The following is a 49,167-nucleotide window of genomic DNA, read 5'->3' on the forward strand; positions in this document are numbered from 1 at the left end:
CCTTCGAACGGAAAGTGGCTTAAACGAGCACCTGGAGCAGCACAAATACGTGACAGGTCCACTGCAGGATCGCCCAGTTGGTGGCCTGGTGGCTCATCGCGCAGCCCTCCCAAGACGAGATCGTGAACCCTCGCACGCGCGATGACTGTGATTGAAAACGCTAAGCTGAACGGTCTCGACCCGCTGGCCTTTCTGGCTGACATTCTCGACCGCATCCACGATCACAAGATCAATAGGCTGGATGAGTTGCTGCCGTGGAACTGGTCGCCGGTGGCAGCCGCAATAAGCAATCAAGCCGCGTAGGCTGCAGTGTCAATGAGGCGGTTACGTATCAGGCGCGTTTAGCGCTTCTGTCAGGTGAGCGACCTTGGTGCGATAGACAGTGGCCAATCAACACAGACCATCCTTTGGTTCGGGCGTGGAAAACTTCTCTTCTGCTCGTTCACAGCTTCATTTTGCAGTTGCGCGGATAATCCAGGTATCCCGGCTGAAAGGATTTCCAAGGTTAAATTTTACATAAGAGCGATTCCTGAGCAAAGCTTGTATCCCTAGGCACGTTCTTTCTTGAATTGCGTCAGTGGATTTCTTTCTGATGTACATCAAAGGTATGGGATGCGAAGAGTATGCCCCGAGTAGAACCTGAATGAACGTATTCTAGCGAGGATGCTTGCTGAGCGTCGCTTTATCAAGTGCTGTAAACTGGAATCCCAAGTGAAACCGCGCGGCATTGTGAAGGCCGAATTAATTCGAAGTATTATTGCGATCAGATAGGATTTATGGTGGCGCTGCACGCCTATCTGCAAGGTCCGCAAGATGCCAAGAACATCACCTTCCAAAGACGTAAGTCTTAAAGCCCTTGAGCTTTTTCAGATCTGTGCGCGGAAAGGCTCTTTGCAAGCAACCGCCAGCGAAGCGGGCCTGTCAATCAGTACCGTCTCTCACCACCTGCGCAATCTCGAAGACCATTTGGGTGTCGACCTGTTTAATCATACCCGCCGCCCCATGATGTTGACCCCTAAAGGTCAGATATTTTTGCGAAATATTGACGACGCTCTGCTGTCCATTCGCAAAGCGAAGGCAGAGGCCTCCGCGGGGAGCGTTGCTGAAGCCAGCTACATGCGGATCGGAAGCATCGAGGACTTGGACAGTGATATCACGCCAGAATTGGCGGTTTACTTGTCTAAAAAAATGCCTGAATGCGATTTTCTCTACTACACTGGTTCGAGCAACAGCATCATTGGAATGTTGCGTGATCGGCAACTGGACATTGGCGTGTCGATCCGTCCGCCCGAGCGCCTGCCAGACTTGCACGACCGGCCACTGTTCCGCGATCCTTTCGTTGTTGTCCTACCCGCCAAGACGGAGTCCTCGCTTGTGGATGTGGTCGCGAACAAGAGCAAACTGCCATTTCTGCAGTTTTCAAGCGATCTGATTATCGCGCAACAGATTGAAGCCCAATTGCGCCGTCTTGGCGTCACGCTTCCTAACCGATTTGAATGCGGGAATAATCAGATTTTGATGGCAATGGTCGCCGCAGGCGAAGGTTGGACCATCACAACACCTTTGCTTTTTTCGCGCGCGCAGCGCTTTCATCCGCGACTTCGAATGCACAAATTTCCCGGTAAGAGTTTTTCACGCACATTGGCGCTGATGACGACACCAGATTGTTCGCAAACCATTGTCGATCTGGTCGAAGTTCAAATGCGCACATTGATCCAAGATCACGTGATCTCGCCTTTTCATGTCACTACACCGTGGCTTCGGAACCATGTGAACTTGATCGATAGATAGCCCCTGCCCCCCTGAAAGCGCGCCAGAGGCCGCGACGACTGTGGGGCTGTGGGTCGGGCCGCTTATCACATACCGCCGCTTTGATAGGCGATTTTCACGGTTTTGAAACCTCGTTATCAAGGTTTAGAATTGCGAATTCTACTTTTTCGCAAACACGCTGGCCCGCGTTGCGTTCGGTCTGAAAAGGGCAAAATCGTTCGTGGAAATTGAAGAGGTGCTCCCTATGAAATCGCGGACGAAAGTAGTCGTTATAGGTGGTGGTATCGCGGGCTGCTCGGCTTTGTACCATCTGACGCAAGAAGGCTGGACAGACGTTGTTCTGGTAGAGCGAAATGAGCTGACATCGGGTACAACTTGGCACTCTGCCGCTCAGGTGACCAACTTTGGCGGGAACCAGACGATGGTCGGTTTGAAAACCCATTCCATCAATCTGTACCAAGAATTGGCGAATGACCCTGATTACCCGATCAACTATCACCACGCAGATGGTGGGATCCGTTTGGCCAATACCGAAGAGCAAATGCAAGGGTATCGCCATTTTGCCTCTATGGCACGTGGCATGGACGTCGACTTTGAAGTGATTGATGCGGAAGAATGCGCGCGGCGTCACCCGTTGATCTCTACTGACAATCTTCTGGGCGGTCTTTGGGATCCGCTCGACGGCGACATCGACCCGGCGCAGCTGTGCCAGGCGTTGGCGCGCCGTGCCCGTAAAGCCGGCGCCGAAGTGTACCGGAACACTCCGGTAACCGCGCTGACCCAGCACAAAGATGACACGTGGACTGTACACACCGAACACGGCGATATCGATTGCGACATCGTCGTCAATGCGTGCGGTTATCGCGTGAACGAAGTCGGGGCCATGATGGGTGTGCATCATCCAGTGGCCTCTATGGAACACCAGTATTTCCTGACCGAAGACATCCCCGCCATCGTCGACTCCGCCCGTCGAATGCCGCTTTTGCGTTGCCCGATCAGCGACTATTATTGCCGTCAGGAGCGCAACGGCTTGTTGGTTGGCTTTTATGAGCAGGATTGCAAAACTTGGGGAATGGACGGGATCGACCCGAACTTTGTCAACGCTCTGTGCCCAGATGATCTGGACCGGGTCATGGATGTTCTCGAAGGGGCATTTGAACGGATGCCTGCCCTGCAAGAAACCGGCATCCGATCCATCGTTAACGGCCCGATCACCTACACAATTGACGGCGCACCGCTGGTTGGCCCGATCCCCGGCAAACGCAATGCATTTTGCATTATCGGCCTGCGCGCGGGTTTGGGCGAAGGTGGCGGCCACGGTTGGTTGTTGGCACAGCAGATCGTTCATGGTGAAGCCTGCTATGACACATGGTGCATCGACCCCCGTCGTTTTACGGGCCACACCAACGTTGAGCTGACCGCTCTGAAATCCATTGAGGACTATCAGAACGAATTTCGGTTTCACTTCCCCCACGAACACCGCCCTGCGGGTCGGCCGGCAAAAACCACGCCCATCACGCCGATCCTTGCGGCTGAAGGGGCTGAGTTCACCGTCGTCAACGGCTGGGAACGGGTGGACTACATCAAGCCTTCCCCAGATTTTCATCCTTCGCTGAGTTTTCACTTCGATGAAGCGTTTGACGTGGTCGGCGCGGAAGTGAAGAACGTGCAGGACAACGTGGGTCTGTGCGAAGTGAACGGCTTCAACCGGTTTGAAATCACCGGCGCGGATCGCCACGCATTTCTCGACCGGATGTTTTGTGGGAACGTCACGAAACGCGATGGCCGCGTTGGGCTTGGATATATGCTGAACCACCACGGCATGGTGAAGGGCGAAGCAACGGTTGCAAACATTCCCGCATCTGACCGGGGGCCTCAGCGGGTTTGGTTCGGGTCTGCCGCAGCGGCCGAGTATCACGATATGGACTGGTTGACCCAGCACCTGCGCGACGATGAAGACGTCCAGATCAAGAGCTTGACCAACGACCAAACGATCCTTGTGTTGGCAGGGCCAAAGGCGCGCGATGTTCTTCAAGCCACCAGTCGTGCCGATTGGTCCAAGGAAGCCTTCCCATGGCTGTCTGTGCGCGAATGCTTCATCGGCTTTTCACCTGCGACCGTCTTGGGCGTCAGTTTCTCGGGTGAACTGGCCTATGAAATTCACGTACCAAACGCATCACTTTACGCCGCGTATCTGGCGCTGCGCGAAGCGGGCAAAGCCCATGGTCTGAAACTGTTTGGTGCCCGCGCTGTTGAGTCGATGCGGATGGAAAAGGGCTTCATGCACTGGAAAGCCGATCTGATCACTGAATTCGACCCGTTCGAGACATCCCTGGATCGCTTCATCAAAGTCGAAAAAGACGATTTCATTGGCAAGGACGCTTTGGTGAAACGGCAGGCTGACGGGCTGCGCAAGAAACTGGTGAGCCTTAAAATCGATGCAACCCATGCACCGGCACAGTCCGGCGATTCCTTGATGATGGACGGCAAAGTTGTCGGCACCATCACGTCCGGGGATTGGGGTCACCGCACCGGCCTGAATTTGGCCTATGCCTTTGTGGACCCGCACTTGGCCGCGACCGGCAGCATCATGCAGTTGGATTTGTTGGGGGATTTGGTCGGCGCAGAAGTGATCGACGCGTCGCCCTATGATCCCTCCTACGCCCGCATGCGCGCCTAAGCTCAATCTGGCCTAACCCAAACAAAGGGCGCCTGTGCATCGCCGCCCCGCCTTTGCACTGATGTCACTCTCGCGGTCTTTGGACCGTGCGTTGCGACATGGCTCTTTAGAAAATCGCTCAAGGAATTGTGGAAATGAAGGTCCTGGTACCGGTTAAACGTGTCATCGACTATAACGTAAAAGTCAAAGTGAAAGCCGATCAAAGCAGCGTTGATCTGGCCAACGTCAAAATGTCGATGAACCCTTTTGACGAGATTGCCGTCGAAGAAGCGCTTCGCCTCAAGGAAAAATGCATTGCGACAGAAGTTATCGCAATTTCCATCGGTGTGAAGAAATCCGAAGACGTGCTGCGCCAAGCGTTGGCCATGGGTGCGGACCGCGCCATTCTGATCGAAGCTGCCAATGATGTTCATATGGACATTGAACCTTTGTCCGTTGCCAAGCTTCTTGCCAAAGTGGTTCAAGCTGAAGAGCCGGGCCTGATCCTGGCGGGCAAACAAGCCATCGACAACGACATGAATGCTACGGGTCAAATGCTGGCTGCCCTGCTGGGTTGGGGCCAGGCAACGTCGGCGTCGATGTTGGAAATCACAAACGGGTCCGCGCAAGTAACCCGCGAAGTTGATGGCGGGCTTCAAGTGGTCAACGTGAAACTGCCCGCCATCGTGACCTGCGATCTGCGGCTCAATGAACCACGCTATGCGTCCTTGCCAAACATCATGAAGGCGAAACGCAAACCGCTTCAGGCTATGACCCCTTCCGACTATGGCGTCGATGTAGCGCCGCGTCTGGTGATCAACACGACAGTTGAACCCCCAGCACGTGCAGCCGGCGAGATCCTTGGTTCTGTTGATGCGCTTGTGTCCAAACTCAAAGAAGTTGGAGTTGTTTGATGTCTGTTCTTCTGATTGCCGAAATTTCTGGCGCTTACATCGCACTCAGCGCAACGGCCAAAGCTCTCAGCGCGGTCGCCCCGCTTGGCCCCGTGACAATCCTTGCTGCTGGCGACGGTGTCGATCCTGCGCCGCTCGCCGCGCTGGACGGGGTCGCCAAGGTGCTGCACGTCGAAGGTGCGGATTACGGCCACCAGATGCCGGAGTCCTTTTCGGAGCTGATCTTGTCGATCGCGCCCAACTTCACCCACATCGTTGCGCCGGCAACAGCAGCGGCGAAAGCCATACTGCCTCGGGTTGCGGCCCTGCTTGATGTGATGGTGATTACCGACGTGACAAAGCTTGAAAGCGCGGACACCTTTGAACGCCCGATCTATGCCGGCAACGCGACCCAATCTGTCACGTCCACAGACCCGATCAAAGTTCTGACCATCCGGACCGCCGGATTTGATGATGCCCCCGCTGCCGCCGCCGCCCCGATCGAAGGCGTCGACCCGACGACTGGGTCCGATTTGTCCAACTGGGTCGAAGACCGCGTCGTCAAGACTGATCGCCCTGAACTGACGTCGGCCGGTGTTGTGGTGTCTGGCGGGCGCGGTGTCGGCTCGGAAGAGAACTTTGCAATTATTGGGGCCTTGGCAGACACACTGAACGCAGCTGTTGGGGCGTCTCGCGCTGCGGTTGATAGCGGCTATGCTCCGAACGATATGCAAGTTGGTCAGACCGGCAAGGTTGTGGCCCCTGATCTGTACATTGCGTGCGGGGTTTCTGGCGCAATCCAGCACCTTGCGGGCATGAAGGATTCAAAGGTCATCGTTGCGATCAACTGCGATGCAGAGGCCCCGATCTTTCAAGTCGCGGATTACGGATTGGTCACCGATCTGTTTGAAGCCGTGCCAGCATTGACCGAGCAACTCAAATGACAGCGCGGATCATTGACGGTCGAGAGCGCGCACACCGGTTACGCGCAAAGATCAAGGACACGGTTTCAAGCTTCAAGCAAGACGGCCTTGGCACGCCCGGTTTGGCGGTCGTGTTGGTGGGGAGCGATCCAGCCAGCGAAGTGTATGTTCGCAGCAAATTGCGGGCCACGGAAGAAGCGGGAATTCAGAGCTTTTCTCACCACTTTGAAGACACGGTTACACAAGCCGATTTGCTTGCTTTCGTCGAAAGGCTCAACACGGACCCGGCCGTGCACGGGATCTTGGTGCAACTTCCACTTCCCGCGCATATCGACAAACTCGCTGTGATCAACGCTATCGCACCGGACAAGGACGTTGACGGATTTCACCTTGAAAACGTCGGTCGTCTGGCAACGGGCCAACCGTCTTTTATCCCCTGCACTCCGCTTGGTTGTCTGATGCTTTTGCGCGAAGAATTGGGTGATTTGCGCGGCCGCGTCGCCACCATTGTCGGGTGTTCCAACATCGTCGGGCATCCGATGGCTGAGCTTTTGTTGAAGAACGAATGCACTGTGCTGATTGCGCATGAATACACCCGCGACACAGGCGCGTTGGTGCGGCAGGCGGATATCGTCGTCGCAGCGGCCGGGGTGCCGGGCTTGATTAAGGCCGATTGGCTGAAGCCGGGCGCTTGCGTTATCGACGTTGGGATCAACCGCGTGGCCGCCCCGGAAAAAGGGCTGGCTGATGACGGAGCGCCCAAAACCAAACTGGTTGGTGATGTTGATTTTGCAGCGGCGCTTGCCGTCGCAGACGCCATTACGCCTGTGCCCGGCGGTGTCGGCCCAATGACCATCGCCTGCCTTTTGCTGAATACCGTAGATGCGTTCTGCACCCAAGCCGGACGCGCCAAACCGGCTTGTCTTGCCGCCTGAACTGGACCTGATCGATGACCAAATTCTGCCTCACAGTCACCTGCGCCACCAGCCGTGGGATCGTCGCTGCAATTGCCACATTTTTGGCTGGGAAAGATTGCAACATCACGGACAGCTCGCAATACGACGACGTGGACACTGACCAATTCTTCATGCGCGTCAGCTTCACCGCGCCCGACGGAGTCCGTAAGGAAGACTTGGAAGCGCAATTCGTCACCATCGCGAACCCTTTCGCAATGAACTTTGCGTTCCATGATGAAAGCGTGAAGATGAAAGTTGTCATCATGGTAAGCCGTTTTGGGCATTGCCTGAATGATCTTCTTTATCGGGTTCGCATCGGTGCGTTGCCCGTAGAAGTCGTTGCGGTCATCTCGAACCATATGGATTATCAGAAGGTTGTCGTGAACAGCGACATCCCATTTCATTGCATCCGCGTGACGCCGCAGAATAAACCGGAAGCCGAAGCCGCAATCATGAAAGTGGTCGAGGAGTCAGAGGGCGAGTTGATCATTCTCGCTCGGTACATGCAGATCCTGTCAGACGAGATGTGTCAGAAAATGTCGGGTCGGATCATTAATATCCATCATTCATTCCTGCCCTCTTTCAAAGGGGCAAACCCTTACAAGCAAGCCTATGCGCGAGGTGTGAAACTGATCGGGGCCACGTCCCATTATGTTACTGCCGATCTGGATGAAGGTCCGATCATTGAACAGGACGTCGTCCGCATCACTCACGCGCAGAACCCCGAGGATTTCGTGAACCTTGGCCGAGACGTCGAAAGCCAGGCGCTTGCCCGAGCCGTGCATGCCCACGCAAACCATCGGGTCTTTCTCAATGGCAATAAGACCGTCGTGTTTTCGGCGTCGCCGGGCAGTTATAGCTCGGAGCGGATGGGCTAGTTTCCTGAGCGCACGGCACCAAGGCGTTTGGGGCCCAAAAGCTGAAGGTTAAGGCAAAGACGCTGAACGACCGCTGCTACGATCCCCCGATCGCAGACACTCTGTGAGGGTAGCTTTAGTTCGATGACTGGACTTGTTTTTAAAGGAAGACCGAATGACGATCGTGGACGCGAAAATCCACCCTGCCCTCATGGGTTCGCTAAGTCCGAATGTGACTGTAGACGAGGTTATCAACTTTAGCCCGGGTCCGACGTCACTGCCTGCGGCCGTCGAAAAGACGATTGCAGATAGTTTCCAAACGCCCGGATTGACATCGCTTGCCTTGTCGCACAGATCGCCCGAGTTCTTGGCGATCCTCAATCATGCGGCGGCATCGGTCAGATCGGTGATGAGCATCCCGGACGACTATGAGGTGTTGTTCATGCACGGCGGCGGCCATGGCCAGTTTGCGGCCGTGCCGTTGAACTTATGCCGCGATCCGTCTGACATAGCGACATATGTAATCAACGGGACGTGGTCGCTCAGGGGCAAGGATGAAGCCCAAAAGTATTGCCGCGCGCAGGTCGTTGACGGGTCTGATCCGGAAACAGGCGCATATACAAGCTTCCCGGACCTGACCGAAGCCGACATTCACCCAAACAGCAAATATGTGTATTTGTGCTCGAATGAGACGGTTAATGGGATCGAGCTTCATAGGTTGCCAAAGCTGCCGGACTCGCGTCGGCATATCCCGTTGGTCATTGACGCCAGCTCTGATTTTTCAACCAAGCCTATTGATTGGGTGAACAGCGGCGTCGGCGTTCTGTTTGCGTGTGCATCCAAGAACATTGGCCACCCCGGACTTACGCTTGTTGTTGTGAGAAAAGACCTGATTGGCACGGGAAAAGCATCGCCGCTGTGTCCAGGTGTGTTCAACTACACGACAAACCGGGACGCAGAAAATCTTTGGAACACTCCGGCAACGTTCAATATTGAAGTCGTGGGTCACGTCATGGACTGGATTCAGCGCGAGGGTGGCGTGGACGAAATCGAGTGTCGCTGTATCGCCAAGGCTAAAGCGCTGTACGATGTCATTGACGGATCCAGCGGGTTCTATAGCACGCCTGTCACAAACAAGTCCCAACGGAGCCGAATGAACGTTCCGTTCAACATCTGCGGTGGTGATGAGGACCTAACCAACCAGTTTCTGATCAGGAGTTGGGAAAAAGGTATGATCGGGCTGCGCACACTTACACCCTTTGGCGTCGGGGATCACCTTCGCGCGAGCTTGTACAATGGGGTAACCTTGGAGCAGACCCACCACCTGGCGACGTTCATGCGCAGGTTTTGTGAGAAGTACTCTTGATCAAAGGATTTGTTAGGTCATGCTGGCTTATTAGAACGCTAGGGTTCGTTCAGAACCGGGGCCGTACCATATCGGTCCAGATTTTGAACGGGCGCAGCAGCGTTCTTGCAAATGCAGCATCGCTGGTCAGTGTTGGGGTTCCCGTCGGCGGAAACTCAGAGGTTTGGGGCGCATAGTACGTTCCGAACAAGATATCGAAAACGGGAAAAACCTGAGCAAAGTTCTTGTCACGATGGTTCGGCAGGTTCGAATGGTGGATACGGTGCAACTGCGGCCCAACGACAACGGTCGTCAGGCGACCAAGGCTCAAATGCCAATTTGCATGGCTGAACATCAAGAAGAATGTCGCAAGAGCGGCGGCCAGGACCAACCCCTTGGGGTGATAGCCCAGAATGAACAACACAGGTGCATGGATCACCAGCGTTTGAATCGGATAGTCGAGCCAATAGGTACGATAGCTGGAGAGCACGTTGAGTTCGCTGTCGGAATGATGCAACTCGTGCAACGCCCACATGCTGCGAAATCGGTGCTGCGCTCTGTGATACCAATAGAACATTAGGTCAGCCGCCAACACATAGGCGACGGCATAAACCAATGTCGCCAAGACACCAGTTTCGTCGCGCAGGCGCGGCGAGAGCGGCAGCAGGTAAAAGACCCAAGCCGAGATTGTTGCTCCGACTCCCAAAACAAGAGCCCCGTAGCAGATGTTGCGCACACGCCCGGTAAGCCCCTGCCCGGCCTGGGCCGGGTGGACGTATTCGAAGAACCCGAAGACGACGAAAAATACGCCGATCATTGCTGCTTCAGACATGAAATCCCCGCAAAACTGACACAGCCTGATAGTGACTGGCGAACAAGAACCCTCAATCAATTTACGAACCAAGCGCACTCACATTCCGCAGTTTGCGCCAAAACGAAGAAGTTTACAGACCCTCCAGCAAATCAAGATTAATCATAGGTGGGTAACTGGGATTGATTGCGGCATTCCCAGAAGTGGTGCACCATTTCCTTTCCGAAAATGGGATGGATTACGACTATGATCGAAGCGCCGCCACCGCTCACTATCAAGACCACCTTTCGACGGCCAACAGACGCCCAGATTTCTGCGTTTCAAGGGGTTCCGACGGGTTTTGTCGTAGATGCCCTTCTGGGCGGCGGCGCTCTTTCATCCAGTATACAGCCGGTTGGGGGCGGGCGCGACATAGACTGCGTTGCGGCTGGACCCGCTTTAACAGCGGACTGCGGTGCCGGTGATGTTTTGGCGTTATTCGCGGCGCTGAAATTTATTACACTTGGCGATGTGGTCGTTTCATCTTTCGCGGCTCACACCGGATGCGCTGCTGCTGGGGATCGCTTGGTCGGCATGATGAAAAACAATGGGGCCGCCGGTTTTGTCACGGATGGTCCCGTCCGAGACTACGTTGGTATCGTCCCCGTTGGGTTGCCTGTTTGGTGTGTTGGTCTGACGCCAGCCTCGCCGCACATGTCGGGTCCGGGTACGATTGGTTTTCCGGTGCAAGTTGGCGGCCAACAGATCGAAACAGGGGACATGATAGTTGCCGACCGCGATGGCGTTGTGGTGGTACCCTTCGCAAAAATCGACGAGGTCATCCTCAAGCTCGCCCATATTGCTGAGCTTGAGGCGGATTTGGATGCCAAGGTCGCTCAAGGGTTGAAAGTGCCGAGTTGGGTTAAAGAGTACTTGAAAAGCGAGAGCACTGTTCGAAAAGACTGAAAGCGTTTGAGGCTCAAATCTGTTTTGCGCCGATCGCGGGCTTTGGCCAGCTTGCAAACTGGCACCTGACCAATACATCTACGCGTTCGCGAAAAGTGACCGTGGGGCCGGGACGTTTGAACGGCCCGACCCAATCCGAATTGATTTCATTTGATGCGTGAGCGGCGCTTCACGAATGCGATGGCAGCGACGCCGCCGGCCAGCAGAGCAAACGGTGCAGGTAGTGGAACCGGAGCAGGCGATGGGTTGATGTTCGTTCCTTTGAAGCCTGTGTAGCTTTCGGCGATGGTGTGGTTGTCGGATTCGAAATTGCCGCCCGAGAAGACAATGGAATCAAAGCTCATGTCTGAGAAGATGTTGATGAACGCAAACGGTTCATGGCTGACTTTTCCCAGATACCCTTCGTTCGGGTTTCCATAATAGGACTCTGGGTCTTCTGCGTTGGTCTTGATGAACGAAACAACGTCATTGGTGTTGAAAGAGAAAATGCTTGAACTTCCGCTGAGCAGCTCAACTTGATTGCCACCGCTTCCGGCGGACCACCAGAAGCCAAGGTAGGTGGCCGGGGTGTTCAGGGTCAGTGTCGATCCAGGGGTGTTTTGTACGTAAAAATACGGCGTTTCTTCTGCGCCGCCATATACGTTAGCCTTATTAACCTGGCCAGCGCTATAAGTCCCAAGCACTGAGGTGTAACCGGACAGCTTGCCAAGCGCGACGCTGTCAAAGGTTTCAACCGCAGATCCGGTTGCACCAATGCCTGCAAGGTCTGCGTTCAACACGCCTGCGTCTTCGATTGTTACGGTAACTGATGCGGCATGAGTTACGACCGGTGTTGCAATGACCAAGGCAGCCAGCAGAGTGTTCAGGATCTTCATGGTACGTCCCTCGTTCGGATTTTTGCGTTGACCTAGAAATCCCATAGTTCGTTAATTTGTGCAGTCCCCACATCGGGATAGACCAACTCTAGGAAGTATAGGCGCCCTATCCGAACCATGCGTTTGACGGCATTTCAGCGTTCTTAATGAGGGTTAGATCGTTGTATTCTAGGTAAACGCACGCGCGCTTCAGGGATCGGGCCGCCGCAGCCGGCCTGCCTTTTTGACCCAATCAAGCGTGATCAGAACTTTGAATGTAGTGAGATGTCGGCGGGCATGGGGCCACGTCTTTCAGTTGGTGAAACGATCCCGGACCTTGCCCAATTGCGGTGAGCGAACGTGTGCCCGGCACGTCATTGGGCCTTTTCGGCAGCCTCCATTGCGGCTGCCACCAACTCCATCCCATCATGGATCAAGTTGGCATTGATGGATGAATAGGCCAGCCGATAGTGTGATGTGTCGGGCGACCGATACGCATAAAACGCGCTACCCGGCTCAATCAGAACACTGTGCTTTCGAAGCTCCAAAGCCAGTTTTGTCGTGTCGACGCCGGGCGGCGCTTTCATCCAAAATGACGACCCACCGTGCATTTCGTGGACATCAAGCTTCAGCTTGAACTCCCGGATACAGGCTTCCATGATCGCGCGGCGTTTGCTGAATGCCCGTGCCATTCGATTGATTTGGCTGTCATAGTGGCCAAGCGACAGGAAATAGGCTGTGGTTCTTTGGATGTGGCTTGGTGGGTGGCGCAGGACCACGGTGCGCAGTTTACGCATTTCCTGGATCAGCGGTTTGGCCGCCACAACATATCCAAGCCGCAGTCCCGGAAAGATCGATTTCGAAAAGGACCCAAGATAGATGACCGACCCGGCTTGATCCATTGATTTGAGCGCGGGCGCAGGGGGACTAAGGAACGACATTTCGAACTCATAATCGTCTTCGACGATGATGAAATCCTCTCGCAACGCTTTTTCCAGCATTGCCAGACGCCGATCCAATGGCATGGTGACGTTTGTCGGCGCGTGATGACTTGGCGTGGTGAAGACAACATCCGCGTCGGGTGGGATCAGGTCCGGGGGCAACCCTTCGTTGTCTACGTCGATAGACGACGCTACATAGCGCATCTGATCAAAGATCTTGCGCAGCCCCGGAAAACAAGGGTTCTCGACAATCGCCTTCTGGCCTTCCGACAGCAAAAGCTGCGCGATCATCCAAAGAGCGTTTTGCCCACCCAAGGTAATGAGAATCTCGTCAGGATGGGCACGTATCCCGCGCCTTGGCAGGATGTATCGCAGAATGAACTCCACCAACATCGGATCGTCGTTTTGGTAGTGATCGTGCGTTAGTGTGTTGAAATCTTTACGCCCAACAGCCCGCAGGGAGCAATTGCGCCAGTTGCGATGGTCGAACAGATCAGGATCTGACTGGCCGTAGATGAAGGGATATTTGTAGTCGGTCCAGTTCGGGGGGCGCAGAATATCCTCTCGGGATCTGGGCCGATGCGCCAAGCGACTCTCCCAATCAACGCCGCCTTTTTCTTCCGCCGTCTGGCCCACAAAAATGGGCCGTTTCGGTGCTGAATCCGCAACGAAATACCCGGACCGGTCCCGCGAGATCAGATACTCGTTCGCTACCAATTCAGTATAAGCGAGCGTGACGGTTATGCGCGACACACCAAGATGATCGGCCAACTTGCGCGACGATGGCATCCGTTCGCCGGCGGCACAGCGGCCTGACACGATAGTTTCAGCAACAATCTGTTGAATTTGTTGCTGAAGCGTTGCTTCACTTTTTGGCGGCAGCAGGAATATCTCGGGGGGAATTGCCAAATCTGGCTCCAAAGTGCTGGAGGTTTGGACTTACCCTAAGCAGTCCAATCCCCCGGCGCAATGCACGACAAGCCTATCCAAAAACCCGTGTCAGCGCGTGGTCGATGGCGTCTGTAATTGCATCGATATCATCCGCTGTAGCGATGAGCGAAGGCGCAAGACACAGAGTGTTATTGAACCCCGGCACCGCACGCGCGGTTGCGCCGATGATAACCCCCTGCCCCATGCAGTCAGCGATCACCGCCTGCACCTGTGCTTCGGCAACCGGATCCTTGCTGATGCGGTCTGCTACCAGTTCTGCGCCGCAAAACAAACCGGACCCACGCACATCGCCAACGACCGCATGCCGGTCTTTCAACGCATGAAGATTGTCCATCAGGCGCGCGCCCATCGTGGTGGTGTTGCCCAAAAGGTCTTCGTCTTCGATGATGCGCATGTTCTCAAGCGCGGCGGCAGGCCCGCCCGTGCATCCCCCGAAGGTCGAGATGTCGCGGAAATGGTTCAGGGGGTCGCTTGCCTCGTCCTTGAACATCTCAAAAACGTTCTCGGTGGTCACAAGACACGCAATCGCAGCGTAGCCCGATGCAACGCCTTTTGCCATTGTAACAAGATCTGGCTTGATCCCGTATTGCTGATACCCGAACCACGTTCCGGTGCGACCAACCCCGCAAACCACTTCGTCCAGGTGCAGCAAAATATCGTATTTGCGGCAGATCTCTTGAACGCGTTCCCAATAGCCCTGCGGTGCCGGGATGACGCCGCCGCCAGCGGTCACGGTTTCCAAACAAAGCGCGCCCACAGTGTCCGGACCTTCGCGCAGTATCACTTCTTCAATCGCATCAGCCGCGCGTTCGCCGTAATTTTCGACGTCCCACTGCGCGCGATACTCAAGGCAATGCGGCACAGACACGAAGCCCGGCGTATAAGGACCATATTGCGCGTTGCGTTCCGCCTGACCGCCGGCCGAAATCGTGGAAATGGTCGACCCGTGGTAGTCGCGTTCCCGATAGAGGATCTTGCGCTTCTTGCCGCCATAGCGCTTGTGCGCGATCTGCCGAACCATCTTGAACGCTTTCTCGTTCGCCTCGGATCCCGAGTTGACGTAATAGACCCGGCTCAGCCCTGGCATCTTTTCGATTAGTTTCTCAGCGAACACTGCACCTGGAACTGACCCGGCTGACTGTGCAAAGAAATTGAGCTTAACGACCTGATCGCGGATCGCATTTGCGATGCTCTCGCGGCCGTAGCCAACATTGACGGTCCAAACGCCGCCGGACACCGCATCAATATGTTCACGCCCTGAAGCGTCCCAAACACGCAGGCCCTTACCTTCGATCATGACCCTGGGATCGGTTGTTTCATGCGCTTTGTGCTGAGTGAGATGATGCCAGACATGGGCGCGGTCTGCGCGGATGACGTCATCAAAATGGTTGCCTGGCGCAGCGTGTGTCACGGGGGTCTCTCCACTAGAATCAAGAATGATATGAAAACTGGCAGATGTGCGATATGCATCTGCAAGTTCGATGTGGTCACGGTGTGCCCAAAATTGCAGCGTGAGTAGGGCCAAGTGGTGTCAACTTTTATGTCCAGATGCATGCCCCTGTTGAGAACAGCAAAGAACCTTCCCTTACTTGACCCAAGCGCACCATCGATGTTGGGGCGCTATCAATTATAATTTGCCGGAGCGGGCGGGTCGCTGACTTCGGCAATTCCAACCAGGAGACTATGATGAAGACACTTGCCAAACTTCTGTCCGGCGGCGCCCTTTTGTTAAGCGCCCAGGCTGCAACTGCCCAAGAATTGACAGTGGGGTACTTTTTGGAATGGCCAATGCCGTTCCTCGCAGCAAAGGCAGACGGCGCATATGCAGAAGCCCTTGGCATGCCCGTGAACTGGGTCAGCTTTGAAACTGGCACGGCGATGTCCGCAGCCATGGCATCGGGCGATGTGCAAATTTCCGTCTCACAAGGCGTGCCGCCTTTCGTTGTTGCCGTGTCCGCAGGACAGCCGCTTCAGGTTCTGGATGTCGCGGTCAGCTATTCCGAGAATGACAACTGCGTCGTCGCGACGGAGTTGGAAATTGACAAGGAAACCGCGAGCGATCTGAATGGCAAGAAAGTCGCCGTGCCAATCGGCACAGCCGCGCATTACGGCTTTTTGCGCCAGATGGATCATTTTGGCGTCGACGTTGCCAGCCTGACAGTTGTGGACATGGCACCCACAGATGGTGCCGCAGCTTTGGCACAGGGCGAAGTGGACTTCGCTTGTGGCTGGGGTGGCGGACTGAGCCGTATGAAAGAGCACGGCAACATCCTTCTGACCGGTGCCGAGAAAGAAGAATTGGGCATTCTTGTTTTCGACGTGACATCGGCGCCGGCTGATTTCGTGATCGAAAACGAAGATAGTGTTTCCGATTTCCTGGCTGTCACCGCACAGGCAAACGCAGAGTGGGCGGAAACCAAATCGCCCGACATGCTGGCCAAAATTGCAGCCGAGTCAGGTATGTCTGTTGAAGCAACCGAAGCGTCAATCTCGACCTTCACGTTCCCCACGGTCGAAGATCAACTGTCGGCCAAATGGCTGGGCGGCAATGCGCAAACCTTCATGAAGGGCGTGGCGGACGTGTTCGTGGAAGCGGGCAGCATTCCAAGCGCCCTAGACAGCTATGAAGGTTCGATCGCCACAGGTCCGCTTGCTGCAACCCAGTAATGCAGCACCAAGGGAAGGCGGGCTCAGGCCCGCCTTCTTCCTATCACCCCATCCAGGAACTGTGTCTTATGACTTTCTTGAGTATTAATAATCTGTCTATGCGTTTCGACTTGCCGAACGGCAGTCATGTTCAAGCTCTCAAAGATGTCAGTCTTGAAATCGGAAAGGGCGAATTGATTTCAGTGCTTGGCCCATCGGGGTGCGGCAAGTCGACGTTGCTCAATATCTTGGCCGGCTTTTTGTCACATACCGGCGGGTCGGTGACATTGAACGATGTTCCGGTGACGCAACCGGGCGCGGAACGGGGCATGGTATTCCAGCAAGGTGCGCTGTTTGAGTGGATGAGTGTTCGCGAGAATGTCGAATTTGGGCCGCGCATGAAGGGCATGCCGGAAACCGATCGCAACACGATCGTGGACAACCTGTTGAATACTGTCGGCTTGCGATCGTTTAAGGAGAAAGCCGTTTATGAATTGTCCGGCGGGATGCAGCAGCGCGTGGCCCTGGCCCGCTGTCTTGCGAACGATCCGGACGTCATCCTTATGGATGAACCGCTTGGCGCACTTGATGCATTGACGCGTGAAAAAATGCAGGGGTTGGTGCTCAACCTGTGGAAAGAGACTGGCAAGACGATCATCCTGATTACGCACTCGGTCGATGAAGCCCTTTTGCTTGGCGAGCGCCTATTGGTCATGGCACCGCGTCCGGGTCGGATTCACAAAGAATACAAACTCTCCTTTGCCGAGCGGGCGGTCAAATCCGACCTGCGAGAGGTGAAGGAAGACCCGGCCTTCAGTGAAACCAAGAAAGAGATCCTGAATATGATTTGGGAAATGGAAGAAGAAATCATGAGCGGATCGGAGCAGTAAAATGACAGGTTTCGTTCTTATCGCCGTCTATGCCGCGCTCTTTTTCGGCGCATTCCTGGCGATTCAACTTGTTCGCGTTTCCATGACCAAAGTTACCGATTTCACGACACTGAAAACGGTCACATTTGGCGACGAAAGCGCCGTAAAGCCGGATCGCTTCGCATCGATCATTTCCGTGATTGTCGTCTTTCTGGTTTGGGGCGCGTTTACGGGCTCGTCTCTCGTGCCCGTGCACGTGCCTGGGCCATTCTTGGGCACCACGTCTTTCACCTATACCTCGGAAGCGCCGGACGGCGAAACAGCCGATGCAACCGTAACCGTTTTGGTGCACGAAATGGGCGCAGACATTGAAGCCCCTGCACCCACTCCCGCGGCTGGTTTTGCGCAAAGTGACAGCGCAACGGTTGCCGCATGGCGATCAACCCTTGTCCGCGCACAGCGCAACGATGGTGCCGACGCAAAAATCATCGCCGTAGAGGGCGAACCCCTTGTTCCCGGCGACATAGTCAAAGTGCCGAATGGGTCGGTGACCATGACGGCGCGCGGCTCGCTCAACTTTTCGCCGAACAAGGGCCTTCAGATGGAAGCAATCTGGATGCCACCACCTGAAAAAGTAGCTATCCAGTTCTTTACCATTGCACGGGACGGGTATCAGAACGTGTCGCTTTGGGAGCATGTCGGCTGGTCTCTGTGGCGCGTTGTGGCGGGCTTTGTTCTGGGGTCTCTGATTGGGATTCCACTTGGGTACGCGATGGGCCTGTCCGGCTGGGCGCGCGGTTGGTTTGATCCGATTGTGGAATTCATGCGTCCGGTTCCTCCGCTCGCCTTGATCCCGCTGGTCATCATTTGGTTCGGCATCGGGGAAAATGGTAAGATCGTTCTTCTTTTCCTTGCTGCTCTGTGGGTGATGATCATTTCGGCCCGTGCTGGTGTCTCTGGCGTGAACATCTCAAAGGTGCATGCGGCCTATTCGCTCGGGGCGTCGAAGTGGCAAGTCCTCCGCTATGTCATCGTTCCCAACTCCCTGCCTGAAATCTTCACCGGGGCCCGTGTTGCAATGGGTGTGTGTTGGGGGACGGTGGTTGCCGCTGAACTTGTCGCTGCTGAAAAAGGTGCGGGTAAGATGATTGTGGCTGCATCCAAGTTTCAGGCGACGGATATCGTTATGATGGGGATCGTCATGATCGGGCTGATCGGGTTCGCGATCGATATCCTGATGCGCAAAGCAGAAGCATGGCTGGTGCCATGGAAGGGCCAATCCTAATCACAGTTGGCAACCCGCAAACGCAAAAGCGCCGCACATCACGTGCGGCGCTTTTTTTGTATCCCGACCAAGAAACTGACTTATGACCAGCACGCGCCCGCGCGGCCATTGGATGCCGCGCAGTCCGATTTCAGTCGAAGTTGATCACGATGGTCTTGGATCGAGTAAAGTGTTCCAACATCGCTTCAAGCGACGCCTCTTTGCCAAGTCCGGACCGACCGAAGCCGCCGTATGACACATTTGGCTGGATCGTAAGGTTCTGGTTCACTTGTACATAGCCCGCGTTCAATCGCGCCGTGCTGTCGAGGGCTGTCGACAGGCTTTTTGTCCAAACCGAGGCTGCCAGTCCATAATGCGTGCCATTGGCTTGCTCGATGACCGCCTCGTAGTCTGACCAGCCCTTTACGACGGCGACAGGCCCGAAAATCTCTTGGAGCACGCAGGGGTGATCGTCTGCCAAGCCCGAAAGGATTGTGGGCTGTAGAAACAGATCAGGCGACAGACCTTCGTCACGAGGCAACTCACCAAACCGCTGGACCGTCGCTCCTTCGGTCTCTTCAGCCATGGCCACATACCGGTTGATCGTCGCGGCCTGACGCGCATTGATAATCGTGCCGACATCTGTTGCTTCGTCCAGCGGGTCGCCAATTACCAGTTTGTTCAGCGCCGCGCCAAGCTGTTCCATGAACGGCTCTAGCAATGTCTCATGCACATAGATCCGGCTGGCCGCCGTGCAGCTTTGACCCTGCCGCGTGAACCGCATGCCAGAAATCGCACCTGCGACGGCCTTGCCCAGATCGGCGTCTTCGCACACGATCATCGGGGACTTGCCGCCAAGTTCAAGCGAAACGGGAATGATCCGGCTGGCCCCAATCTTATAGATCGCTTCGCCGACAGCTTCGGAACCAGTGAACGTGATCTTTGCGATATCGGGATGGGTGGTCAGGGCGTTACCGCAGGTGGCCCCGGTGCCGTTCACGACGTTGAGCACACCCGCAGGCAAGTGCTGCATCAGAATTTCGGCCATCAAATAGGTCGCGAACGGGGCCTCTTCCGAGGACTTCACAACGACCGTGTTGCCCGCGACAAGCGCCGGTCCGATCTTGAGCGCCATCAACACAAGCGGCACGTTCCACGGGACGATGGCTGCCACCACGCCCAGCGGCTCACGCGCCGTCATGGTCAGCATGCGTGGATTGTAGGGGATTGTTTGACCCTTCAATTCGGACCCAAGGTTGCCGTAGAATTCCAGAATATCGGCGGCAACAGTCACCTCGCCCCGGCATTCGGTACGAATGGCCTTGCCGGTTTCGCGTGCAAGAACCTGCGCGATCAATTCGACCTGTTCCGCGGCGGCCCGTGCAGCAATCGCAACCCGCTTGCCACGTTCGCGCGCCGGAAGTTGCGCCCAAGGGATCTGAGCCGCCTTTGCCGCTGCAACAGCTGAAGCCGTCTCTTCGGGGCCGCTATCGGCGGCCTGACCAAGAACCTGCGCTGTAGCTGGGTTCATAACGTCCAACGACGCCATCGACGGCGCGCGAGCGCCCCCGACAAGATTGACCTGCCTGTAGGCGGCAAAAACAGCGTCTGTGGTTGTGGGAAGCGTGATGTCGTGTGTCAAGAAAGGATCCTCCGCCAAACAAGCTCGGCTTGGCAGGTATACGGTCTTGAGCAGCCCAGAAAATAGGGCCAAACCGCCGCTTTGTTAAGGCCAGATTGGGTGTGACGCAGCCCGTCAGTCTGCGCTGAACACGCGTTCACCATGACTTGCGCAGCCTTGGGTGATGGACTGGTGCAGTGGTTGACTACTGCCAACCCGCCTGTGAGCGCCCCCCGGCCGCCCAAAGAGCCCCGCGGCGGATCATTTCGGTGACTTGTGGAACCTTCAAATCGTCCAGTTCGTGCCCGATGGAGCAGTAGAAAACGCGCCCTTTGTCCCAGCGCCGTGTCCACGTCACCGGCATCACGGTGCCTTCGATCCACCACAGGTGATCGCCAGAGAACGTCGTCGTCGCCAACACCTCGTTGGATGGATCGGTCAGCATGTAATACTGTTCTGACTTCAAACGAAAACTGCGGATGCCCTGCACCAGTGGATGATGCGGTTTGCAGATCGTCACATCATAATCGATGTAATCTTCGGCCGGTTGCAGGTTGTCAGGCCATCCCGGTGGATGGGCCACAAATTGCCCGCCGATCAGAAAATGATACGTGGGACGATCCCGAAATGCATCCCCCATGTGACCGTGCCATCCCGCCAGACCGCAGCCCGCGCCGATCAGCTTCAGCAATCCGTCTTCTTGCAGTTTGGTCATATTGCCAAACTCTTCGTGGTGCCCTGATCGCGCAGACGACCAAATCGGCGTTATCAAATCCACATCGGCCATCGCGTCCGGGTGTTCGAGGGGCTCAAGTGTTTCGTGCAACGTGACGTTGAACCCGTTGGCTTTCAGAAGGTCAGAGTACCATTCCGCGAAATGCATCGGTGCGTGGCCTTCCCAGCCGCCGACAAACAAAGCTGCTTTCATTGCGCAGTATCCTCTTTATTGAAACTCAGCATCGCAGCCATATCGCGCGCGCCGTACCCTTTGGTTTCGGCTTGTCTCAGCGCGTTTAGCGTGACCTGCCCTTGTGGCATCTGTGTGCCCAGCCGTGCCGCGAGCCGGGTCGTGATTTCCATGTCTTTGCGCGCCAACGAAACGGTAAAAGTCACATCGTGGCCGGCCTCGTCCAGGTAGAGCGGCCGACGATAGCGCAACATGGGCGCCCCGGCCGCGCTTGCCTCGATCACGTCGAACGCCGACTCTGGCGTGATCCCGCCCGCCTCTGCCAAGGTCATCGCTTCGGCCAGCGTTTGGTTGAGCCCATGGATCAGCGAATTGACGGCAAGTTTCATCAACGCCCCTGAACCGGGCGCGCCAAGGCAGATTGTACGGCGTCCCATCGCCTGAAAGAGGGGCAAAAAGGGCGCAGCCTGCGCGTCGCTGCAGCCAGCCATAATCAACAGTTCCGCATCGGCAGCGGCTTGCGTTGCGCCAGAAACAGGGGCGTCAATGACCATCGAACCGGGCGGAGCCGAGGCCACAAGAGAGGCGATATGATCAGGGCTCATGGTCCCCATTTCGATGAAGTTCCGGGGGCCATCTGCGGCAAACAGACCTTCCGCCCCAAAGTGGACCGCATGAGATGACGTGTCGTCTGCCAGCATCGCTACCACCACATCAACGGTCCTGCTCAGGGCCGCAGGTGTGTCGGCAACCGCGCAGTTCAGGGTATGTGCCAAAGCCTGCGCCTTGTCAGTTGAGCGGTTCCACAAGGTGACCTCATGACCGGCACGCGCCAAATTGGTCGCCATGTGACAGCCCATCCGCCCGAGCCCGGCAAAGCCCACGCGCATCAGGCGACCTTTCGAGGATCAATTCCAGATATTGCCTGGATCAGGTTGTCTTCGGTGACAGTCTCTGCGGTGAAGTCGCAAATGATGCGGCCCTGATACATCGCAACAATCCTGTCGGACACGTGCAGCACCTCGGGCATTTCCGAGCTGATGACCACCACCGCGTACCCTTGCGCCGCCAGATCGCGGATCAGATTGTGAATCTCGGCCTTGGACCCAACATCAATGCCGCGCGTTGGCTCATCCACAATCAGCACGCTGGGGTGCATCGACAGCCATTTGCCGATCACGATCTTCTGTTGGTTCCCCCCCGAAAGGTTGCCAACGGTTTGTCGCCAACCCGGCGTGCGAATGTCCAACTTGTCGCGATACTGATCGAAAATCGCGATCTCGGCACCATCCGAGACAAAGGGTCCGGCAACAAGGTCTCCGACCTGCGGAAGGGTCATGTTGTCCCGGCAATTCATGCCAAGAACCAGCCCTTGCCCCTTGCGGTCTTCCGGCACCAGCGAAATTCCCCGCGCAATCGCATCAATCGGGGATCTGAACTGCACGGTCTGCCCGTCGAGCAAGATTTCCCCGCCCGACGGCTCGCGCAGCCCAAAGATAGTCTCTGCAATCTCTGTTCGGCCAGCGCCGACCAGACCATAGAAGCCAACGACCTCACCGCGCCGCACGGTAAAGGAAACATCCTGATAGAGACTGCCGCAGCTGAGATTTCGCGCCTCTAAAGCGATTTCGCCGACTTCATGGCTGCTGGCCTTGCGTGACAGATCAAGGCTGCGCCCGATCATCAGTTGCGTGACCTCATCTTCGTTGGTGTGCGCGGTGTCCAAAGTTCCGCGATACTGGCCGTCTCGCAACACACTGATCCGGTCGGTGATCTTGAAAATTTCTTCCATCCGGTGAGAAATATAGATGATGCCAACCCCCCGCCCCTTCAGGTCTGCAATCACGTCGAACAGCACTGATTTTTCTGCGTCGGTCAAAGACGCGGTCGGTTCGTCAAAAATTACCGCGATTGGGTCAACCGTCAGTGCGCGCGCGATTTCCACCATTTGCTGATTGGCAATAGACAAATCCCCAACGCGGGTGCGGGCGTTGAACCCGACATTGAGTGTCTTCAATATCCGGTCCGTCCGGTCGTAAAGTGTTAGCCAGTCCACACGGCCAAGGCTTTTGCGCGGCAGTTCCCCGAGAAAGATGTTTTCGGCCACGCTCAACTCGTCTGCAAGGCTCAGTTCTTGATGGATGAACACAACGCCCTTGGATTTCGCCTGCAGGGGCGAGGTCATTTGCACGGGCTCGTCCGCAATGAATATCTGGCCTTCGTTGGGCGCAAAAATGCCGCCCAGAACTTTCATCAAAGTCGACTTTCCCGCGCCATTTTCACCCATCAAGGCATGAACTTCGCCCGGCATCACGGTTAGTGAGACACCATCCAGCGCCTTAACACCGGGGAATGTTTTGACAATTCCGTCCAGACGCAAAACGGGGGTAACTGACGTGCTCATGTCCGAAGCTCCTGCTTGCCCTTTTGGTTCAGCTGCCGGTCCAAAATCAAAACCGCGATCAGGATCAGGCCAATCACGAGGTTGACGGTTTCCGTATCGGCACCGATGTGGCCTAGCCCCTTGCGAAGAAGCTGGATCGCAATGACCCCGCCCAGCGTTGAGATGATGGAGCCGTATCCGCCCATCAGCTTGGTTCCGCCCAGAACGACCGCTGTGATTGCCCACAACTCGTAGAGCATCCCGTCATTCGGGTTGACCGACCCGCTTTCGGAATAGAACACAACCGCTGACAATGCGGCCAGAAAGCCGATAATGACAAAGTTGAGCAAGATATGCGGGCCGACCTTGATCCCGGCGTTTACCGCCGCTTCGCGGTTGTTCCCGATCGCATAGGCGTTGCGGCCGTGCACCGTGCGCGTCATCACCAGCCAAAGCACCAGAACGCACACCAAGAAGAACCAAGTTGCTGTGTGCAGCCCCAGAAATTGCGCTTCGGCGAAATCGACCAATGTCCAGTTCAGATGGCTGGTTGGCTGCTCGCCATTGTACATGAACACAAGCCCCCGGTAGCCAAGCATCGACCCAAGCGTCACAATGAATGCGTCAACGCCGGTCTTCCAAACGATGAACCCATTGATGGCCCCCAGAACCATACCCGTGGTTAGGGCAAACAGCCACGCAAGCGGGATTGCCCAATCCCCAAGCGCGGCCATAAATGGCCAGGTCATGCTGTCCAGCATCACGACTGCCGCCAAGGCAAAGACAGCGCCGACCGACAAATCAATATTGCCGTTGATCATGATGATCGTCATGCCGACCGCGATAATTCCGATTGGTGCGGACTGTTTGAGCAACAGCAGCATGTTGTCAAAATCCATAAAGGATTTATCCGATGTGGATAAAAAGTCGCCTGCGATGGTAAAGAAGGCAAGTTCGACTGCGATGAAGGCCCAGATGGCCCCCTGTTTGAACAGGGTTTCCTTGGTCATTATCCTCTCCTCATGCGATCGGCGACAAAAGACGGCCACGTTTGGCGGCGATATCAAGCCAAACAGCGAGAATAATGATGACCCAAGTCACGACGTACTGGACGTAGAAGGGTAGCCCGACCAGCAAAAGTCCATTTTGAATGAAACCAAGGATGAGTACGCCAATGACTGTCTTGAAGATCGTTCCCGACCCGCCAAGCAAAGACGCGCCCCCAAGGATAACGGCGGCCAGCACTTCAAGCTCCATGCCCTGCCCGACGGTATTCTGACTGCCAAGACTGCGACTGGCTTGCATCAGCCCGGCAATCGCCACGCAAAGCGACGACACAAGATACGTCAAGAAAACCACACGTGCGCGCGGCACACCTGAAAAGGTGGCTGCAGTTCCGTTCCCGCCCACGGCATAGATTTTGCGCCCGAACGGGGTTTTGGACAACACGATGCCAAGCACGGCCGCGACAAGGGCAAACAGCAGGATTGGTGTCGGGATGCCCAAGATGGAGCCTTGCCCAAACACGGCGAACCACGTGCCTTCCTTGTCTGCAATATCCATATTTTTGCCCCCTGACCAAGTCAGGGTAAGCCCATGAATTGCGGACAGCATTCCCAGCGTGACGATCAACGAGTTTAGTTTGAGATATCCGACCAGAATCCCGATGAACGCGCCCAGGCACAGCGTCAAAGCGAACATGGCCGGGATCGCCAGTGCCGGTCCGATCTTGTCATGCAGATCCAGCACCACGATGGTTGAAAACGACATCATCGACCCGACGGACAAATCAAGATTTCCGCCAATCACAACAAAAGTGACGCCAAGAGCCATGACCCCCAGAATGGCCGACGAGCGAACCACACCGGAGATGTTGTCAATGTCAATGAAACGCGGATTTGCGAGTGTGAAAACGATCATGAAAACCACGAACGCCACCAGTATTCCCTGTTTAGCGAGGAACCCTGCCACTCCCTGTTTTGTCAGTCCAGCCATGCCATCCCCTTCCCAAGGTCAGCCCGTTCATACCAGCGTCATACCGCCATCAATCATCACGATTTGACCCGTCATGTAGTCGCTGTCGCGCGATGCGAGGAACGTTGTTGTTCCAGTTACGTCCGCCGGAGTAGCGACGCGACCGCGCAGGATTTCGGACGAAAACTCTTCCATCGCCTGCCCTGGGCGTTCTGCCGCGCCGATTTTCATCAGGTCTTGATCAACCTGTTCCCACATTTCCGTCGCGACGACGCCCGGTGCAAAGCCAGTCACAGTGATCCCGTGCTGGGCCAGATCACGCGCGCCCGATTGGGTCAGTGACACGACGGCCCATTTGCTTGCACAATAGGGCGCGACATTTCCGAAACCTTGGCGGCTCGCGACCGACGCCGTGTTGACGATCTTTCCGCCTGTCCCCTGCGCAATCATCTGCCGCGCGGACTCTTGCATGCCGATCATACATCCCAGACCATTGATATCCATTATGAAGCGCCAGTTTTCCTCGGTGACGTCGAGAAAGTTCATCGGCTTGTTGACGCCGGCGTTGTTGAACTTGACGTCCAGCTTGCCGAAGGCTTCAACAGTGTGCGCTATCATTTCGCGCACCTGTTCGCGGTCTGTGACATCCACGGCAGCATGGGCGACCCGTCCGCCCGACGCCTGCGCGCGCGCCTTGTTGCAGTCTGCAACATCGGCCACCTGACTGGCATTTATGTCTGCGAAGCAAACATCCGCACCTTCATCCAACAGCGCCTCACCAATCGCGCGCCCTATACCGCGTGCCGCACCCGTTACAATGCACGCGCGCCCAGAGACTCGCCCCATGCCGCTCTCCAATTTCTTAAATTTCTGTCATTTACGGAAAACCGCACGAGGCATAGTCAAAGCGGCCCCGTGCGGACCGGAGAGGATCAGAATACAGGCTTGGTAAAGTCGCCCATATTGTCTTGCGTGATCTTGGGTGTGTCGAAGTAGTTGAGGAACGGAACATCAGCACCGTTCAGAATGTCGATTGCCGTTTGCAGCGCGGCTTCGGCATCATCCACTGGCGATTGATAGATTGACCCCCAATATTCGCCCGCGGCCATGGCCTCGTAGCCGACAGCAAAGTTCGTCGCACCCACGAAGATGATGCCTTCGCGGCCCGCCGCTTTCGCTGCGTTCAGCGCACCGACACCCATGTTGTCATCGCCTGAATAGACGCCATCAATATCGTCATACTTGACCAAGAATGCTTCCATGACCTGCTGTGACTTTTCACGGTTCCAGTCACCTGGTTGCGTTTCAACGAGCGTCACATCTGGGCAAACTTCGGGAAGACGGTCTTCAAACCCTTTCGCACGTTCGATGGCTGTCGTGTAGCCAGGTTGCCCTGAGATTTGCACAACGCGGGCTTCGGCTTCGATGCCCATGTCTTTGAATTTGTCGCACATGATCTCGGCCGAGCGGGATCCTTGGGTGATATTATCAGGACCCGAGAATGATTTCACGAAATCAAACCCTTGTTCAGCGATGTTCGAGTTTGTGACAACCACGGGTATGTCTGCCTGAAAGGCTTTGCGCACGGCTGGGATCACGGCCTCGCCGTTGGTTGGCCAGATGATGATCGCGTCAACCTCTTGCTGAATGAGGTCTTCCATCTGCGCAATCTGGCGGGCCACATCGCCGCCGGCATCCAGCACGACCGCTTCGACATTCGGGTTCGCTTCAGCGGCAGCAATGAACGCTTTTTCATACGTGGTCTGATAACTGTCCACGCCCACGTTGTTCTGGGTGATGCCAATGGTCATCGTTTCGGCAGCGACACTCGTTACAAGAATGGCTGTCGATGCAGCCAGAACACCTGTCAGGGTGAGTTTCATTCGGTAGTCCTCCCAATTCGCGTTTTTGTCAGATTGCGGCTGTCCTCTCAGCCAGGAGCAAGACCCCACAAGCAATCTGCCCGCATCCAGCGCGATTCCCTGCCCAAAGTGACGACCCATTTTTATCCAGTTTCGATGATTTTTTATCCATTATGGATGATTTTGACCTATCTGAAGAGTGCCACTTCGAACAATTTTGGAAGGACGTTTATGACTGCTCCGCGCAATCCAACTGACACATCCACCAAATTGGACAAAATGCAAACACAGCTTGCACAGGACACGCCGACAACGCAGCGCCGCATTGGTGGCTCTGACGGTGGCCTTGCGGGCGCAGCAACGCCGGAATTGAACCGCGTTGTGCATTTTCTTCAGGAAATCAGTCTGGAGATCGATACATCCCTCGATCCAAACACACCGAACCCTCACTTTAACATGATCCTGCACCTTTTGCGCAGCCATGCCGAGGGACGGATGGTGTCACCGTCCAGCATGGTCGCAGCCTCTGGCGTGCCCTACGCAACAGGCACCCGAAAGTTGACCGAGATACAGGATGCCGGGCTGGTAGAACTTCGCCCGCGCACGAAATCGGGGAAGAGTTTCACCCTGCATCCAAGCGCAAAACTGCTTGATCGGTTCAACCAACTTGCTGATCGTCTCGACAGGATCGGGCGCCGTACATTTGGCGCAACCGTCGAAGATGGTGACCTTGATGACTACTATTTCGGTGGCTCATACCAACCCGGTCAGGCGACTATCCCGCCGCCGGCGGTTTTGTCCCAGCCTTTGAAATTGCCCGGTGGGCTGCGCATTCTCGTGCATGGCGACCCTACTTTCATGGTGATGCAGACGCTCAAGCGTCAGTTTGAACAAATGGTCGGGACCGACATTCACCAACGCGCTTTTTCCATTGATCGCTTGCGAGAAGAAGCTCTGCGCAATGCCGCGCGTAGCAAAAGCCGCTACGATCTTATTGCTGTGGATTTGCCGTGGGTTGGCGAGTTCGTGAAGAAAGGCGTCATTCGCCCCCTGACCGACGTGATGGATATTGAGCGGCTTGATCCCAGCGATTTTCACACGGCGGGATGGCGCGCTGCCCACTGGGGCGGGGTGCCCTATGGTGTTCCAAGCCAAACGACGCCCGAGCTGATGTTTTATCGTAAGGACTGGTTTGCCGCTGCCGGGCTTGAGCCACCTGCAACGACAGACGCGCTTTTGAAAAGCGCAGCACATTTTCACAATCCGAGCCGTGGCAAGTATGGCGTCGCTTGGAACGCGGCGCGCGGGACCGCGTTGGGCCACACGTTCATGATGACCTGTGCAGCCTTCGGACAACCCATTATTGAGTTGCCCGAGATCGCGGGTGGCTTTGACACGGACGCACTTGCCAGCGGTGAATATCGCCCTGCTTTGGACACGGATCGCGCGCTTGAGGCGGCGGACTACCTGATGCAGCTCATGGACTATTCACCCCCCGATATCCTGTCGATGTCGTGGTATGAACGTGTCAGGCCCTATGCCGCTGGCACAGTCGCCATGGCCTATGGGTATACTCTGCTTGCGCCGTTTTTTGAGCTGGACAACACGTGCCCGGCGCATGGCAATACCGGGTACTTGCCGCATCCGCATGGACCCGGCGGCGTGCCTATCGCGCCGGTAGGGGGGTATGTTTTGTGCATCCCCGCCAACCTTGCCGATGACAGGCTGCCGGACGCTGCCGAAGCTTTGGTATCGTTCACATCGCCTGCGGCCCAAAAACTCTACGTTCAAAATGGCAGCCGCACTGCGCCGCGCTATTCGGTTGGCGCTGATCCGGATGTTCGGCGGCTTTCGCCGATCTTTGAGGTTGTCGACCAGATGTCATGGCGCGACGAGCTTCAATTCTGGCCTCGCCCACCTATCCCACAGATTTCGGACATCATCAGCATTTGCGGCCACGAACTGCACGACATGCTGCGCGGCATCGTAACGCCGCGCTTCGCCTTGGATCGTTTGCAAGCGCGAACCGAGAAAATTCTAAAAGAAAAAACCACCTAGGGAGGAATTCATGGACCCGAGCCGTCTGAAAGGTAAGAACATTCTGATCACCGGTGCCGGTCGCGGCATGGGCGCTGCAAACGCTGAGAATTTCGCGGCGCAAGGCGCCAACATCTGCATTGGCGATCTTGATCTGGATGCAGCGACCGCAGTTGCCGATAAGATCAACGCCGCAGGAAACGGCAAGGCCATTGCGGTCAAGATGGATGTGACCAAACGAGAGGACAATGCTGCTGCTGTAAAGGCAACTGTTGACGCTTTCGGGATGATCAACGTGGGTCTCTTCAATGCCGGTTTGAACAAGCCCCGCTTCTTCATGGATATTGATGAAGACAACTGGGACATGATCATGAACGTCAACACCAAGGCGATGTGGCTTGGCATGCAGGAAACCGCGCGCCAGATGATTGATCAAGGCCCACAAGAGAAGCCTTACAAATTGATCAATGTCGGGTCCATCGCGTCCCGGAAACCCCTGGTTGATGTGACCGTCTATTGCACGTCGAAATACGGCTGTCTTGCGTTGACCCATTGTGGGGCAGTGGCATTGTCTGAGCACAACATCACTGTGAACGGTTATGCGCCCGGCGTTGTCGTGACCCCGCTTTGGGAGCAACTAGACAAAGATCTGGTGGATATCGGGTTCAAGCAACGCGAAGGCCAAGCCTATGACGATATTGTTCGCGATGCGTTGCAGATCAAACGCGTGTCCTATCCCGACGATATCACAGGCACCGCGTCGTTCCTTGCGAGCGACGACAGCGACTACATGACGGGTCAAATGATCCACATCGACGGCGGCTGGTGCATCCAGTAACCGCGCCGCCCCTTTTCGCTTCCTTTTTCTAAATTGGACGGGTGCGCACGAGCGTACCCGCAGGAGACACACGCCCATGTCACGCGCACTCATGCCCAATCTGCTCACCCCGCAAGACCTGCAGCCCAACTGGCAATGGGAAGGTCGGTTGCCCGCTTGGGGTCACACCTCGGTCGATTTTGAACGTCGGATCGACCATGATCGCCTGCGTCGCTACCGGCTGGCGCGCACCCGGCAGGCGCTTGAGGCGTCGCAAGCCGGTACGCTTTTATTGTTCGACGTCAACAACATCCGCTATGTCAGCGCGACCAAGATCGGCGAATGGGAACGGGATAAAATGTGCCGTTTCTGTCTTCTGACCGGCGACGATGCCCCCTATGTCTGGGACTTCGGCTCTGCCGCGATGCATCACAAGAAATTCTCGGACTGGCTGGTTCCGGATCATTGCCGCGCCGGCGTTGTGGGGATGCGTGGCACAATCCCGCCAGAGTTTGGATTGATGCAAAAATATGCCCGCGAGATTGCCGGATTGATCCGCGACGCGGGCATGGGCGACATGCCGGTCGGCGTCGATTATGCCGAGACCGCTATGTTCCACGCCCTGAAGGCAGAGGGCCTGAACGTTGTGGACGGGCAGCAGATCATGCTGGCCGCGCGCGAGATCAAGAACTGGGATGAAATTCAGCTTTTGACGCAGGCGGCCGCAATGGTCGATGGCGTCTATCACATGATCTATGAAGAGCTGAAGCCAGGCATTCGTGAAAATGACATCGTCGCGATGAGCAACAAGATGCTTTATGAGATGGGCAGCGACGACGTGGAGGCGATCAACGCGATCTCGGGCGAGAGATGCAATCCGCATCCACATAATTTCACAGATCGATATTTCCGACCGGGCGATCAGGCATTTTTCGATATTCTCCAAAGTTATCAGGGGTATCGAACGTGCTATTACCGCACGTTCAACATCGGGCGCGCGACCCCATCTCAAGCCGATGCGTATGTTAAGGCGCGCGAATGGATCGATGCATCGATTTCGATGATCAAGCCGGGCGTGTCGACTGACAAGGTGGCAGAGGTTTGGCCCAAAGCCGAAGAGTTCGGTTTCCCGGATGAAGACACGGCCTTTGGCCTTCAGTTCGGCCACGGGCTTGGGTTGGCGCTGCATGAGCGGCCAATCATCAGCCGGGCTATCAGTCTGGACCACCCGATGGAGATCAAAACCGGGATGGTGTTCGCACTGGAAACATACTGCCCGGCCACAGATGGCTTTTCCGCAGCGCGGATCGAAGAAGAGGTGGTTGTGACCGAAACCGGCTGCGAGGTCATCAGCCTCTTCCCGGCCGAAGAACTGCCCATCGCCAACCGCTATTGATCGCTGTGCCGGGGACACTCCCGGCACGCTCACGACCGACACGCCGCGCTTTGACACCGGCATCCTAGGGGGGAAACCGATGGCCACCACTTCGAAAAAGGGAAAGACCAACAGCGAGGCCTACCTGCGTATGTACCGCCAGATGGTCCGCATTCGCACGTTCGAAGACAACGCGAACCAGTTGTACCTGTCTGCCAAGATGCCCGGCCTGACCCATATGTATTCCGGCGAAGAGGCTGTCGCGGTGGGCATTTGCGAAGCGCTGACCGACAGCGATCGCATCACGTCAACCCATCGCGGCCACGGGCATTGCGTCGCCAAAGGCGCAAATTTTCGAGCCATGTTCTGCGAGTTGCTGGGCAAGGAAGAGGGGTATTGCCGCGGCAAGGGCGGTTCCATGCACATCGCCGATCAAAGCCACGGCAACCTTGGGGCGAATGCGATCGTTGGCGGATCGATGGGGATTGCAACCGGCTCAGCTTTGCGGGCCAAGATGATGGGCCATGACGATGTCACCGTGTGTTTCTTCGGGGATGGGGCCACTGCGCAAGGCTTGATGTACGAGGTGATGAACATGGCGGCGCTATGGTCGCTTCCGGTGATCTATGCCTGCGAAAACAACGGTTATTCAGAATACACAAAGACCGAAGAAATTGCCGCTGGGTCGATCACCGCCCGTGCCGAGGCATTTGGGATCGAAGCCTTCAAGGTTGATGGACAAGATGTGCTGGCCGTCAATGACCTGACCCAGAAACTGGTGGCGCGCTGCCGCAAGGGCGAAGGCCCGTTCTTCATGGAATTGGATACCTATCGCTATCACGGCCACCATGTGGGCGACATCAACCGCGAATATTACCGGTCCAAAGCTGAAGAAAAGGACTGGAAAGAGAACCGTGATCCGATCTCGCGCTTTCGCGCCATGCTGGTGAGCGAAGGCATCGCCGCCGAGGATGAGATCGAAGCAATCAATGCCGAAATCGCCCGTGATGCGGAAGATGCCGTCGCCTATGCGCTTGAAGCGCACTACCCTGACGGGTCCGAAGTCGACATGCACGTCTACGCGGACTGAGGAGCAAACCAACATGCGAGAGATAACCCTGTCCCAAGCCGTCAACGAAGCGCTGGCCGAAGAAATGCGCCGCGATCCGACGACGTTTATCATTGGCGAAGACGTGGCCGAGGCCGGCACGCCCTTCAAGGTTCTGTCCGGGCTGGTCGAGGAATTTGGCACCGCCCGCGTTATCGACACGCCGATTGCAGAGCCCGGGTTCATGGGCATCGCCGTGGGGGCCGCGATGACGGGCGCACGGCCAATCGTGGATCTGATGTTCGGTGATTTCATCTTTCTGATCATGGATCAGCTGTGCAATCAGGCGGCAAAGACGCATTACATGTCTGGCGGTAAACTGACCGTGCCGCTGGTCTTGCGGACCAACCTTGGCGCGACGCGCCGGTCAGCTGCACAACACAGTCAGTCGCTTCAGGCCTTGGTGGCGCATATTCCTGGCCTCAAGGTCGCGATGCCGTCCTCGGCTTACGAGGCGAAGGGGCTGATGAAAACAGCGATCCGCGACAATAATCCGGTCGTGATCTTCGAAGACAAACTGATGTATCAGGACAAGGCCCCGGTGCCGGAAGAAGAATACCTGATCCCGTTTGGTCAGGCGAATGTGAAACGCGAAGGGCGCGACATCACACTGATTGGCACGTCTTCCATGGTTCAAGTGGCCGAAAAAGCGGCGGAGCTTCTCAAGGCTGACGGGATCGACGCCGAGGTGATCGACCCGCGCACCATCGTTCCGCTGGATGAAGCAACGCTCTTGGCCAGTGTGCGCAAGACCAGCCGCGCCATCGTCATTGACGAAGGGCACCAAAGTTACGGCGTTACGGCTGAAATTGCGAGCCGACTCAACGAAAAGGCGTTTTACCATCTGGACGCCCCCGTGCTGCGCATGGGCGCTATGGATGTGCCGGTTCCCTTCTCGCCCGCGCTGGAAGATCTGACAGTTCCGACGCCGGAACGCGTTGCCGCCAACGCTCGCAAGCTGTGCGCCGGGGAGATGATCGATGCCGCATGACGTGACCATGCCCCAGCTTGGAATGGCCCAAGACGCGGGCCGGATCGTTGCGTGGCTTAAGGCGCCCGGTGATCCCGTGTCTCGGGGTGATGCCTTGCTGGAGGTTGAGACTGACAAGGCCACAATGGAGGTCGAAGCGCAGGCAGACGGATTTCTGACGCAGGTCAGCGCACAAGAAGGCGACGACGTACCAGTGGGCCATGTCATTGCGCGTATTTCGCAAGACGCCGATAACCCCGCGCCAGAGCCGCCATCTGAAACCCCCGCCGCAGAAGCGCCGCAGTCAGACGCTCTGCCAGAAGGTCGCCCCGTGACCATGCCGCAACTTGGCATGGCTCAGGACAGCGGCCGCTTGGTTGCGTGGCTTAAAAAACCCGGCGAGCCGGTCGCGGCGGACGATGCGCTGTTCGAGGTCGAAACCGACAAAAGCACAATGGAAGTCCCAGCCGGTGTTGACGGGTTTCTTGCCGCGACGCTGGCCGAGGATGGCGAAGATGTTCCCGTCGGGGACGTTGTGGCCATCATCAGCCCTGCAAAACCGGATGCACCCGTGGCGAGGGGGCGCAAGCCGGGCACACCGCCGCCCGCCATCACGCCGCCCGCTGACCCGGTTGAGGCGAAAGCCGACACACCGGGTCCAGCCGGGATCGCATCCCCTGTGCCTGTGCAAAGGGATGGCCGCGTTTTAGCCTCGCCCAAGATGCGCCGTCTGGCACGTCAAGAAGGGTTGGACCTTGCGCGTCTCGCTGCAGCGGGTCACGCGCAACCCTTCCATGTCAGTGATCTGGAGTCATTGCGTGCCATCTGCACACCAGAGCCAACCACCCAGCCAATGGGAGCCGTGCAGCATCTGAGCGCAGAGGCAAGCGCCGAAAGCTTTACGGAGTTTTTGGCGTGGGCCGGATCAGAGCATGGTTTGACGGATATCGGCGCACATTTGGCAGGGTTCGCGGCTCAGTCGCTCAACAAAGATGCGCCCATCGTGATTGGCGTAGAACGTCACGGTGCGGCGCAAGCCTATCGGTGCCCGCCGGGCCGTTCGCTGTCCGCCGTTGAGCCTACCGATGAGTCGCCAACGCTGCTGCTGCGCGATCTTCGAGAAACCCGCCTGCGTGGCCTTCAGCTAGGCGCGGGTGCCGTTGCGGTTCTGACACTTACTGCGCAGGATGGATCACTGACCATCACGCTTGAATGCACCGCTGCGCAGCTTGCGCCAGATGATGCCATTGCCCTGCTAACCGGGCTCGCCGGGCGGATCGACGACCCGCTTCGCCACCTGCTTTGACACCCGCATTTCCCGACCGGAGACGATCATGGATTTCACCGACCTTTACATAGACGGGGCATGGCATAAGACCGCAGAGCGGTTTGATGTCATCAACCCAGCCACAGAAGCGGTGCTCGCATCGGTGGCGTCCGCGGATATTGCCGACGCTGATGCCGCGCTTGATGCCGCCGAAGCCGCAATGGCCGAATGGGCCGCACGCACACCGCGCGCGCGATCCGAAGTGCTGCGCCGCGCCTGGGAATTGATGACCGCCCGGCTGGACGAGTTTGCGCACATCATAACACTTGAAAATGGCAAGGCCCGTGCCGACGCCATGGGCGAGGCAACCTATGCCGCCGAGTTCTTCCGCTGGTTCGCGGAAGAAGCCGTGCGCGCCGATGGGATGATCACTCACGCCCCTGCTTCCGGTGCGCGCATCGTGGTGCAGCATAAGCCCGCCGGACTTGCGGTGTTGATAACGCCCTGGAACTATCCAGCCGCGATGGGCACCCGCAAAATTGCCCCGGCATTGGCCGCAGGGTGCGGGGTGATCATAAAGCCCGCCTCGGAAACGCCCCTGACGATGCTGGCCCTGATGCCGCTTTTGGAAGAGGCCGGGGTCCCGAAGGGGTTGGTCAACGTGTTGCCATCCAGAAGGACCGGCGCATTGGTCGATCATATGCTGCATGATCCGCGCGTGCGGGTGGTGAGCTTTACGGGCTCCACCGGTGTGGGGCGCAAGCTTCTGAAGTCCGCAGCAGATCAAGTTCTCAAACCCGCGATGGAGCTTGGCGGCAATGCGCCCGTTGTTGTTCTTGAGGATGCAGATATCGAAACGGCAGTCGCTGGAACGATGCTGGCCAAAATGCGTAATTTGGGAGAGGCCTGTACTGCGGCCAACAGGATTTATGTGCACGAAGCGATTGCCCCCGATTTCATACGCCGCCTGACGGAAGAAATGGCGGCGTTGAACGTCGGTGACGGTACCGATCCATCAATCGATGTTGGCCCGCTGGTCAATGCGGACACGCGCGACAAGGTCGCCGCGTTTGTGGCAGATGCCGTCGCAAAAGGGGCGCGCGTGGAATGCGGCGGTGTCGTACCGGAAGGACCGGGGTTCTTCTATCCGCCGACAGTCTTGTCTGGCGTGCCCGAAACCGCCGAGTGTGTGCAGGACGAAATCTTCGGCCCAGTTGCGGCGATCCAGACCTTTACCGACCAAGATGACGTTATCCGGCGGGCGAACAATACGGAATACGGGCTGGTTGCGTATGTGTTCAGCGAAGATTTCAAACGCGCTTTGCAGGTTTGCGAACGACTGGATTACGGCATGGTCGGGCTCAACAGGGGGCTGGTCAGCGACCCGGCCGCACCCTTTGGCGGCACAAAACAATCGGGGCTTGGGCGCGAAGGCGGCCACGAGGGAATGCTGGAATTCATGGAAACCCAATATATTTCGGCCAGTTGGTAGGAGACGCGGATGACTGACATTATAGCAAGCCCATCGACCCGCCGCCTCGCGCGCGAAAAGGGCATTGATTTGGTCGCGTTGGCCCAGCAGTTGGGGCGCACGACGCTTGCACCTGAAGACTTCGCACTGCCCGCGCAATACGTGGCTGCATCGCCCGCCGGGGCTGACACATCATTTTGGGATGTGGACCACGCCCAATTTGGCGAGGTCACCGAGGAACCGATGAGCCGGATAGCACAGGTTGCCGCGCGCAATCTTGCAGCGGCGCAAGCCCTGATCCCGGCTGTGACGCATCATGACAGCGCCGATGTGACGGCGATCGAAGCTCTGCGCAATGCATGGGGGGCCGAGGTTGCGCAGGGCGGTGTGAAACTGACCGCGCTTGCGTTTCATGTGATGGCCTTGGCCCGATGCCTGCGCGCATTTCCCAAGTTCAACGCCTCGTTGACGGCAGATGGTCAGACCTTGGTCCTGAAACATTATGTCCATATCGGGATCGCGGTTGATACCCCTCATGGCCTTGTTGTTCCGGTGATCCGCGATGCTGACAGAAAGGGTCTGGTGCAGATCGCGCGTGACATCGTTGATCTCGCGCGCCGTGCCCAAGCCCGAAAGGTGGGTCCGGCCGAAATGGGCGGCGCCTCCATGACGATTACAAATCTTGGCGGGATCGGCGGCAGCGGGTTCACACCGATCGTCAACCCGCCGGAAGTTGCCATTCTGGGGATAACGCGCACGCAGGTGGACACAGTTTGGGAAAACGGCACACCCCGCCCGGTTCCTAAGGTGCCGCTCGACCTGAGCTATGATCACAGGGTGATCAACGGGGCCGATGCGGCAAGGTTCCTTGCCCAGTATTGCCGAATGATTGCTGAGCCGCGGCATCTTTTGATTTGATCACGGCTCAAGGCGGTCACTGCACGCCTAACCTGAACTTGCCAACCACAAGACGGGCGAATGGTGTGTAGGGGAACGTATGTGTTTCAGAACATCATGCAATCGGCACCGGGGCTTAGCGGCGGCGCACCGTCCGGCAAGGTTGGCGTATAATCGAACGTGACGATCTCTGCCCCGCTATCGAAGGCAACGAACAACTGGTTCGAACCGGGTCTGATCGCGATCCCTTCAGGGTCTGTGCCGAACTCCAGCAAGCTGACTTGCGCAAGCAACTCACCGGCTGCGGTAAATTCATAAAGGCTGTTGGATCCTTCCCAATCATCCACGATCAACAGGTGGCCTGTGCGTGGGTCGATGGCGATACCTTGTGCTTCGCTGAGTGGTGGTGACAGCGTCATCGTGTTGATTTGCTCCATCAATTTGCCACTGGCATCAAACCACGACAGCCGCTCTGGGTCGTCCTCGACGGTGACCAACGCCCCGTTTGCCGACACAGCAATGCCTTCGGTATCGGCCCATTCGCCTTCAAGTTCGAACGGCGCGCCCAAGGCTTCCCCGTCTTTGCTCAAACGCTGCATGCCGCCAAAGCCATCGCCAACGATAAGGTGGTCGCCCTCTATGGCGATTGCCTTTATCCGAAACAGATCGCTGCTGATGCGCCGCAACTCGTCACCGTGAAGGGTCACAAGCACGGCCTCGGGGCCTTCGTTGGCTATCCACAATCCGCAAAAGGTCGGGTCATATTCCAAGCTGGCCGGTCTGTTGAGCTGATAGCGTCCCGTTTCTTGCAGGTCCAACGCCGAGGAAACACACGGGGCGGCGCATGCCAAAAACAAAATGGATTTTCCCAGCATTCGAAGCCCCGCCAATTTCCAAAAGGATGACATGAACAAAATCTGTGAGGCGCGGCAAAAAGCGGCGCTTACTTTAATGAGTGTGAGCCGTTTGGCCGCGAAGTCAACGTCCGCGACGTAAGGGGTCGTTCTGCACTGCGGTGCCGCGAAGAATGGAATATCTACGAATTGGCTGGGCGGCAGATATCGCGGCGTTGAGGTTCTTGTCCCGTACTATCACGCTACCGGCAAAATTCAGTGCAAGCTGACACGGCGCTCCCCGTTTGCCGAGGACTGGTCCCTAGCCCAGAAACGACCCACGGGCGCGGATCAGCGCAACAAGCACCAGCACCAGATAGGCGGCACTGATCAGCACAAGAAACAGCCATGGCCGCGTAAAGATCAGCCCAATCACAATGGCAGTGGCGCACAGAATGACCGGAATAAGTCGGCGCTGTACTCTGACCGCTTTCGGCGATGGGGTCTTGAGTTTCGAGATCATCAAGAGCCCCACAAATGCAAGCCAGATCGAAACAGCCACCGCCCCGTCACCAGAGTTGATGATGCCGGACAAGGACAAAAAGACCGGCATCAGCCCCAAGCAGGCCCCTGCTGGCGCAGGGACGCCGGTAAAGTGCAGTTTAGGTCCGGAAACAGCATTGTCATTGCCCGCAGTCACATTGAACCGCGCCAACCTGAGGCATGTAGCCGCCACAAAGATCAGGGCGAACATCCAGCCAAATGCGCCCAAATCGGTCAGGTGGACCTGATACACGATAATCGCTGGGGCGACGCCGAAGCACAGGAAGTCAGACAGAGAGTCGAGTTGCGCGCCCATGGGCGACTCGGCTTTCAAACGCCGTGCGGCCAGCCCGTCAAAAAAGTCGGCGATCCCAGCCATCAGAATGAGCGTGACAGCCATCGCAAAGCGATCTTCGATGGCGAACCTGATCGCCGTGAGGCCAAGGCTCATCCCGATCAGCGTGATCATGTTCGGGAGCAGCATCAGGATAGGCACAGCAGCTTGGTCGCCGCGCGCACCGCGTTTAGGGGTCAGACCGACCATGCTTTACGCCTCTTCCGTTGCGCCAGCCAAATCCGCAATCACAGTCTCGCCTGCCACCATCGTCTGGCCGATCCGGACAAGCGGCGTAACACCGTCGGGCAGGTATATATCCAATCTAGAGCCAAACCGGATCAGCCCAAAGCGGTCGCCGCGCGCCATTTCATCGCCCTCTTTGGACCAGCACAGGATGCGGCGGGCGACCAACCCTGCGATCTGCACCACGCCATATCGCCGACCGTCAGGAAGCGCGATAGCAAGACCATTGCGTTCGTTATCAGCAGAAGCTTTGTCGAGCGATGCATTCAGGAACTTGCCCGGCGTGTAGGCGATTGTGTCGATCCGACCTGCCGCTGGAAGACGATTCACATGGCAATTGAAGACCGACATGAAAACAGAAATTCGCAGCAGTTCAGTCTCACCAAGCCCCAGTTCGGCCGGCGGCACTGCTGGCTCAAGCAGGGAGACGATACCATCCGCAGGCGAGACCATTACACTATCGCGGGTTGGGACCACCCGTTCGGGATCTCGAAAAAAGTAATAAACCCAAACCGTCAGACCAACGCCGATCCAACCCAAAGGGGACCACAGGATGAACAAGACAGCCGTGATAGCCGCGGAAATGGCAACAAAGCGTCGTCCTTCCGGATGCATCGGTTTTACAAAAGTGGAAAGCATGGAAACGGACATGTGACCCCGTGGTGTTTATCTGAACTGACGTGAAGCTGCGGTCGGGGGATGAAACTGATCCCGGTGCCGGATGGCTTGGGTACGTAACAACTTGCCTTCTACCCAATGCCGAGGCGAACCGCAATCCGCAGGGGTTTCAAGGGCACCTTCGGTCACGTTGGACGCCGGGGGTGAGCCTTGAGGAGCGGTGGCCAGATTAGGTGTGATGACGGTAACAGCAGCCGTCGACAAGACGCCATAACTTCGCGATGCGGCGGGGTTGCAAGCCCTATTCTTTTGAGAAACTTCTAGCCGATTGCGCGCCGACCTATCCCGAGGTGGGGATCCTTTTTGGGAAATCAAAATGGTAGTTAATGAAGGACAGAAACAGCAACACAAAGCACAACGGAGCGTCCCAATGCCTAGCAAAAATGATCAGAGCCAGCCACGTCAAACCGCGCCTTCGCTGAACCGCCGCCCAAGCCCGGCACCCGTCAAAACTTATGAATTCACAGATTGGGCCATGATCTGAGCGCGGCTTCCCGGTCTCCAGAACTCCTGAAGGTGCGGCAGCAGCGGTATTTGCCGAACCCAGCGATAGATATGCCGGCATATGCGTGTCAGCACGGCACGCATCCATTTCGATCCTTTCGAAATCGTTCTCATATTATCGCAAAATAGCCCACACCAAGAAGTCCAAGCATTTCCATAATTCCGACACGGTAACGGCACGCCGACCCGCAAAGTCATATTTGTCATTTGCCTTACAAACGTTATGCATACATCAAGAAAGTCCTTGGAACTCCTCGACTAGACTAACGGAAAGTTCGCTGCATGACCCACGCCTCGCCTGAGATCATTCTGCACAATTACCCTCAATCCCCTGTTGCTGAAAAAGCGCGGGTCGCTTTTGGAATCAAGGGCTTGTCTTGGCGCGATGTGGAAATTCCAAGGCTCGCTCCGAAGCCGATGCTGACAAAACTGACTGGCGGCTATCGCCGCACACCGGTCATGCAAATCGGCGCCGACATTTATTGTGACACTCAATGCATCCTTCATGAATTGGAGCGGCGTTTTCCATCGCCGACGTTCTTTCCCACGTCAGATGCGGGCCTGATTTGGGCTCTCAGCCGATGGACAGACGGCACCATGTTTGATCTGGCGGTGAAAATCGTTCTCGGTTCAGCCGGAGAGGACCTTCCCAAGGACTTCGCAGAAGACCGTGGCCGCCTGTATCTTGGCCCTGACTGGGCGGCGGGATTAAAGGCTGCAAACGCGGACTTGCCACATCTGGCAGCGCAGATGCGCGGGCCATTGCACTGGGTGAATGGACAATTGTCTGATGGCCGCAGGTTCGTTCTGGGCGCTGATCCGGCTGCAATTGATGCGCAGCTCTTTCATTTAGTGTGGTTTCTTCGCGGGCGCTGGAACAACGGACCTGTGTTTCTGTCAGAGTTTGCGCATTTGGAACGGTGGGAAAAGAATGTCGCGGACATCGGTCACGGAACGGCTGTCAGTATGTCGCCTGAGGATGCGATCCGTGCGGCGACCCAAAGTGAACCTGATGCTGTCCCGTCCGTTGATGCACTTGATCCACAAGGGTTGAAGGCGGGAATGAGGGTTGTTGTATCGCCTGATCTTGATGGCGGCGAGCAACCCGTAGAAGGCGCGGTCTTCGCGGCCGATCACAATTCCATCACGATTCACCGACAAGACCCCGACGTTGGTAACCTCTGTGTTCACTTCCCGAGGATCGGATACAGGGTGACGATCGTCGATTGAAACGCAGAGTGCCGTGACTTTAGTGCCGGTGCTGATGCCCGCCCCTACGACGACAACCGTCGTAGGGCGGTGTCTGACGCAGTGCCCGGCAGTGGTATTGGCTTTCCCTCACCTACTGGGTTGCCGTGCCCCATCCCCTATGGCCGCACTAGAATGAAGTCCGGAAATATACTCGATTGACGAATGGCTTCGTTTTCATCCGCCTGAGAAAAGAACCCGAAATTGGCAATCAGCGCCGTTTTCAGCCCTGCCACCTGCCCCCCTAATATATCTGTGTGCAGACTGTCCCCGACCATAACGATCCGCGATCGCACAGGCGTATCTAGTCGCGCGAATGCCAGGTCATAGATGTTTGCAAACGGTTTGCCGAAGAACTGCGGTTGCACGCCCGTGCGGTCCGCAAGGCGATGCGCAAAGTACCCCGGTTCAACCGAAAACCCGGACTCTCGCGGCGCAACGATATCTGGGTTGCCCACGTAGACCGGCCGCGGCGCTGCCTGAAGTGACGCTTCCAAAAGGGCTTGCCTCTGTTCTGTCCAGACCGCGCTGCCGATCAGAAGAAAGGCATCCACAGCGTCATAGGTGGCGCGGTCTTCGGCAAGGTATGTCGCGTTGATTTGGTCTAGGTCCGCGCGCCCAAGGCTTTCCGTGGCCATGAGGCCCCAATGTTTGTCTGGCTCGGACGCAAGGGCATGCAACACTGCCTTACGGCTCGTTATCACGTCGTCCGGATCGAAGTTGTACCCAAGTTTCTTGTACTTCTCCATTAAATTTGCATGTGGAAAGCCGGCCGCGTTTGACACCACCAACACACGTTTGCCCGCTTTTTGCAGCCGTGCCACCCGGTCCGGTACGCCTGAAATTGCGGTTTCGCCGATGTTCAGAACCCCAAAGGCATCCAGCAAGAACGTGTCCACATCCGGCGCGATTGCATCCAGATCAGGCGCGCGCTGACAGGCCCCACCGGCGAGAGCCGTTGGAAGCCGATGCCGGATGCGTTCATAGGCTGCAAAGGCCTCGTCACTGTTCAAAATTCAGACACCCTAGATTATCGCGCCGCGCACTTTTGCAGACACCCATTCTGAAATGATCACTGCGGCCAAGATCACCAGCAGGATCAGCGACACCTGAGGCCATGCAAGCACGTTGAGAGAGGACGACAGTTGCAACCCAATTCCGCCTGCGCCGACCAGCCCAAGCACCGTGCTTTCGCGGATGTTGATATCCCAACGGAAGACGGCAATGCCGGCGAATGCGGGTAAAATCTGTGGCACGATCCCGTAAGCCATGACCTGCCAGCGCGATGCGCCTGTGGCGGTTATGGCTTCGACCTGCGTTTCGTCGATTTCCTCGATGGCTTCGTAGAGAAGCTTTGCACAAAAGCCGATTGACCTAATTGCAATGGCGATCACGCCTGCAAAGACCCCTGGGCCGATGATCGCGATCAACAGCAAGGCCCAGATCAACGAATTGATCGACCGGGTCGACACAATGATCAACAGGGCGATGGGGCGCACAACATACTTTGAAGGCGTTGTATTTCGCGCCGCAAGAAAGGCAATCGGCACAGCCATTATCAATGCCAAAATCGTTCCGAGCGTGGCGATGTTCAGCGTATCCCAGATCGGTTTGCCCAACTGGGTAATGTACTCCCAGCGGGGCGGTGTTGCGCGGGTCCAGATATCGTTGGCAATACGCGGCGCATCCCACACAAAAAACCAAGTGGTCGAGGCGGAAATCTGTTGCCAGCAATAGGCGAAAACAGCAACGCCGATGAGCCACATGACCCAATGCAAAAGGCTTTCGCGACCGGTGCGGCGCTGCCAGACCTGTCGCCCTTTCAAGTCCCGAACCGGCATTACTGCACCCTTTCGCGGATGATGCCCGACAGGTACTCAAGCGCCATGACAATAACGATGATGACAAGCAGGATCGCTGCCGCTGTATCATACTCGTACCTGTCAAACGCCGTGTTCAGCGTGGCCCCGATGCCGCCAGCGCCGACAAGGCCCAAAATTGCACTCTCGCGAAAATTGATGTCCAGGCGATAGATTGAAAGTCCAATCAGTCGCGGCATTACTTGTGGCTGAACGCCATAATTGATCCACTGGGCCCATTTCGCGCCAGAGGCTTTGATCGCCTCGGCCTGAACCCGATCCATGCTTTCGATATCTTCGGCCAGCAACTTGGACAGAAAGCCAATGGTCGCAAAGCTGAGTGTCAAAAAGCCGGCCAGCGGGCCAAAGCCAAAGATGGCGACAAGAAGGATCGCCACGATAATCTCCTGCAACGCGCGACTGACGGCAATTATGGACCGACAGATCAAGTAGACGGGCAAAGGCGCGATATTCCGCGCAGCCCCCAAAGCGATAGGGATCGAGATGACGATCCCAACAACAGACGAGGCAACAGTCATGATGATGCTCTCGATCATGCCGTCCCAGATGTCACCAGAGCGAGATGCGAAGTCCGGGTTGGCAAAAGCCAGTATGAACTGCTTTCCGCGCTCCAGACCTTCGTAGACGCGCGCCCAATTGACCTCGATCGTCAAATAGGCGGCGATCAGATAGGCCACAAACCCAAGGACCATTGCCCAGCGAAGCCATGCGCGTTTTACAAATGGCGGTTTCTTCCAAGGTCTGCCGACAAGCTCGTTCAACTCGCTCATGCCAACGCCTCGTCTTCATCCACCTTTTCGATCGTCGCTTCCCAGTCCTCTTCACCGTAGATTGTTGTCAGCACTTCGGGCGTTAAACCCTCTGGCAGCCCATCGAACTCGACAGCCCCAAAGCGCAACCCGATCACGCGCTGCACGAACATCTGCGCCAACGCCACATCATGGATGTTGATGATCGCGGCCAACCCGCGTTCTTTGCACAGCTCGCAGATCAATCTCATGATCTGGCGCGAGGTTTTGGGATCAAGCGACGCCGTCGGCTCGTCAACCAACAGAAGAGCTGGATCTTGAATGAGGGCGCGGCAAATGCCAACCCGCTGCCTTTGGCCGCCAGACAATTCGTCCGCACGCTTATCTGCCATGTGTGCCAGACCAACCCGGTCCAAAAGGCGAAAGGCTTCATCTACGTCGGATTGTGGGTATTTTCGAAGAAAGCTGCGCCAGAAACCAACATAGCCCAAACGGCCGGACAGGACGTTTTCCATAACGGTCAGGCGTTCGACCAGAGCATATTCCTGAAAGATCATGCCCATTCGCCTGCGTTGCCGACGCAGCGCACTCATGGACAAACGGGTCAGATCAACATCGCCCAGAAACACACTGCCCGATGTCGGTTCAACCAGCCGATTGATGCATCGGATGAGCGTGGATTTCCCAGCCCCCGACGGGCCGATCAACGCCAGAACTTGACCCTCTGGTACGTTCAGATCAACGGCCTTCAATGCCTGATCGCCTGTTTTATAAGTCTTCACAAGCTTCTCAAGCCGCAGCATGAAAGCCTCCCCACCTCAAGTTTTTTTATGGAAAAGGTGGGTCCGAAGACCCACCAAATCAGTGTTTATTCGCAGGAATAGCTGACACCGTTTGCCGCATCAATCTTGCGGATCACGTCCCAGAATTCTTTGTAGGTCATTGGAAGAAACTGACCTTCATTTGACTTCTCGAATTCCGCCTGAAGCGAAGTGCCTTCCCATTCGAAGTTGAAAAACGCATTGCGGATCTTTTCTTTCAACTCTGGGGTCAGGTTGTGCGCCGTGCCAAAGCCCGTGGTTGGGAATGTCTGCGACTTGTAGATCGTCACGACCTGATCCTCGGTAATGACATCACGGCTTAGCATCCGGGACTTCACCGAGTTCGCAATAGAGGCTGCCATGTAATCCTTGTTGGCGACCCCCAGGATGGAGTTGTCATGCTTGCCCGAATAAACCGGCTCAAAATCCCGATCGGGCAGCATGTCAAAATCGCCCTTCAGGATCGCGCTTGGCGCTTTGAAACCTGAATTTGATGTCGGCGATGTAAAGGCCAGTTGTTTGCCTTTGATGTCCTCGACCTTTTCAATGCCAGAGCCGGGATAAGTTATAATCTCCATCTCGTAGCCAAAATTGCCGTCCTTTGACGCCATGATGGTGAACGGATTGAAACCAGCGCAGTTTACGGCCAGCGGGTTTGATCCGGTATTGAAGCCCGCGATGTGCAGACGCCCGGACCGCATCGCTTCGATCTGGGCTGCGTTATTCTGCACGGGGAAAAACAGAACCGATTTCCCTGTTTCGGCTTCCAAGTGCGTTAGAAAATCAGACCAAGCTTCCTTATAGACCGCAGGGTCTTCGACGGGGGTATAAGCAAAGACCAACGTGTCAGGGTCAACCAGATCGGCGGGGTCTGTTGGTGTATCTGCAATCAGATCACCATCAACGTCACAAAAGCGATCATCAAGATCACCGCGCGGACAGTCTTGTGCGGCGGCTGGACCTGCCAGTGCGAAAGCGCAAAGAACGGCTGCGCCAGACAAAAGTTTGTTCATTGTTTTCATTTGTATTTCCTCCCGGTGAGGCAGGCTAACCGCGGCAGACGGAAAGACAAGCATTTTCTAACGCGCCTGATTTTTTAGCTTCTGCCGCTGGATAACACTTAATAATGAAGCGCCGGTGCGCTGCTGTGTATCATTATATCTAAAAACGCACGCATCTTGACGCGGCGCGGGTCTCAGATCTTTTCTTGCTGCCGCAAATCTACTGGAGGATACGACATGACACCCGGTCACGGCCCCATGTCTATGGACGGAACTGCGCCTGCAACTGGTGACAACGGTGGCCGGGATCAACATCAATTTGGAAAGTTTCGATTGCGCCTTTCCAACGATCTTTTGAAAGGATCTGCTGATGTCTGAGTTCGATTTCGATACGTGTATCGACCGCCGCGAAGTACCCGCCCTGAAACATCATCCCATCGTCTTGGGAAAGGATGGGATGAACCTGTTTCCGGCGGGCGTCGCTGACATGGATTTCCGGGTGGCCCCCTGCATAACAGCGGCGATGCAAAATCGAGTCGCGCACGGTGTTTTCGGGTATGAAACCGTGCCAGATGGCCTGATGCCTGCCTTGACCTCTTGGTTGCAGGGGCGGCACGGGTGGTCGGTGGATCCAAATCACGTCCTGCGCGCCCCGAATGTGCTTAACGCACTCGCCATGGCGGTCAATGCGTTCACCGGTCCTGGCGACGGCATCATCGTTCAGCCGCCCGTGTTCTTCGACTTCGCAGACATCATCTCTGACAATGGCAGATGCGTGGTCGAAAACCCGCTGATCTTGCGCGATGGCCGGTACGAAATGGATTTCGACGGGCTGGAGCGTGTTGCCGCCGACGCCAAGACGCGCATGATCTTTTTGTGCAACCCTCACAATCCAATCGGACGTGTCTGGACCCATGAAGAACTCTTGCGTCTCGCAGAGATAACGCGCCGCCATGACGTTTTGGTGGTCTCTGATGAAATACACGGCGATCTGACATTTCCGGGGCACAGCTACACGCCCTTTGCGTCACTCTCCGAAGCGGACGCCCGCAATTCGATCACTTGCTTATCGCCAGCAAAAAGTTTCAACATTGCGGCGTGCTGTTCCGCGTTTACGATTGTTCCTGACGCGACCCGGCGTGCAGCTTTGCAGGCTGAGAACAGCCGCCTGACTGTGAACAAGAACAATGCTTTTGCGTCTGTCGCGATGGAAGCGGCCTATTGCCATGCAGGGCCGTGGCTGGATGCGGCTCTGGCGTATGTGCAAGGCAATCTTGACCTCGTCAGGATGCGGCTCGCCCAGATGCCCGAGGTCGATTTGATTGAGCCAGAGGGCACCTTTCTTGTGTGGTTGGACTTTCGGCGACTGGAGTTGGCACCCGATGCGCTGACCTCTTTTTTAAGGCAAGATGCCGGGTGGGCCATCACGCGAGGGATTGCCTTCGGACAGCAAGGCGCGGGCTTCGCTCGCCTTAACATCGCCTGCCCCCGAAATAGTTTGTCCAGTGCATTTGACGCTCTAAAACAAGCGCTTAGCGAACGATAAAGAGAAACGTGCGCGTCTTTGGCACTGGACGCAAGCCATGCAACGTTCCGAGAAATGCCTGCATGTGCTCCTTAGCTCCGAGCAAAGTATGTGTTGAGTTGGAATGGCGCGGGCGGCGTTCACTCGACGATTGGGGCGGAAGCCCTTTCGAAAGCGGATGAATTGAACTGATCACCAGGTGTTGGCAACCAAAGCCCTTCGCAGGCCACCCATCCTATACTTTCGCTATAACTGGCACTTACCTATTCCTGTGACCATACCTCCAAAAGTTAGCTAACCATCCAAATGCGCATCACAGACTGACGTAATTGGAAATGCTCTCAACCCATGGCAGATGTTACAAAGTTCTTAGCCGCTATTTGGCGCCTGTTGCCTTGGTCATTTCGGATGGGGACTATTTATGTCGCTTTCTCAACCGGTCTTTACGCCAGATATATCTGGAGGTCCGTCTTTGGCGAGCGGGCGGGGTCGGCCGCCGTCGACTTTGCTTGGGGCGATCGGCGAGATGAAGGGCACGCTGACGGCCGTGTTTCTGTTCAGCTTCTTCATAAACCTGCTGATGCTGACGGGCCCGCTGTTCATGCTTCAGGTTTATGACCGCGTTCTGGGCAGCCAGTCGCCGGAAACCCTTGTCACCCTGTTTGTGCTTGTCTGCTTCCTGTTTGGCTGCCTTTACATGCTCGACACGGTGCGCGGCATGATCATGGTGCGCTGCGCTGCGCGCTTCCGTCGGCGGATGGAAGATCGCGTTCACATCGTTGGCCGCGAACATGTCAGCCACGGGCAGGACTGGGGCCCCACCACGGCCATGGGGGAACTTGACGGGATCCAGCGGTTGATGGCGTCGCCCGTCACACTGGCCTTGTTCGATCTGCCCTGGATGCCGTTCTATTTTGGGCTCTTGTTCGTCTTTCACCCCATGATGGGCTGGCTTGGCCTTGTCGCAGCGGCCATCATCACGGGCCTTGCCATGATCAAGCGCCTGATCACACGCCGCCCGACCTGGTACGCAAGCAGGGCCAAAGGACGCTGGTCAAAAGCGCTGCAAGCCGCAGAAGATTCTGGCAGTGCGCAGCGCATGCTTGGGCTGGAAGACGGGTTTGACAACCGTTGGCTCAAGTTCCGCGCTACCTCCCTGAGAAATCAGGTGCAAGCCGACGAGCGCGCCTGGATGCTGCTGTGTGCTGCACGAACCTTTCGGATCTTCCTGCAATCCGCGATGCTGGCCGTCGGGGCGCACCTGGTCCTGATCGGCGATCTGACCAGCGGCGCGATGATCGCCGGATCGATCCTGCTGGGCAAAGCGCTCGGGCCGCTCGAAGCGGTTGTGAACAACGTGACCAACCTGCAGACGACCCTCGCCGGCGCCCGCCGCCTGGAACGGAACCTGTCCCGCTCGTCGGCCGATCTG

General features: G+C 56.5%; 41 protein-coding genes and 2 pseudogenes. 23 read left to right on the top strand and 20 right to left on the bottom strand.

Annotated features, from left to right (window positions below; all coding sequences use genetic code 11):
• Positions 1 to 150 precede the first annotated feature (150 nt).
• The 8 genes and pseudogenes from E2L05_RS12590 to serC form a co-directional block, all read left to right on the top strand.
• A pseudogene (locus tag E2L05_RS12590) lies at positions 151 to 303 on the top strand (transposase domain-containing protein); the annotation flags it as partial.
• A 510-nt stretch (positions 304 to 813) separates the two neighbouring features.
• Entirely contained in the window at positions 814 to 1,791 is a 978-nt protein-coding gene (locus E2L05_RS12595; RefSeq protein ID WP_133343260.1) for a LysR family transcriptional regulator, read from the top strand.
• Between the two features lie 223 nt (positions 1,792 to 2,014).
• Positions 2,015 to 4,450 (top strand): GcvT family protein, encoded by a 2,436-nt coding sequence (locus tag E2L05_RS12600; protein ID WP_133343261.1) that lies wholly within the window; start codon positions 2,015 to 2,017, stop codon positions 4,448 to 4,450.
• 134 nt (positions 4,451 to 4,584) lie between these two features.
• Complete coding sequence (locus tag E2L05_RS12605) at positions 4,585 to 5,343, top strand: electron transfer flavoprotein subunit beta/FixA family protein (RefSeq protein ID WP_133343262.1); 759 nt, start codon at positions 4,585 to 4,587, stop codon at positions 5,341 to 5,343.
• Entirely contained in the window at positions 5,343 to 6,266 is a 924-nt protein-coding gene (locus E2L05_RS12610; protein ID WP_133343263.1) for an electron transfer flavoprotein subunit alpha/FixB family protein, read from the top strand. Before E2L05_RS12605 ends, E2L05_RS12610 begins: the two co-directional genes overlap by 1 nt.
• A complete protein-coding gene (locus E2L05_RS12615; RefSeq protein WP_133343264.1) occupies positions 6,263 to 7,180 on the top strand; it encodes a bifunctional 5,10-methylenetetrahydrofolate dehydrogenase/5,10-methenyltetrahydrofolate cyclohydrolase in 918 nt (305 codons plus the stop codon). The genes E2L05_RS12610 and E2L05_RS12615 overlap by 4 nt, the downstream gene beginning before the upstream one ends.
• A gap of 14 nt (positions 7,181 to 7,194) precedes the next feature.
• A complete protein-coding gene (gene purU, locus E2L05_RS12620; protein WP_133343265.1) occupies positions 7,195 to 8,079 on the top strand; it encodes a formyltetrahydrofolate deformylase in 885 nt (294 codons plus the stop codon).
• 154 nt (positions 8,080 to 8,233) lie between these two features.
• Positions 8,234 to 9,424: a 3-phosphoserine/phosphohydroxythreonine transaminase gene (gene serC, locus E2L05_RS12625; protein WP_133343266.1), complete on the top strand. Its 1,191-nt coding sequence runs from the start codon at positions 8,234 to 8,236 to the stop codon at positions 9,422 to 9,424.
• A 49-nt stretch (positions 9,425 to 9,473) separates the two neighbouring features.
• Here serC and E2L05_RS12630 read toward each other — a convergent pair whose 3' ends face one another.
• Positions 9,474 to 10,235: a sterol desaturase family protein gene (locus E2L05_RS12630; RefSeq protein ID WP_133343267.1), complete on the bottom strand. Its 762-nt coding sequence runs from the start codon at positions 10,233 to 10,235 to the stop codon at positions 9,474 to 9,476.
• Between the two features lie 225 nt (positions 10,236 to 10,460).
• Between E2L05_RS12630 and E2L05_RS12635 the strand changes: the two genes are divergently transcribed.
• Positions 10,461 to 11,159 (top strand): RraA family protein, encoded by a 699-nt coding sequence (locus E2L05_RS12635; RefSeq protein ID WP_133343268.1) that lies wholly within the window; start codon positions 10,461 to 10,463, stop codon positions 11,157 to 11,159.
• 146 nt (positions 11,160 to 11,305) lie between these two features.
• On the opposite strand, the gene E2L05_RS12640 is transcribed toward E2L05_RS12635, so the two are convergent.
• From E2L05_RS12640 to E2L05_RS12650, 3 genes are all read right to left on the bottom strand, one after another.
• On the bottom strand, positions 11,306 to 12,034 hold the full coding sequence (locus E2L05_RS12640) for an Npun_F0296 family exosortase-dependent surface protein (protein ID WP_133343269.1): 729 nt from the start codon (positions 12,032 to 12,034) through the stop codon (positions 11,306 to 11,308).
• 353 nt (positions 12,035 to 12,387) lie between these two features.
• Complete coding sequence (pdxR, locus tag E2L05_RS12645) at positions 12,388 to 13,863, bottom strand: MocR-like pyridoxine biosynthesis transcription factor PdxR (RefSeq protein WP_133343270.1); 1,476 nt, start codon at positions 13,861 to 13,863, stop codon at positions 12,388 to 12,390.
• Positions 13,864 to 13,936: 73 nt separating this feature from the next.
• Positions 13,937 to 15,316, bottom strand: coding sequence for an aminotransferase family protein (locus tag E2L05_RS12650; protein ID WP_243721967.1), 1,380 nt, complete (start codon positions 15,314 to 15,316; stop codon positions 13,937 to 13,939).
• 272 nt (positions 15,317 to 15,588) lie between these two features.
• On the opposite strand from E2L05_RS12650, the gene E2L05_RS12655 reads away from it, so the two are divergent.
• The 3 genes from E2L05_RS12655 (at position 15,589) to E2L05_RS12665 (ending at position 18,705) form a co-directional block, all read left to right on the top strand.
• Positions 15,589 to 16,572 carry a taurine ABC transporter substrate-binding protein gene (locus E2L05_RS12655; RefSeq protein ID WP_133343271.1) on the top strand — a complete coding sequence of 328 codons (984 nt, stop codon included), beginning with the start codon at positions 15,589 to 15,591 and terminating at the stop codon, positions 16,570 to 16,572.
• Between the two features lie 68 nt (positions 16,573 to 16,640).
• A complete protein-coding gene (locus E2L05_RS12660) occupies positions 16,641 to 17,441 on the top strand; it encodes an ABC transporter ATP-binding protein (protein WP_133343272.1) in 801 nt (266 codons plus the stop codon).
• Between the two features lies 1 nt (position 17,442).
• A complete protein-coding gene (locus tag E2L05_RS12665) occupies positions 17,443 to 18,705 on the top strand; it encodes an ABC transporter permease (RefSeq protein WP_133343273.1) in 1,263 nt (420 codons plus the stop codon).
• A 130-nt stretch (positions 18,706 to 18,835) separates the two neighbouring features.
• On the opposite strand, the gene E2L05_RS12670 is transcribed toward E2L05_RS12665, so the two are convergent.
• The 8 genes from E2L05_RS12670 to E2L05_RS12705 form a co-directional block, all read right to left on the bottom strand.
• The gene (locus tag E2L05_RS12670; RefSeq protein ID WP_243721968.1) at positions 18,836 to 20,326 is read right to left on the bottom strand and encodes an aldehyde dehydrogenase family protein; all 1,491 of its coding nucleotides are present in this window, start codon (positions 20,324 to 20,326) and stop codon (positions 18,836 to 18,838) included.
• A 184-nt stretch (positions 20,327 to 20,510) separates the two neighbouring features.
• Positions 20,511 to 21,233 carry a ThuA domain-containing protein gene (locus tag E2L05_RS12675; protein WP_133343274.1) on the bottom strand — a complete coding sequence of 241 codons (723 nt, stop codon included), beginning with the start codon at positions 21,231 to 21,233 and terminating at the stop codon, positions 20,511 to 20,513.
• Positions 21,230 to 22,102: an NAD(P)-dependent oxidoreductase gene (locus tag E2L05_RS12680; RefSeq protein ID WP_133343275.1), complete on the bottom strand. Its 873-nt coding sequence runs from the start codon at positions 22,100 to 22,102 to the stop codon at positions 21,230 to 21,232. The genes E2L05_RS12675 and E2L05_RS12680 overlap by 4 nt, the downstream gene beginning before the upstream one ends.
• A complete protein-coding gene (locus E2L05_RS12685; protein WP_133343276.1) occupies positions 22,102 to 23,616 on the bottom strand; it encodes a sugar ABC transporter ATP-binding protein in 1,515 nt (504 codons plus the stop codon). Before E2L05_RS12685 ends, E2L05_RS12680 begins: the two co-directional genes overlap by 1 nt.
• Complete coding sequence (locus tag E2L05_RS12690; RefSeq protein WP_133343277.1) at positions 23,613 to 24,605, bottom strand: ABC transporter permease; 993 nt, start codon at positions 24,603 to 24,605, stop codon at positions 23,613 to 23,615. The genes E2L05_RS12685 and E2L05_RS12690 overlap by 4 nt, the downstream gene beginning before the upstream one ends.
• A 10-nt stretch (positions 24,606 to 24,615) precedes the next feature.
• Positions 24,616 to 25,590: an ABC transporter permease gene (locus E2L05_RS12695; protein ID WP_133343278.1), complete on the bottom strand. Its 975-nt coding sequence runs from the start codon at positions 25,588 to 25,590 to the stop codon at positions 24,616 to 24,618.
• Positions 25,591 to 25,617: 27 nt separating this feature from the next.
• Positions 25,618 to 26,415 carry an SDR family NAD(P)-dependent oxidoreductase gene (locus E2L05_RS12700; RefSeq protein WP_133343279.1) on the bottom strand — a complete coding sequence of 266 codons (798 nt, stop codon included), beginning with the start codon at positions 26,413 to 26,415 and terminating at the stop codon, positions 25,618 to 25,620.
• A gap of 86 nt (positions 26,416 to 26,501) precedes the next feature.
• The gene (locus tag E2L05_RS12705; protein ID WP_133343280.1) at positions 26,502 to 27,452 is read right to left on the bottom strand and encodes a sugar ABC transporter substrate-binding protein; all 951 of its coding nucleotides are present in this window, start codon (positions 27,450 to 27,452) and stop codon (positions 26,502 to 26,504) included.
• Between the two features lie 210 nt (positions 27,453 to 27,662).
• Here E2L05_RS12705 and E2L05_RS12710 point away from each other — a divergent pair, with 210 nt between their 5' ends.
• The 8 genes from E2L05_RS12710 to E2L05_RS12745 all read left to right on the top strand — a co-directional run bounded on the left by E2L05_RS12710 (position 27,663) and on the right by E2L05_RS12745 (position 37,394).
• Complete coding sequence (locus E2L05_RS12710; RefSeq protein ID WP_243721969.1) at positions 27,663 to 29,489, top strand: ABC transporter substrate-binding protein; 1,827 nt, start codon at positions 27,663 to 27,665, stop codon at positions 29,487 to 29,489.
• A 10-nt stretch (positions 29,490 to 29,499) separates the two neighbouring features.
• Entirely contained in the window at positions 29,500 to 30,306 is an 807-nt protein-coding gene (locus tag E2L05_RS12715) for an SDR family NAD(P)-dependent oxidoreductase (RefSeq protein ID WP_133343281.1), read from the top strand.
• Between the two features lie 76 nt (positions 30,307 to 30,382).
• Positions 30,383 to 31,681 carry a M24 family metallopeptidase gene (locus E2L05_RS12720; protein ID WP_133343282.1) on the top strand — a complete coding sequence of 433 codons (1,299 nt, stop codon included), beginning with the start codon at positions 30,383 to 30,385 and terminating at the stop codon, positions 31,679 to 31,681.
• A gap of 79 nt (positions 31,682 to 31,760) precedes the next feature.
• Positions 31,761 to 32,750, top strand: a complete 990-nt coding sequence (locus tag E2L05_RS12725; protein ID WP_133343283.1) for a thiamine pyrophosphate-dependent dehydrogenase E1 component subunit alpha — start codon at positions 31,761 to 31,763, stop codon at positions 32,748 to 32,750.
• 13 nt (positions 32,751 to 32,763) lie between these two features.
• Complete coding sequence (locus E2L05_RS12730; RefSeq protein ID WP_133343284.1) at positions 32,764 to 33,759, top strand: alpha-ketoacid dehydrogenase subunit beta; 996 nt, start codon at positions 32,764 to 32,766, stop codon at positions 33,757 to 33,759.
• Positions 33,749 to 35,044, top strand: a complete 1,296-nt coding sequence (locus E2L05_RS12735) for a biotin/lipoyl-containing protein (protein ID WP_133343285.1) — start codon at positions 33,749 to 33,751, stop codon at positions 35,042 to 35,044. Before E2L05_RS12730 ends, E2L05_RS12735 begins: the two co-directional genes overlap by 11 nt.
• Positions 35,045 to 35,072: 28 nt before the next feature.
• The gene (locus tag E2L05_RS12740) at positions 35,073 to 36,497 is read left to right on the top strand and encodes an NAD-dependent succinate-semialdehyde dehydrogenase (protein ID WP_133343286.1); all 1,425 of its coding nucleotides are present in this window, start codon (positions 35,073 to 35,075) and stop codon (positions 36,495 to 36,497) included.
• Positions 36,498 to 36,506: 9 nt separating this feature from the next.
• A complete protein-coding gene (locus E2L05_RS12745; RefSeq protein WP_133343287.1) occupies positions 36,507 to 37,394 on the top strand; it encodes a 2-oxo acid dehydrogenase subunit E2 in 888 nt (295 codons plus the stop codon).
• An 86-nt stretch (positions 37,395 to 37,480) separates the two neighbouring features.
• Here the strand turns inward: E2L05_RS12745 and E2L05_RS12750 are convergent, their stop codons facing one another.
• From E2L05_RS12750 to E2L05_RS12760, 3 genes are all read right to left on the bottom strand, one after another.
• A complete protein-coding gene (locus tag E2L05_RS12750) occupies positions 37,481 to 38,248 on the bottom strand; it encodes a hypothetical protein (protein ID WP_133343288.1) in 768 nt (255 codons plus the stop codon).
• Positions 38,249 to 38,528: 280 nt separating this feature from the next.
• Positions 38,529 to 39,293 carry a CDP-diacylglycerol--serine O-phosphatidyltransferase gene (gene pssA / locus E2L05_RS12755; RefSeq protein WP_133343289.1) on the bottom strand — a complete coding sequence of 255 codons (765 nt, stop codon included), beginning with the start codon at positions 39,291 to 39,293 and terminating at the stop codon, positions 38,529 to 38,531.
• A gap of 3 nt (positions 39,294 to 39,296) precedes the next feature.
• Positions 39,297 to 39,980, bottom strand: coding sequence for a phosphatidylserine decarboxylase (locus E2L05_RS12760; protein WP_133343290.1), 684 nt, complete (start codon positions 39,978 to 39,980; stop codon positions 39,297 to 39,299).
• A gap of 813 nt (positions 39,981 to 40,793) precedes the next feature.
• Between E2L05_RS12760 and E2L05_RS12765 the strand changes: the two genes are divergently transcribed.
• Positions 40,794 to 41,741 carry a glutathione S-transferase family protein gene (locus tag E2L05_RS12765; RefSeq protein ID WP_133343291.1) on the top strand — a complete coding sequence of 316 codons (948 nt, stop codon included), beginning with the start codon at positions 40,794 to 40,796 and terminating at the stop codon, positions 41,739 to 41,741.
• Between the two features lie 137 nt (positions 41,742 to 41,878).
• On the opposite strand, the gene E2L05_RS12770 is transcribed toward E2L05_RS12765, so the two are convergent.
• The 5 genes from E2L05_RS12770 to phnD form a co-directional block, all read right to left on the bottom strand.
• Positions 41,879 to 42,772, bottom strand: a complete 894-nt coding sequence (locus E2L05_RS12770; protein WP_133343292.1) for an HAD-IIA family hydrolase — start codon at positions 42,770 to 42,772, stop codon at positions 41,879 to 41,881.
• Positions 42,773 to 42,784: 12 nt separating this feature from the next.
• Complete coding sequence (gene phnE / locus E2L05_RS12775; protein WP_133343293.1) at positions 42,785 to 43,600, bottom strand: phosphonate ABC transporter, permease protein PhnE; 816 nt, start codon at positions 43,598 to 43,600, stop codon at positions 42,785 to 42,787.
• Complete coding sequence (gene phnE, locus E2L05_RS12780; RefSeq protein ID WP_133343294.1) at positions 43,600 to 44,409, bottom strand: phosphonate ABC transporter, permease protein PhnE; 810 nt, start codon at positions 44,407 to 44,409, stop codon at positions 43,600 to 43,602. The genes phnE (E2L05_RS12775) and phnE (E2L05_RS12780) overlap by 1 nt, the downstream gene beginning before the upstream one ends.
• Positions 44,406 to 45,191, bottom strand: a complete 786-nt coding sequence (gene phnC, locus E2L05_RS12785; protein ID WP_133343295.1) for a phosphonate ABC transporter ATP-binding protein — start codon at positions 45,189 to 45,191, stop codon at positions 44,406 to 44,408. Before phnC ends, phnE (E2L05_RS12780) begins: the two co-directional genes overlap by 4 nt.
• Positions 45,192 to 45,256: 65 nt before the next feature.
• Positions 45,257 to 46,231: a phosphate/phosphite/phosphonate ABC transporter substrate-binding protein gene (phnD, locus tag E2L05_RS12790; protein ID WP_133343296.1), complete on the bottom strand. Its 975-nt coding sequence runs from the start codon at positions 46,229 to 46,231 to the stop codon at positions 45,257 to 45,259.
• 349 nt (positions 46,232 to 46,580) lie between these two features.
• Between phnD and E2L05_RS12795 the strand changes: the two genes are divergently transcribed.
• Together E2L05_RS12795 and E2L05_RS12800 are read left to right on the top strand one after the other, a co-directional pair.
• On the top strand, positions 46,581 to 47,756 hold the full coding sequence (locus E2L05_RS12795; protein WP_133343297.1) for a MalY/PatB family protein: 1,176 nt from the start codon (positions 46,581 to 46,583) through the stop codon (positions 47,754 to 47,756).
• Positions 47,757 to 48,156: 400 nt separating this feature from the next.
• Positions 48,157 to 49,167: pseudogene (locus tag E2L05_RS12800) on the top strand (type I secretion system permease/ATPase); the annotation flags it as partial.

The sequence above is a fragment of the Meridianimarinicoccus aquatilis genome (assembly GCF_004358675.1).
GTDB classification, from domain to species: Bacteria; Pseudomonadota; Alphaproteobacteria; order Rhodobacterales; family Rhodobacteraceae; genus Meridianimarinicoccus; species Meridianimarinicoccus aquatilis.

What these genes read in the sequence shown, in the direction of transcription:
- E2L05_RS12695 (WP_133343278.1), bottom strand. Translation starts at nt 25,590, where the DNA reads ATGGCTGGACTGACAAAACAGGGAGTGGCAGGGTTCCTCGCTAAACAG.
- E2L05_RS12725 (WP_133343283.1), top strand. Translation starts at nt 31,761, where the DNA reads ATGGCCACCACTTCGAAAAAGGGAAAGACCAACAGCGAGGCCTACCTG.
- serC (WP_133343266.1), top strand. Translation starts at nt 8,234, where the DNA reads ATGACGATCGTGGACGCGAAAATCCACCCTGCCCTCATGGGTTCGCTA.
- E2L05_RS12765 (WP_133343291.1), top strand. Translation starts at nt 40,794, where the DNA reads ATGACCCACGCCTCGCCTGAGATCATTCTGCACAATTACCCTCAATCC.
- E2L05_RS12740 (WP_133343286.1), top strand. Translation starts at nt 35,073, where the DNA reads ATGGATTTCACCGACCTTTACATAGACGGGGCATGGCATAAGACCGCA.
- E2L05_RS12665 (WP_133343273.1), top strand. Translation starts at nt 17,443, where the DNA reads ATGACAGGTTTCGTTCTTATCGCCGTCTATGCCGCGCTCTTTTTCGGC.
- E2L05_RS12705 (WP_133343280.1), bottom strand. Translation starts at nt 27,452, where the DNA reads ATGAAACTCACCCTGACAGGTGTTCTGGCTGCATCGACAGCCATTCTT.
- E2L05_RS12720 (WP_133343282.1), top strand. Translation starts at nt 30,383, where the DNA reads ATGTCACGCGCACTCATGCCCAATCTGCTCACCCCGCAAGACCTGCAG.
- E2L05_RS12605 (WP_133343262.1), top strand. Translation starts at nt 4,585, where the DNA reads ATGAAGGTCCTGGTACCGGTTAAACGTGTCATCGACTATAACGTAAAA.
- E2L05_RS12610 (WP_133343263.1), top strand. Translation starts at nt 5,343, where the DNA reads ATGTCTGTTCTTCTGATTGCCGAAATTTCTGGCGCTTACATCGCACTC.
- phnE (WP_133343293.1), bottom strand. Translation starts at nt 43,600, where the DNA reads ATGCCGGTTCGGGACTTGAAAGGGCGACAGGTCTGGCAGCGCCGCACC.
- phnE (WP_133343294.1), bottom strand. Translation starts at nt 44,409, where the DNA reads ATGAGCGAGTTGAACGAGCTTGTCGGCAGACCTTGGAAGAAACCGCCA.
- E2L05_RS12730 (WP_133343284.1), top strand. Translation starts at nt 32,764, where the DNA reads ATGCGAGAGATAACCCTGTCCCAAGCCGTCAACGAAGCGCTGGCCGAA.
- E2L05_RS12745 (WP_133343287.1), top strand. Translation starts at nt 36,507, where the DNA reads ATGACTGACATTATAGCAAGCCCATCGACCCGCCGCCTCGCGCGCGAA.
- E2L05_RS12685 (WP_133343276.1), bottom strand. Translation starts at nt 23,616, where the DNA reads ATGAGCACGTCAGTTACCCCCGTTTTGCGTCTGGACGGAATTGTCAAA.
- E2L05_RS12690 (WP_133343277.1), bottom strand. Translation starts at nt 24,605, where the DNA reads ATGACCAAGGAAACCCTGTTCAAACAGGGGGCCATCTGGGCCTTCATC.
- E2L05_RS12735 (WP_133343285.1), top strand. Translation starts at nt 33,749, where the DNA reads ATGCCGCATGACGTGACCATGCCCCAGCTTGGAATGGCCCAAGACGCG.
- purU (WP_133343265.1), top strand. Translation starts at nt 7,195, where the DNA reads ATGACCAAATTCTGCCTCACAGTCACCTGCGCCACCAGCCGTGGGATC.
- E2L05_RS12700 (WP_133343279.1), bottom strand. Translation starts at nt 26,415, where the DNA reads ATGGGGCGAGTCTCTGGGCGCGCGTGCATTGTAACGGGTGCGGCACGC.
- E2L05_RS12600 (WP_133343261.1), top strand. Translation starts at nt 2,015, where the DNA reads ATGAAATCGCGGACGAAAGTAGTCGTTATAGGTGGTGGTATCGCGGGC.
- pssA (WP_133343289.1), bottom strand. Translation starts at nt 39,293, where the DNA reads ATGGTCGGTCTGACCCCTAAACGCGGTGCGCGCGGCGACCAAGCTGCT.
- E2L05_RS12715 (WP_133343281.1), top strand. Translation starts at nt 29,500, where the DNA reads ATGGACCCGAGCCGTCTGAAAGGTAAGAACATTCTGATCACCGGTGCC.
- E2L05_RS12615 (WP_133343264.1), top strand. Translation starts at nt 6,263, where the DNA reads ATGACAGCGCGGATCATTGACGGTCGAGAGCGCGCACACCGGTTACGC.
- E2L05_RS12750 (WP_133343288.1), bottom strand. Translation starts at nt 38,248, where the DNA reads ATGCTGGGAAAATCCATTTTGTTTTTGGCATGCGCCGCCCCGTGTGTT.
- phnC (WP_133343295.1), bottom strand. Translation starts at nt 45,191, where the DNA reads ATGCTGCGGCTTGAGAAGCTTGTGAAGACTTATAAAACAGGCGATCAG.
- E2L05_RS12680 (WP_133343275.1), bottom strand. Translation starts at nt 22,102, where the DNA reads ATGCGCGTGGGCTTTGCCGGGCTCGGGCGGATGGGCTGTCACATGGCG.
- E2L05_RS12760 (WP_133343290.1), bottom strand. Translation starts at nt 39,980, where the DNA reads ATGTCCGTTTCCATGCTTTCCACTTTTGTAAAACCGATGCATCCGGAA.
- phnD (WP_133343296.1), bottom strand. Translation starts at nt 46,231, where the DNA reads ATGAAAACAATGAACAAACTTTTGTCTGGCGCAGCCGTTCTTTGCGCT.
- E2L05_RS12795 (WP_133343297.1), top strand. Translation starts at nt 46,581, where the DNA reads ATGTCTGAGTTCGATTTCGATACGTGTATCGACCGCCGCGAAGTACCC.
- E2L05_RS12675 (WP_133343274.1), bottom strand. Translation starts at nt 21,233, where the DNA reads ATGAAAGCAGCTTTGTTTGTCGGCGGCTGGGAAGGCCACGCACCGATG.
- E2L05_RS12630 (WP_133343267.1), bottom strand. Translation starts at nt 10,235, where the DNA reads ATGTCTGAAGCAGCAATGATCGGCGTATTTTTCGTCGTCTTCGGGTTC.
- E2L05_RS12655 (WP_133343271.1), top strand. Translation starts at nt 15,589, where the DNA reads ATGATGAAGACACTTGCCAAACTTCTGTCCGGCGGCGCCCTTTTGTTA.
- E2L05_RS12660 (WP_133343272.1), top strand. Translation starts at nt 16,641, where the DNA reads ATGACTTTCTTGAGTATTAATAATCTGTCTATGCGTTTCGACTTGCCG.
- E2L05_RS12635 (WP_133343268.1), top strand. Translation starts at nt 10,461, where the DNA reads ATGATCGAAGCGCCGCCACCGCTCACTATCAAGACCACCTTTCGACGG.
- E2L05_RS12595 (WP_133343260.1), top strand. Translation starts at nt 814, where the DNA reads ATGCCAAGAACATCACCTTCCAAAGACGTAAGTCTTAAAGCCCTTGAG.
- E2L05_RS12710 (WP_243721969.1), top strand. Translation starts at nt 27,663, where the DNA reads ATGACTGCTCCGCGCAATCCAACTGACACATCCACCAAATTGGACAAA.
- E2L05_RS12640 (WP_133343269.1), bottom strand. Translation starts at nt 12,034, where the DNA reads ATGAAGATCCTGAACACTCTGCTGGCTGCCTTGGTCATTGCAACACCG.